The sequence below is a fragment of the Nonomuraea sp. NPDC050783 genome (assembly GCF_040802095.1).
Lineage (GTDB): Bacteria > Actinomycetota > Actinomycetes > Streptosporangiales > Streptosporangiaceae > Nonomuraea.
Genome location: NZ_JBFAHK010000034.1, coordinates 1 through 56,318, shown reverse-complemented (window position 1 = coordinate 56,318; position 56,318 = coordinate 1). Strand labels below are relative to the sequence as shown.

53 protein-coding genes (1 of these 53 running past the window's edge) are annotated in these 56,318 nt (G+C 70.6%); 25 read left to right on the top strand and 28 right to left on the bottom strand.

Annotation, left to right across the window (positions count from 1 at the left end; translation table 11 throughout):
- The 4 genes from AB0H75_RS45930 to AB0H75_RS45915 form a co-directional block, all read left to right on the top strand.
- Positions 1–577, top strand: partial view of an HD-GYP domain-containing protein gene (locus tag AB0H75_RS45930; protein ID WP_367807555.1) — the end only. 779 nt of this gene lie to the left of the window's left edge; only the last 577 of its 1,356 coding nucleotides appear in the window; its start codon lies beyond the left edge, outside the window; the stop codon is at positions 575–577.
- A complete protein-coding gene (locus AB0H75_RS45925) occupies positions 574–1,869 on the top strand; it encodes an HD-GYP domain-containing protein (RefSeq protein WP_367807553.1) in 1,296 nt (431 codons plus the stop codon). The genes AB0H75_RS45930 and AB0H75_RS45925 overlap by 4 nt, the downstream gene beginning before the upstream one ends.
- A 144-nt stretch (positions 1,870–2,013) precedes the next feature.
- Positions 2,014–3,378, top strand: coding sequence for an acetyl/propionyl/methylcrotonyl-CoA carboxylase subunit alpha (locus AB0H75_RS45920; protein WP_367807551.1), 1,365 nt, complete (start codon positions 2,014–2,016; stop codon positions 3,376–3,378).
- 32 nt (positions 3,379–3,410) lie between these two features.
- Positions 3,411–3,623, top strand: coding sequence for a biotin/lipoyl-binding carrier protein (locus AB0H75_RS45915; protein ID WP_367807549.1), 213 nt, complete (start codon positions 3,411–3,413; stop codon positions 3,621–3,623).
- Between the two features lie 28 nt (positions 3,624–3,651).
- Here AB0H75_RS45915 and AB0H75_RS45910 read toward each other — a convergent pair whose 3' ends face one another.
- Complete coding sequence (locus tag AB0H75_RS45910) at positions 3,652–4,041, bottom strand: thioesterase family protein (protein ID WP_367807547.1); 390 nt, start codon at positions 4,039–4,041, stop codon at positions 3,652–3,654.
- Between the two features lie 233 nt (positions 4,042–4,274).
- Here AB0H75_RS45910 and AB0H75_RS45905 point away from each other — a divergent pair, with 233 nt between their 5' ends.
- Entirely contained in the window at positions 4,275–5,906 is a 1,632-nt protein-coding gene (locus AB0H75_RS45905) for a protein kinase (RefSeq protein WP_367807545.1), read from the top strand.
- 3 nt (positions 5,907–5,909) lie between these two features.
- On the opposite strand, the gene AB0H75_RS45900 is transcribed toward AB0H75_RS45905, so the two are convergent.
- From AB0H75_RS45900 to AB0H75_RS45875, 6 genes are all read right to left on the bottom strand, one after another.
- Positions 5,910–7,556, bottom strand: a complete 1,647-nt coding sequence (locus tag AB0H75_RS45900) for an acetolactate synthase (RefSeq protein WP_367807543.1) — start codon at positions 7,554–7,556, stop codon at positions 5,910–5,912.
- Between the two features lie 40 nt (positions 7,557–7,596).
- Entirely contained in the window at positions 7,597–8,376 is a 780-nt protein-coding gene (locus AB0H75_RS45895) for a hypothetical protein (protein WP_367807541.1), read from the bottom strand.
- On the bottom strand, positions 8,373–9,029 hold the full coding sequence (locus AB0H75_RS45890; RefSeq protein WP_367807539.1) for a response regulator: 657 nt from the start codon (positions 9,027–9,029) through the stop codon (positions 8,373–8,375). Before AB0H75_RS45890 ends, AB0H75_RS45895 begins: the two co-directional genes overlap by 4 nt.
- Positions 9,020–10,180 (bottom strand): histidine kinase, encoded by a 1,161-nt coding sequence (locus AB0H75_RS45885; protein WP_367807537.1) that lies wholly within the window; start codon positions 10,178–10,180, stop codon positions 9,020–9,022. Before AB0H75_RS45885 ends, AB0H75_RS45890 begins: the two co-directional genes overlap by 10 nt.
- A gap of 197 nt (positions 10,181–10,377) precedes the next feature.
- A complete protein-coding gene (gene bioD, locus AB0H75_RS45880) occupies positions 10,378–11,091 on the bottom strand; it encodes a dethiobiotin synthase (protein ID WP_367807535.1) in 714 nt (237 codons plus the stop codon).
- A 52-nt stretch (positions 11,092–11,143) separates the two neighbouring features.
- Entirely contained in the window at positions 11,144–11,863 is a 720-nt protein-coding gene (locus AB0H75_RS45875) for a GntR family transcriptional regulator (protein WP_091078782.1), read from the bottom strand.
- Positions 11,864–12,395: 532 nt separating this feature from the next.
- Here AB0H75_RS45875 and AB0H75_RS45870 point away from each other — a divergent pair.
- A complete protein-coding gene (locus AB0H75_RS45870) occupies positions 12,396–13,868 on the top strand; it encodes a histidine kinase N-terminal domain-containing protein (protein ID WP_367807533.1) in 1,473 nt (490 codons plus the stop codon).
- Positions 13,869–13,918: 50 nt separating this feature from the next.
- Here the strand turns inward: AB0H75_RS45870 and AB0H75_RS45865 are convergent, their stop codons facing one another.
- Together AB0H75_RS45865 and AB0H75_RS45860 are read right to left on the bottom strand one after the other, a co-directional pair.
- Entirely contained in the window at positions 13,919–14,173 is a 255-nt protein-coding gene (locus AB0H75_RS45865; protein ID WP_367807531.1) for a WhiB family transcriptional regulator, read from the bottom strand.
- 272 nt (positions 14,174–14,445) lie between these two features.
- A complete protein-coding gene (locus tag AB0H75_RS45860; protein WP_367807529.1) occupies positions 14,446–15,519 on the bottom strand; it encodes a diacylglycerol kinase family protein in 1,074 nt (357 codons plus the stop codon).
- A 64-nt stretch (positions 15,520–15,583) separates the two neighbouring features.
- Here AB0H75_RS45860 and AB0H75_RS45855 point away from each other — a divergent pair, with 64 nt between their 5' ends.
- Positions 15,584–15,979 (top strand): hypothetical protein, encoded by a 396-nt coding sequence (locus tag AB0H75_RS45855; RefSeq protein WP_367807527.1) that lies wholly within the window; start codon positions 15,584–15,586, stop codon positions 15,977–15,979.
- A gap of 89 nt (positions 15,980–16,068) precedes the next feature.
- Here AB0H75_RS45855 and AB0H75_RS45850 read toward each other — a convergent pair whose 3' ends face one another.
- From AB0H75_RS45850 to sodN, 3 genes are all read right to left on the bottom strand, one after another.
- A complete protein-coding gene (locus AB0H75_RS45850; RefSeq protein WP_367807525.1) occupies positions 16,069–16,848 on the bottom strand; it encodes an RNA polymerase sigma factor SigF in 780 nt (259 codons plus the stop codon).
- A 17-nt stretch (positions 16,849–16,865) separates the two neighbouring features.
- Entirely contained in the window at positions 16,866–17,303 is a 438-nt protein-coding gene (locus AB0H75_RS45845) for an anti-sigma factor (protein ID WP_367807523.1), read from the bottom strand.
- A 127-nt stretch (positions 17,304–17,430) separates the two neighbouring features.
- On the bottom strand, positions 17,431–17,832 hold the full coding sequence (gene sodN, locus AB0H75_RS45840; protein ID WP_367807521.1) for a superoxide dismutase, Ni: 402 nt from the start codon (positions 17,830–17,832) through the stop codon (positions 17,431–17,433).
- 88 nt (positions 17,833–17,920) lie between these two features.
- Here sodN and AB0H75_RS45835 point away from each other — a divergent pair, with 88 nt between their 5' ends.
- Positions 17,921–18,217, top strand: a complete 297-nt coding sequence (locus AB0H75_RS45835) for a S24 family peptidase (RefSeq protein ID WP_367807519.1) — start codon at positions 17,921–17,923, stop codon at positions 18,215–18,217.
- Positions 18,218–18,271: 54 nt separating this feature from the next.
- On the opposite strand, the gene AB0H75_RS45830 is transcribed toward AB0H75_RS45835, so the two are convergent.
- From AB0H75_RS45830 to AB0H75_RS45815, 4 genes are read right to left on the bottom strand one after another with little or no spacing between them, the layout of a single operon-like run.
- The gene (locus tag AB0H75_RS45830; protein WP_367807517.1) at positions 18,272–18,697 is read right to left on the bottom strand and encodes a CGNR zinc finger domain-containing protein; all 426 of its coding nucleotides are present in this window, start codon (positions 18,695–18,697) and stop codon (positions 18,272–18,274) included.
- Positions 18,698–18,756: 59 nt separating this feature from the next.
- Entirely contained in the window at positions 18,757–19,500 is a 744-nt protein-coding gene (locus AB0H75_RS45825; RefSeq protein ID WP_367807515.1) for an amino acid ABC transporter ATP-binding protein, read from the bottom strand.
- Entirely contained in the window at positions 19,497–20,324 is an 828-nt protein-coding gene (locus AB0H75_RS45820; RefSeq protein WP_367807513.1) for an amino acid ABC transporter permease, read from the bottom strand. The genes AB0H75_RS45825 and AB0H75_RS45820 overlap by 4 nt, the downstream gene beginning before the upstream one ends.
- Positions 20,325–20,327: 3 nt before the next feature.
- Positions 20,328–21,194, bottom strand: a complete 867-nt coding sequence (locus AB0H75_RS45815; protein WP_367807511.1) for an ABC transporter substrate-binding protein — start codon at positions 21,192–21,194, stop codon at positions 20,328–20,330.
- A 306-nt stretch (positions 21,195–21,500) separates the two neighbouring features.
- Here AB0H75_RS45815 and AB0H75_RS45810 point away from each other — a divergent pair, with 306 nt between their 5' ends.
- Both AB0H75_RS45810 and AB0H75_RS45805 read left to right on the top strand, forming a co-directional pair.
- Complete coding sequence (locus tag AB0H75_RS45810; RefSeq protein WP_367807509.1) at positions 21,501–22,700, top strand: NADP-dependent malic enzyme; 1,200 nt, start codon at positions 21,501–21,503, stop codon at positions 22,698–22,700.
- Between the two features lie 280 nt (positions 22,701–22,980).
- A complete protein-coding gene (locus AB0H75_RS45805; RefSeq protein WP_367807507.1) occupies positions 22,981–24,342 on the top strand; it encodes a hypothetical protein in 1,362 nt (453 codons plus the stop codon).
- A 56-nt stretch (positions 24,343–24,398) separates the two neighbouring features.
- Here the strand turns inward: AB0H75_RS45805 and AB0H75_RS45800 are convergent, their stop codons facing one another.
- From AB0H75_RS45800 to AB0H75_RS45775, 6 genes are all read right to left on the bottom strand, one after another.
- Positions 24,399–25,892 (bottom strand): serine protease, encoded by a 1,494-nt coding sequence (locus AB0H75_RS45800; protein WP_367807505.1) that lies wholly within the window; start codon positions 25,890–25,892, stop codon positions 24,399–24,401.
- A gap of 182 nt (positions 25,893–26,074) precedes the next feature.
- Positions 26,075–27,574 (bottom strand): hypothetical protein, encoded by a 1,500-nt coding sequence (locus tag AB0H75_RS45795; protein WP_367807503.1) that lies wholly within the window; start codon positions 27,572–27,574, stop codon positions 26,075–26,077.
- A 423-nt stretch (positions 27,575–27,997) separates the two neighbouring features.
- Positions 27,998–29,500, bottom strand: a complete 1,503-nt coding sequence (locus tag AB0H75_RS45790; protein ID WP_367807501.1) for a serine protease — start codon at positions 29,498–29,500, stop codon at positions 27,998–28,000.
- 382 nt (positions 29,501–29,882) lie between these two features.
- On the bottom strand, positions 29,883–31,055 hold the full coding sequence (locus AB0H75_RS45785) for a serine protease (RefSeq protein WP_367807499.1): 1,173 nt from the start codon (positions 31,053–31,055) through the stop codon (positions 29,883–29,885).
- A 240-nt stretch (positions 31,056–31,295) separates the two neighbouring features.
- On the bottom strand, positions 31,296–32,459 hold the full coding sequence (locus AB0H75_RS45780; RefSeq protein ID WP_367807497.1) for a serine protease: 1,164 nt from the start codon (positions 32,457–32,459) through the stop codon (positions 31,296–31,298).
- 313 nt (positions 32,460–32,772) lie between these two features.
- Positions 32,773–33,903: a serine protease gene (locus tag AB0H75_RS45775; RefSeq protein ID WP_367807495.1), complete on the bottom strand. Its 1,131-nt coding sequence runs from the start codon at positions 33,901–33,903 to the stop codon at positions 32,773–32,775.
- Positions 33,904–34,328: 425 nt separating this feature from the next.
- On the opposite strand from AB0H75_RS45775, the gene AB0H75_RS45770 reads away from it, so the two are divergent.
- The 5 genes from AB0H75_RS45770 (at position 34,329) to AB0H75_RS45750 (ending at position 37,861) form a co-directional block, all read left to right on the top strand.
- Positions 34,329–34,607, top strand: a complete 279-nt coding sequence (locus AB0H75_RS45770) for a hypothetical protein (protein ID WP_367807493.1) — start codon at positions 34,329–34,331, stop codon at positions 34,605–34,607.
- Complete coding sequence (locus AB0H75_RS45765; RefSeq protein ID WP_367807491.1) at positions 34,594–35,022, top strand: type II toxin-antitoxin system VapC family toxin; 429 nt, start codon at positions 34,594–34,596, stop codon at positions 35,020–35,022. The genes AB0H75_RS45770 and AB0H75_RS45765 overlap by 14 nt, the downstream gene beginning before the upstream one ends.
- A gap of 45 nt (positions 35,023–35,067) precedes the next feature.
- Positions 35,068–35,946, top strand: a complete 879-nt coding sequence (locus tag AB0H75_RS45760) for a hypothetical protein (protein ID WP_367807489.1) — start codon at positions 35,068–35,070, stop codon at positions 35,944–35,946.
- Between the two features lie 27 nt (positions 35,947–35,973).
- Positions 35,974–36,930 (top strand): zinc-binding dehydrogenase, encoded by a 957-nt coding sequence (locus AB0H75_RS45755; protein ID WP_367807487.1) that lies wholly within the window; start codon positions 35,974–35,976, stop codon positions 36,928–36,930.
- Between the two features lie 73 nt (positions 36,931–37,003).
- Positions 37,004–37,861, top strand: coding sequence for an oxygenase MpaB family protein (locus AB0H75_RS45750; protein ID WP_367807485.1), 858 nt, complete (start codon positions 37,004–37,006; stop codon positions 37,859–37,861).
- A gap of 55 nt (positions 37,862–37,916) precedes the next feature.
- On the opposite strand, the gene AB0H75_RS45745 is transcribed toward AB0H75_RS45750, so the two are convergent.
- The 5 genes from AB0H75_RS45745 to AB0H75_RS45725 all read right to left on the bottom strand — a co-directional run bounded on the left by AB0H75_RS45745 (position 37,917) and on the right by AB0H75_RS45725 (position 44,385).
- Positions 37,917–38,657, bottom strand: coding sequence for a helix-turn-helix transcriptional regulator (locus AB0H75_RS45745; protein ID WP_367807483.1), 741 nt, complete (start codon positions 38,655–38,657; stop codon positions 37,917–37,919).
- On the bottom strand, positions 38,654–39,457 hold the full coding sequence (locus tag AB0H75_RS45740; RefSeq protein ID WP_367807481.1) for a DUF4097 domain-containing protein: 804 nt from the start codon (positions 39,455–39,457) through the stop codon (positions 38,654–38,656). Before AB0H75_RS45740 ends, AB0H75_RS45745 begins: the two co-directional genes overlap by 4 nt.
- Before the next feature lie 130 nt (positions 39,458–39,587).
- The gene (locus AB0H75_RS45735; RefSeq protein ID WP_367807479.1) at positions 39,588–39,767 is read right to left on the bottom strand and encodes a DUF6104 family protein; all 180 of its coding nucleotides are present in this window, start codon (positions 39,765–39,767) and stop codon (positions 39,588–39,590) included.
- Between the two features lie 96 nt (positions 39,768–39,863).
- Positions 39,864–43,535, bottom strand: a complete 3,672-nt coding sequence (locus tag AB0H75_RS45730) for a multifunctional oxoglutarate decarboxylase/oxoglutarate dehydrogenase thiamine pyrophosphate-binding subunit/dihydrolipoyllysine-residue succinyltransferase subunit (protein ID WP_367807477.1) — start codon at positions 43,533–43,535, stop codon at positions 39,864–39,866.
- Between the two features lie 205 nt (positions 43,536–43,740).
- Complete coding sequence (locus AB0H75_RS45725) at positions 43,741–44,385, bottom strand: B3/4 domain-containing protein (RefSeq protein WP_367807475.1); 645 nt, start codon at positions 44,383–44,385, stop codon at positions 43,741–43,743.
- 74 nt (positions 44,386–44,459) lie between these two features.
- Here AB0H75_RS45725 and AB0H75_RS45720 point away from each other — a divergent pair, with 74 nt between their 5' ends.
- Positions 44,460–45,020: a winged helix-turn-helix domain-containing protein gene (locus tag AB0H75_RS45720; RefSeq protein WP_367807473.1), complete on the top strand. Its 561-nt coding sequence runs from the start codon at positions 44,460–44,462 to the stop codon at positions 45,018–45,020.
- Positions 45,017–46,300 (top strand): MFS transporter, encoded by a 1,284-nt coding sequence (locus AB0H75_RS45715; protein ID WP_367807471.1) that lies wholly within the window; start codon positions 45,017–45,019, stop codon positions 46,298–46,300. Before AB0H75_RS45720 ends, AB0H75_RS45715 begins: the two co-directional genes overlap by 4 nt.
- Here AB0H75_RS45715 and AB0H75_RS45710 read toward each other — a convergent pair.
- Positions 46,248–47,093, bottom strand: a complete 846-nt coding sequence (locus tag AB0H75_RS45710) for a glutathione S-transferase family protein (protein WP_367807469.1) — start codon at positions 47,091–47,093, stop codon at positions 46,248–46,250. The two genes, AB0H75_RS45715 and AB0H75_RS45710, sit on opposite strands and share 53 nt — an antisense overlap.
- A 55-nt stretch (positions 47,094–47,148) precedes the next feature.
- Here AB0H75_RS45710 and AB0H75_RS45705 point away from each other — a divergent pair, with 55 nt between their 5' ends.
- From AB0H75_RS45705 to AB0H75_RS45670, 8 genes are all read left to right on the top strand, one after another.
- Positions 47,149–48,255 carry an MBL fold metallo-hydrolase gene (locus AB0H75_RS45705; RefSeq protein WP_367807467.1) on the top strand — a complete coding sequence of 369 codons (1,107 nt, stop codon included), beginning with the start codon at positions 47,149–47,151 and terminating at the stop codon, positions 48,253–48,255.
- Positions 48,256–48,319: 64 nt separating this feature from the next.
- Positions 48,320–49,192: an SDR family oxidoreductase gene (locus AB0H75_RS45700; RefSeq protein ID WP_367807465.1), complete on the top strand. Its 873-nt coding sequence runs from the start codon at positions 48,320–48,322 to the stop codon at positions 49,190–49,192.
- 147 nt (positions 49,193–49,339) lie between these two features.
- A complete protein-coding gene (locus AB0H75_RS45695; protein WP_367807463.1) occupies positions 49,340–50,500 on the top strand; it encodes an ROK family transcriptional regulator in 1,161 nt (386 codons plus the stop codon).
- 11 nt (positions 50,501–50,511) lie between these two features.
- The gene (locus tag AB0H75_RS45690) at positions 50,512–51,996 is read left to right on the top strand and encodes a sugar ABC transporter ATP-binding protein (protein ID WP_367807461.1); all 1,485 of its coding nucleotides are present in this window, start codon (positions 50,512–50,514) and stop codon (positions 51,994–51,996) included.
- Positions 51,996–52,997 (top strand): ABC transporter permease, encoded by a 1,002-nt coding sequence (locus AB0H75_RS45685; RefSeq protein WP_367807459.1) that lies wholly within the window; start codon positions 51,996–51,998, stop codon positions 52,995–52,997. The genes AB0H75_RS45690 and AB0H75_RS45685 overlap by 1 nt, the downstream gene beginning before the upstream one ends.
- Positions 52,994–54,049 (top strand): substrate-binding domain-containing protein, encoded by a 1,056-nt coding sequence (locus AB0H75_RS45680; protein ID WP_367807457.1) that lies wholly within the window; start codon positions 52,994–52,996, stop codon positions 54,047–54,049. The genes AB0H75_RS45685 and AB0H75_RS45680 overlap by 4 nt, the downstream gene beginning before the upstream one ends.
- Before the next feature lie 11 nt (positions 54,050–54,060).
- Positions 54,061–55,218 carry a Gfo/Idh/MocA family protein gene (locus AB0H75_RS45675; RefSeq protein WP_367807455.1) on the top strand — a complete coding sequence of 386 codons (1,158 nt, stop codon included), beginning with the start codon at positions 54,061–54,063 and terminating at the stop codon, positions 55,216–55,218.
- Positions 55,219–55,222: 4 nt separating this feature from the next.
- Entirely contained in the window at positions 55,223–56,230 is a 1,008-nt protein-coding gene (locus tag AB0H75_RS45670) for a sugar phosphate isomerase/epimerase family protein (RefSeq protein ID WP_367807453.1), read from the top strand.
- Positions 56,231–56,318 lie beyond the last annotated feature (88 nt).

Genomic DNA, 56,318 nt, shown 5'->3' with positions numbered 1-56,318 from the left:
CGCCTCCTCGATGATCGCGCAGGAGATCGGCATGGGCCTGGAGCGGGTGCGGGCCATCCGGTACGCGGGCATGCTGCACGACGTCGGCAAGCTCGGCGTGCCCACCAAGGTGCTGCAGAAGGAGGGGCCGCTCACCGAGGAGGAGTTCGCCGCCATCCAGCTCCATCCCATGCGCGGCCTGGAGATCGTGCGCGGCATCGGCTTCCTCGACGAGGCGTACGCCGGGATCATGCACCACCACGAGAAGCACGACGGCACCGGCTATCCTATGGGGCTGGCCGGCGACGAGATCCCCGAGTTCGCCAAGGTCATCGCGGTGGCCGACGCGTTCGACTCGATGACCTCCGACCGCTCCTACCGGGGGGCGCGGCCCGTCCACGAGGCCATCGAGGAGCTGCGCAAGAGCGCCGGCACGCACTTCGACCCGGTCATGGTCGACGCCTTCATCCGCGCGCTCGACCGCGAGCCGTGGCAGCCGCCGCGCCGGGTCGATCCGCCGCCGCCCGAGGCCGCCGCGACGCCCATCAAGGACCACGACGACCCGACCATGCCGATCCAGGTCGTGACGGGGCCATGATCGCCACGGGACGCGCCGCGCACACCACAGGGCGCTCGTTCAACACCGTCCTGCGCACGCTCGACCCGGGCCAGCTCCTGCTCATCTGCGTGGCCGGGCTGATCGCGGTGGCGGGTGTCGCCCACACCGCCACGGTGGGGCTCGTCCAGCCGCAGATCGCGATCGGGTTCGGCGCGCTGATCGCGGTCGGCGAGCTGGCCCGGCTCACCATGCCGGGCAACCGGGAGGTCGCGCCGATCGGCGCCGCCGCCGCGCTCGGCTACACGCTGCTGCTCGACCTCAGCCAGGACCCGCTCAACCACCCGGCGTTGCAGGTCGTGGCCGTGATCGCGGTCGGCATGGCGGCGGGTGCGGCCCCTCACCTGGCCGTGGGCCGCCCGCCCCGGCTGGACGCGATGGCCCGCCGCCTGCTCGCCATCGCGCTGCTGGCCTTCGCCTTCCGCCCGCTGGCCGAGCCGCTGCGCCGGCTGACCGAGCCGCCCACCAGCACCTGGTGGCCGGCGCTGGCCGTGATGGTCTCCCTCATCGCGATCAGCCTGCTCGCCGACGTGCTGATCGCCGCCTGGCTGCGGGCCGAGCAGGTACGCACCGCGTTCCGGGTGGCGGTGCGCGACGAGCTCAACATGGCCTTCCCGCTGGGCGCCGCCGTGGCCGCCTCCGGCGTGCTGCTGGCGCTGGCCACCCACAGCATGGACCTGGTGGCGCTGCTGGTGTTCGCCGCGCCGCTGCTGGTCACCCAGGTGGCCTTCCGCAAGTACGCCGGCATCCGCGCCACCTACCTGCAGACCGTGCGCGCCCTGTCGCGTGTCACCGAGGTCGGCGGCTACGTCGAGCCGGGCCACTCGCGCCGGGTCAGCCGCCTGGCCGTGGCCGTCGGCAGGGAGCTGGGCATGGCCGAGCCGGAGCTGCTGGAGCTGGAGTACGCCGCGCTGATGCACGACATCGGCCAGCTCTCGCTGCGCGACCCGATCCCCGGCGGCGCGACCGTGCTCACCGACCCCGATCAGGCCCGCCGCATCGCCGAGCTGGGCGCCGAGGTGATCAGGCAGACCGGCGTGCTCGACCGGGTGGCCGAGGTGGTGCGGCGGCAGTGCGACCCGATCTCCGCCGACCCGCCGCTGTCGAGCCGCATCATCAAGGTCGCCAACGCCTACGACGACCTGGTGGGCCCCTCGACCGACCGCGACCGGGCGGTGGCGGCGCTGGAGCGCATCCGGCTGGCGCCGGGCGGCGCGTACGACCCGCACGCGCTGGAGGCGCTGACCCGGGTGATCGACCGCGGCCGGCTCTGACCGGGTTGTGCTCCTCCGCACTCCGCCGGAGCTCTACCGCGTTGCGGGCGGCTCACAATTGTAGGGATCCTACAGATCATGCTGACCGGATCGGTGGTTTCGGGGGAAAGGGGGGAAGCCGCCCGCGGCCATAGGGTATTCGGCGTGCTGACTGAGACGCTCGGACCCGTTCTGATCGCCAACCGAGGGGAGATCGCGCGCCGGATCATCCGCACGGTCAAGCGGATGGGCCTGCGGGCCATCGCCGTGCACTCGGAGGCCGACGCCGACCTGCCGTTCGTCCGCGAGGCCGACGAGGCCGTGCTGATCGGCCCCGCCCATCCCGCGCAGAGCTACCTCGACGCCGCCAAGGTGCTGGAGGCGGCCCGCGCCACCGGCGCGCGGTCGATCCACCCCGGTTACGGCTTCCTGTCGGAGAACGCCGCGTTCGCCCGGGCCGTGGTCGAGGCCGGGATGGTGTGGATCGGTCCCTCGCCGGAGGCGATCGACCGCATGGGCGACAAGATCAATGCCAGGAACCTCATGGAGGCCGCCGGCGTGCCGGTCGCCGCGGGCACCCGCGAGCCGGTCACCGACCTGTCGCTGGCGCTGCGGGCCGCCGAGGAGATCGGCTACCCGGTCATGGTCAAGACCGCGGGCGGCGGCGGTGGCATCGGCATGAGCGTGGCGCACGACGACGAGGCGCTGGCCAAGGCGTACGAGCAGGCGGCGCGGGCGGCGGCCAGGTTCGCCGGCGACGCGCTGGACGGCCCCGCGGTGCTGCTGGAGCGCTACATCGAGCGGGCCCGCCACGTCGAGGTGCAGATCCTCGGCCTGCCCGGCGGCCGGGTCGTGGCGCTGGGCGAGCGCGACTGCTCGGTGCAGCGCCGCCACCAGAAGGTCGTCGAGGAGTCGCCGTCCCCCGGCATCACCCCGGAGCTGCGCGAGCGCATGCTGGCCGCCGCCGTGCGGGCCGGCGAGGCCGTCGGCTACCTGGGCGCGGGCACGGTCGAGTGCCTGGTGGACGCCGACCAGCAGGACTTCGTGTTCCTGGAGATGAACACCCGCCTGCAGGTGGAGCACCCGGTCACCGAGCTGGTCACCGGCCTCGACCTGGTCGAGCTGCAGCTCCGGGTGGCGGCCGGCGAGAGCCCCGGGATCGACGTCGCGCCGCGCGGGCACGCGATCGAGTTCCGCGTGTACGCCGAGGACCCCAAGCGGTTCTTCCCCGGCCCCGGCACGATCACGACGTGGGAGGAGCCGAGCGGCGACGGCGTGCGCGTGGACTCGGGCTACGAGGCCGGCAACACCGTGACCCCGTTCTACGACCCGCTCATGGCCAAGCTCTGCGTCTTCGGCACGGACCGCGCCGACGCGCTGGCGAAGGGGCGCAAGGCGGTCGAGGCGTTCGCGGTCGCCGGCCCCAAGAACAACCTGCCGTTCTGCGCGGAGCTGCTGGACAACGAGGAGTTCGTCAGCGGCGACTACGACACGGGCCTGATCGCGCGGATGCGCGGCGGGCGGGCCTAAGGTGAACACATTCATGAAAGAGGGGAGCCCCGGTGGCTGAGGTACGCGCTGAGATGGTGGCCAACGTGTGGAAGGTCCTCGTCAGCGAGGGCGACACCGTCTCCGACGGTGACACGCTGGTCATCCTGGAGTCCATGAAGATGGAGATCCCGGTGATCGCCGAGGACGACGGCGTGGTGGCGCGGCTCAAGGTCGCCGAGGGCGACGTCATCCAGGAGGGCGACCTCATCGCCGTCATCGAGTAGGCCGCCCCGCTCGCGCTCCCGCCGTTCCTCACCCCAGGCGGCGGTGGGCGCTCTCGAGGAACCTGGCGCGGTCGACCACGACGCGCTCGATCGTGCCCCGGCCCACGACGCCGTGCTTGTCGTGGGCCTCGAAGGCGAAGACCAGCCGCCGGCCGTCCACCTCGGTCAGCTCGACCCCGATCTGGACGTGCGTGCCGAGCGGGCTGGCCGCCAGATGTTCGAGCTCCACCCGGGTGCCGACGGAGGTCTCGCCGGGTGCGAGGTGCTTCTCGACGGCCCGTACGGTGGCCGCCTCGGCCAGCGCGAGCAGCCGGGGCGTGGCCAGCACGGGCACGTCGCCGCTGCCCGCCCGCTTCGCGGTGTCCGACATCTCGACCATGATGAGCTGCTGAGAGCGGAGACCGGGAGCGAGCGTCATGGGGTCAGCCTATCGACAGAGCCCCGACTTCCCGGAAACGCGGACAAGTGCCACTAGAAGGCCCCAGGATATGGTTTGTACGGCTTAAGACATTTGAGTGGCATGTGAGTCAGGTGAGTCGTACACTCTCTGAGTTCCGTGACCACTGTGTTACCTCGCCGCGACACAAGTTCGCTTTGTTGGGAACCCGCGGGGGCGAGAGGTTACAGAGGTAGGAGGGTAGCGGGGGAATCATGGTGGCCCAGGGAACCACACTGGCGGGGCGGTATCGTCTCGATACCCGCATCGGCGCCGGTGGCATGGGCGAGGTGTGGCGAGGCGAGGACACCGTGCTCGCCCGCACCGTCGCCGTCAAAGTGTTGCTTCCGGGCCGCATGCAGGACCCCGGCTTCGTCGCTCGCTTTCAGGGGGAAGCGCGGGCGATGGCCACGATCAACCACGCCGGCGTGGTGGACGTCTACGACTACGGCATCAGCGGTGACACCGTCTACCTGGTGATGAAGTTCGTCGACGGCGAGCCTCTCGACCGGTTGCTGGCCAGGCTGGGCCGCATCCCGCCGCAGGCGGCCATGGAGCTCATCGCGCAGGCCGCCTCCGCCCTGCAGGCCGTCCACGACCAGGGCATCGTGCACCGCGACGTCAAGCCGGGCAACCTGCTCGTGCAGCGCGACGGCACCCTGGTGCTCACCGACTTCGGCATCGCCCGCTCCGACCTGGCCAGCCGGCTCACCGACGCCGGCATGGTGCTGGGCACGGCCGCCTACTGCGCGCCCGAGCAGGCCGAGGGCGCGCCCGTCACGCCCGCGGTGGACATCTACGCGCTCGGCGTGGTCGCCTACGAGTGCCTGGTGGGCCAGCGGCCCTTCGACGGTGACAGCGCCGTCACGATCGCGCTCAAGCACATCCGCGAGGCCCCGCCACCGCTGCCGGCCGACATCCCGCAGCCCGTGCGCACCCTCGTCGAGGTCGCCCTGTCGAAGGACCCGGCCAGGCGCTTCCCCACCGCCAAGGCCATGAGCGAGGCGGCCAGGGCCATCGCCAGCGGGCAGGCCCCGGCCGTCCCCGAGCCGCCGGCGGCGCCCCAGCAGCCCCAGCAGACCCTGGCCACCGGGGCCACCATGGCGGCCCCGCCGGACTACCAGGGCGACTACCAGGGCGACTACGCGGCGCGGCAGGGGCAGACCGGCCACTACGACGCTTACAAGACCGGCGCCCGCATGGCGCCCCAGGAGCAGACCACGATCGCCGAGCGGCGCGGCGGCCGGCGGGCCGCCAAGGCCGGGCCGCGCAGGGGCGGGCTGATCGCCGGCATCGCCGCCGTGGTGGTGCTCGGCGCGGGCGCGACGGCGGTCGCGCTCACCGGCATGACCACCGACACGCCGACGCCGCCCAGCACGAGCCAGCTCAGCGAGGTCGAGGAGTCGCCCAGCCCGTCGACGTCCAAGCCGAAGCGGCCCAGGACGAAGAGTCCCAGCCCCAGCTCCAGGCCGACCATCACCCGCCACCAGCCGGTGGAGACCGAGGAGAGGTCGCCGAGCCCGAGCGTCACGCCGAGCAAGACCCCCACCTCCACCCCCACCAAGACCCCCACCCACACCCCCACCTCGACGGCGGAGAAGGCCCAGGTGCCCAAGGTCGTCGGCATGCGCTACCAGGACGCCCAGCAGCTCGTCTCGTACGCGGGGTTCGACGTGCGGGTGGAGAACAAGACGGTCACCACGGACGGCCTGCGCTGCGGCAAGGTCCAGGCCCAGTCGCCGGCCGGCGGGACGATGCTGGAGGAGGGCAAGGTGGTCAAGCTGGTCGTCATCGACGGCAGCTGCGAGACGCCGACGCCGACGGCCAGCCCGACCACCTCGAAGTGACGCTCACACCCCCGTGGTGTTGCGGGGGTAGGCGATCCGCGGGTCGGTGGCGATGTTGACCATGTAGGGGATGCCGGAGTCGAACGCCCTGCGCAGCGCCGGGCCGATCTCCGACGGCTTGGTCACCAGCTCGCCGCCCCCGCCGAGCGCGGTGACCACCTGGTCGTAGCGGCACTGGGGCTGCAGCTCGGCGGCCACGTCGTAGCCGTACAGGAGCTGCATGGGGTGCTTCTCCAGGCCCCAGATGCCGTTGTTGCCGCAGATCATGACGACCGGGAGGCGGTGGCGGACGAGGGTGTCGACGTCCATCAGCGAGAAGCCGGCCGCGCCGTCGCCGAGCAGCAGCACCACCTGGGAGGACGGGCGGGCCAGCCGGGCCGCGGCGGCGTAGCCGAGGCCGGTGCCGAGGCAGCCGTACGGGCCCGGGTCGAGCCAGTTGCCGGGGCGGCGCGGCTCGACGTACTTGCCGGCGTAGGAGACGAAGTCGCCGCCGTCGCCGATCACCACGGCGTCGTCGGCCAGGAGCCTGCCCAGCTCGCCGTAGACGCGCATGGGGTGGATCGGGTCGGCGTCGGAGGCCAGCAGCTCGGCGTCGCCCGCGATGGCCGCGGCGGCGGCGTCCGACAGCTTCGACACCCACGAGGCGTAGGAGTCCGGCTTGACCCCGGCCTCGCCGCAGGCCGCGCCGAGCCCCCAGAACACCACCGACAGGTCGCCCGCGGCCTTGGCGGCCGGCTGCACGTGCGTGGCGAGCTGCGACGGGGCGCCGGCGATGTGCACGACCCTGGCCAGGGGCGCGCCGTCCTTGCCGCCGAACCAGCCGTAGCCGAGCCGGAAGTCGAGCGGGGTGCCGACCACGATCACCAGGTCGGCCTGGGCGAAGGCCAGGCCGCGGGCGCGCGTCACGAGCAGCTCGTGGCCCGCGGGCAGGATGCCGCGGCCCTGGCCGTTGGGGATGACCGGCAGCCGCCACGCCTCGGCGAAGTCGCGGGCGGCCTCCTCGGCACGGTCCATCCACACCTCCGAGCCGTACACCAGCACCGGGCGCTCGGCCTCGGCCAGCAGCCGGGCGATGCCGGCCAGGTCGTCGGGGTCGGGCTCCAGCGGCGAGGGCGTCTGCGTCTGCACCTCGTGCGGCTCGGCGGGGGCGAACAGGTGGTCCATGTGGAAGTCGAGGAAGACCGGGCCGCGGTGGGGTGAGACGGCCGTGCGGAAGGCCATCTCCACGTCCAGGCCGACCGAGTCGGCGCCGCCCGAGGTGAACGACAGCTTGGTGATCGGTTCGAGCAGCGGCGGGTGGTCCATCTCCTGCAGCGCGCCGCTGCCCCAGCGGGACTGGGGCGCCCGGCCGCCCAGGACGACCACCGGCGAGCCGTTGAAGTGGGCGGTGGCGACCCCGCTGACGCCGTTGGTGATGCCGGGGCCGGCGGTCAGCACGGCGAGGCCCGGTTTCCTGGTCAGCCGGGCCGTCGCCTCGGCGGCGAACACCGCGCTCTGCTCGTGGCGTACGTCGAGGATGCGCATGCCCTCGTGTACCGCCCCGTCGTAGAGCGGGAAGACGTGCCCTCCCGACAAGGTGAACATGGTCTCGACGCCATAGGCCTTGGACACGGCGACGGCGACGTCACCGGCGTGCTTCGCAGACTCCATGCCGGGAACTTACCAACCAGTCACAGTCGTAAACAGGTCTTCAGCCACAGCACACCGACACCGTGCCCGCGGTGCTGGCCGCCTCGATCTTCCGTGGTGAGCTCATGTCCTTGCCGATGTCGAGCGTGACGTTGGTGCCGGACGCCGTCACCGCGTACGGGTCGCCGGGCGGGACGTGGACGTTGACGTCGCCCCGGGTGCGCACCACGGCCCGCACGGACATGGGCCGGCCGGTGAACATCACCCGCACCCCGCCCGCGCCCGTCTCCAGGTCGGCGCTCTCGCCGCCGAGCCGGTCGGCGTCGATGTCGCCCGTGCCGGTGCGCACCTGGACGGGCCCGGCGAGGTCGTCGAGCCAGACGTCGCCGGAGACCGAGCTGAGGCGCAGGTCGCCGAAGAGCTGGCCCGCCGAGAGGCCGCCGGCGGTCGTGCCGGCCACCACGTCGGTCTCCGGCGGCACGAAGATCGTGTAGTCCGCCACGCACAGGGGCACGGCCGACTGGTCGGCGGTCCCGCAGCCGGCGTCCAGCCGCAGCGTGGCGGCGGCGGGGTCCCAGTCCTCCGACACCTTCGGCCGGCCCCTGTACCAGCGCAGCGAGCGCTCGACCAGCAGCTCGCCCGCCTGGCCCGGCAGGATCTCCAGGCTGACCGGCGCGGCCGTCGCCCTGATCTGGACCCGGTCGCCGTCGAACGGGATGGAGCGCATCATGGTCTCGACGGGGGCGCGGGCGTCGGCGAACCCCGTCCACAGCGCCGCCGTGGACCAGGCGAGCGCGATCACGGTCGCCATCGCGCCCGCCGTCAGCCACAGCGCCCTCACGACAGGCTCCTGATCTTCAGGAACCGCAGCACGGCCAGCACCCGCCGGTGGTCGCCCTCGGCGGGCGGCAGGTCCAGCTTGGTGAAGATGTTGCCGATGTGCTTGCCGACCGCGCCCTCGCTGAGCACCAGCGCCTGCCCGATGCCGGCGTTCGAGCGGCCCTCGGCCATCAGCTTGAGCACCTCGTGCTCGCGCGGCGTCAGGCGTTCCAGCGGGTCGCTGTCGCCGCGCACGATGAGCTGGGCGACCACCTCGGGGTCGAGCGCCGTGCCGCCGCCGGCCACGCGGCGCAGCGCGTCGATGAACTCGGTCACGTCCGCCACCCGGTCCTTCAGCAGGTAGCCGACGCCGCCGTCGGCGGCCGAGGCCAGCAGCCGGGCGGCGTAGCGCTCCTCGACGTACTGGGACAACACCAGGACCGGCAGGCCCGGGAGCTGGCGGCGCAGCACCAGCGCGGCACGCAGGCCCTCGTCGGTGTGCGTCGGCGGCATGCGTACATCGGTGATCACCAGGTCGGGACGGTGCTCGTCGGCCGCCCGCAGCAGCCCCTCCGCCTCGTCCACGGCCGCCACGACCCGCATGCCGGCGGCGTCGAGCAGCCGGATCAGCCCTTCACGCAGCAGCACCGAGTCCTCGGCCAGCACTACTCGCACGGCAGGTCCACCTCGATCGTCGTCGGGCCGCCGAACGGGCTGTACAGCTTCAGCGCGCCGTCCACGGCGTCCACGCGCTGGGCCAGGCCGCGCAGCCCCGTCCCGCCGTCCATGCGGGCGCCGCCGCAGCCGTCGTCATGGACGAGCACGTGCAGCCGGTCGCGCTCGCGCCGCACGCGCACCTCGGCCTTCGTGGCCGCGGCGTGCTTGGCGATGTTGGTCAGTGCTTCGGACACGATGAAGAAGGCCACCGCCTCGATGGTCGGGGTGACGCGCCGCTCGATGTCGACGCGCAGCTTGACGGGGAACGGGGCACGGGCGGCGACGCCGGACAGCGCCGCGTCCAGGCCCTGGTCGTTGAGGACGGCCGGATGCAGGCCGCGGACGAAGTCGCGCAGCTCCTTGAGCGCCTGCTTGGCCTCCTCGTGCGCCTGCTCGATGGCCTCGCGGGCCGGCTCGGGCAGGTCGGTGAGGGTGGCGCGGGCCAGGCCCAGGTTCATGGCCAGCGACACCAGGCGCTGCTGGGCGCCGTCGTGCAGGTCGCGCTCGATGCGGCGGCGCTCGGCGTCGGCCGCGTCGATGACGCCGGCCCGGCTCTCGGTCAGCGTCTCGATGCGCTGGCCCAGCTCGCTGCGGCTGGGGCCGAGCAGCGTACGGGCCACGAACAGGTCCAGCGCCGCCATGCCGCGGGCCAGCATCGGCGCGAGCAGCAGCAGCGCCAGCCCGATCACCATGTAGGCCGCGATCACCCGCTGGTCCCGCAGGTCGAATGTGAACTCCATCGGCGGCTTCTGGAGCTTGGCCGGCAGGAACGCCAGCAGCCCCACCACCGCCCCGCCCCACGCCAGCGCCACCAGGACCGCTGCGGCCACCCCCACGATCGGCGAGAGCAGGTGGTAGCCGATCTGCCGCCAGGTCGCCGCGCTGCGCAGGGTGTCGGGCGTGCGCACGGGCGGGATGCGGACGCCGAGGAACGCCTCGAACCGGGAGCGCTGCACCAGCGTGAAGTACGGCATGCCGCCCCGCAGCACGGGCGGCACCGCGATCGCGACGAGCGTCAGCGCGGCGAGCGTCGCGGCGACCGGCAGGCCGATCATCACGTGCGCGGTGTCGAGCCAGGCGCGTGCCGACCACGGTCGGGGGACTTTCATGGCTCAACGGTATTGACCGCGGCGAAGGACGCGAAATGGGTTTGGTGTGCGGTTCGGTGGTGGGGTTAGCCCCACTATCGGCCCGGCCTGCAGCGGCGCCCGGCCTGCAGCGCTTCCTGGCCTTCAGCGGCGCCCGGCCTTCAGTGCTTCCTGGCCTTCAGCGCCGCCCGGCCTTCAGTGCTTCCTGGCGGCCCCGCCTACAGCGTCTCCTGGCGGAACGCCGCGGGGTCGAAGGCCCCGCCCAGCGTGGGACCCAGACCCCGGCGGGCCACGGCCGCGAACGCCTCGCGGCCCAGGGCGCCCGCGCCGTCGGGCAGCGCCCCCGCCAGCGGCCGCGCCGCCAGCATCTCCAGGTCGGCCACCGTGCCGCGCCCGGCCGCCGCCGGCTCGCCCGGCCAGCGGCCGATGACCAGCCCGGCGAGGTCCAGGCCGCGGTGGGCCAGCGCCTCCAGGGTCAGCGCGGTGTGGTTGACCGCGTCGCGCCCGGCGCCGGCCACCACGAGCACCTGCGCGCCCAGCTGCCGCGCCAGGTCCGCGATGGTCGCGCCGTCCTCGTCGTAGCGCTCCAGCAGGCCGCCGCTGCCCTCCACGAGCACCAGGCGGCTGCTGCCGGCCAGCTCGCGCACCAGCAGTGCCGCCGTAGGCATGGAGACCGGCGGCAGCCCGGCGGCCCGCGCGGCCGCGGCAGGCGGCAGCGGCTCGGCGAAGCGGGCCAGTTCGAAGGTGGTCGTCACCCCCGACAGCCGGATCACCTCGTCCAGGTCGCCGGGCCGGCCCGGGGGCAGCCCGGTCTGGGCGGGCTTCACCACGGCCACGGCGGCGCCCCTGGCCAGCGCCAGCGCGGCCACGGCCGCCGCCACCACGGTCTTGCCCACCGCCGCGCCCGTCCCCGTGACCACCAGAACACTCATCCGGCCAGCCTAGAGGCCGCGCCCGGCCCGGCCCGCGTGCCGCGCGCCGGCGTCAGGGGCGGCGCAGGCGGGTGACGAACTTGTAGCGGTCGCCGCGGTAGAGGGACTGGGCCCACTCGACCGGGTGGCCGTCGGCGTCGAAGGCGTGCCGGGTGAGCAGGAGCATCGGCAGGCCGACGTCCACCCCGAGGGCCTTGGCGTCGTACGGGGTGGCGAGGACGGTCTCGATGATCTCCTCGGCGTCCGTCAGGCGCACGTTGTAGGCGTTGTGGAGGGTCTCGTAGAGCGAGGAGTGGACCTCCAGCTCGCGCCGCAGGCGGGGGAAGCGGCGGGCCGACAGGTGGGTGGTGTCGATGGAAACCGGCTCGCCGTTGGCCAGGCGCAGGCGGTGGATGCGCAGCACCCGGCCGCCGGGGTTGATGGCCAGGCGGCGGGCCAGGGCCTCGTCGGCGGTGATGTAGCCCATCTCCAGGATCTTGGTGTCCGGCTCCAGGCCGGCCGTGCGCAGATCGCCTATGTAGGAGGTGAGCTGCAGCACCTGCGCGACCTTGGGCTGCGCCACGAACGTGCCCTTGCCCTGGATGCGCAGCAGCCGGCCCTCGACCACCAGCTCGGTCAGCGCCTGCCGGACCGTGGTGCGCGAGGTCTCGAAGCGAACGGCGAGGGTGCGCTCGGGCGGCAGCGCGGTGCCCGGGGGCAGGCTCTTGGTCAGCTCCAGCAGGGCCCGTTTGACGTCGTAGTACTTCGGTACGCGGGGGCTGTCGTCTGTCACGCGCTCACCTTCACTTCTGCCACGGCGGTGAGGCGTGTCTGATCACCGCGAGATCATCGGAACCCACATTGGCCAGGAGGGTCAACCTCGGGCGGCGGCGGCCGGTCGGCACCGAGCGCGTACGGTGCCGGGCACGCGCGAATCCGGGCTGCTCAGGCTGATGGTGAAGGATATCCACAGCGGTGCGGCCCGTCGCAACCGAGGCCGGGGCGGCGACCGGGCCCGCCGCCGCGGGGCCGGTGGCGGGCCCCGCGCCCGTCCGACCTGTGTGGCGGCGGCACCAGCTGCCCGTGGAGATCACCTCCGGCTCGCCCCGCACCGCCCCGCCGGGGGGCCCGGGCGGCTGCGCCAATGTGACGGTTCTCACAATATGAGATTGCGTACGGGAACCCGGGGGATGAACGGCGCCCTCCCGCGTGCTCGCCCTCGGCGAAGTCGTGCCCGCCCAAGGCCGCCCACATGCCCGCGAAGGCGTACATGCCGCCAGGACGCCGGTTTGGCCGTGGAGGGGGAAAGCCCGCATGATGCACTCGTGCCGACTCTCAGCGACCTCGTCGTCCGCCACACCGCTCTCGACGAGGCGGATCTCGACTGGCTGCACTCGCTGGTCTCCGACTGGCAGCTGCTGGCCGACCTGTCCTTCGCCGACCTCATCCTGTGGGCGCCCCTGCTGGGAGGCAACGGCTGGATCGCGATCGCCCAGATGCGCCCCACCACCGGCCCCACCGTCTACCACGACGACATCGTCGGCAGCGTGGCGGCCAGGGGCGAGCGCCAGCTCATCGACACCGCCTGGAACGAGCGGCGCATCTGCCGCGAGGGCGACCCCGACTGGTCCACGGGCGTTCCGGTCAGGGAGGAGACGATCCCGGTCCGGCGCGCGGTCGAGGGCGGCGAGGGCCGCTTCCTGGCGGTCATCCAGCGCTCCACCAACCTGTCGTCGGCCCGCACGCCCTCCCGTCTGGAGCTGACCTACCTGCAGAGCGCCTCCGACCTGGCGCAGATGGTGGCCGAGGGCCGCTTCCCGTTCTCGGGGGAGGAGCCGATCCTGGTGCGCTCGCCACGTGTCGGCGACGGCCTGCTGCGCCTCGACCGGGCCGGGCGCGTCACCTATGCCTCCCCCAACGCCCTGTCCGCCTACCGCCGCCTCGGCCTGCACGCCGACCTGGTCGGCGCCGAGCTGGGCCGGGTCACCGCCGCGCTGTGCTACTCCGACGAGCCGATCAACGAAGACCTCATGATCGTGGCCAGCGGGCGGGCGGCCAAGGAGACCGAGGTCGAGTCCGGCGGCACGATCGTGCAGCTCAGGGCCATTCCGCTGATCGTCGGCGGCGGCCGCATCGGCGCGCTGGTGCTCATCAGGGACGTCACCGAGCTGCGGCGGCGCGAGCGCGAGCTGATGACCAAGGACGCCACGATCCGTGAGATCCATCACCGGGTGAAGAACAACCTGCAGACGGTGGCCGCCCTGCTCCGCCTCCAGGCGCGCCGCCTGCAGGTCCCGGAGGGCCGGGAGGCGCTGGAGGAGGCCGTGCGCCGGGTGGGGTCGATCGCCATCGTGCACGAGACGCTGTCGCACGCGCCCGAGGAGATCGTCGACTTCGACGAGATCGCCGACCGGGTGATCGCGATGGCGGGGGAGGTGTCGGCGCCGGAGGCGGCGGTGACGCCGCGCAAGGTCGGCGCGTTCGGGACGCTGCCCTCGCTGATCGCCACGCCGCTGGCCATGGCGCTGACCGAGCTGTTGCAGAACGCGTTGCAGCACGGCCGCCCCCAGCGGCTGGAGGTGGTGGTGGAGCCGGCGCTCGACCGGCTCAACATCACCGTGTGGGACGACGGGCAGGGGTTGCCCGACGGGTTCGACCTCGACAGCAGCACCAGCCTGGGGCTGCAGATCGTCCGTACGCTGGTGGAGGGGGAGCTGTCGGGAAAGTTGTCCATACAGCCGCGTCCCGGAGGCGGCACCGAGGTCACGCTCTCGGTCCCGCGCCCACCGGCCGGATGAGGGTGGTGAGGCGAACGGTCAGGCAGATGATCCGATGGCCGGGTGGGCGGTCAGGCGGAGGCCCTGACGCGCGCGCGGGCGGTGCGGCGCTTGAGCGCGCGGCGCTCGTCCTCGCTCAGGCCGCCCCAGACGCCGGCGTCCTGGCCGGACTCCAGGGCCCACTTCAGGCAGGCATCGACGGCCGAGCAGGAACGGCAGACCTGCTTGGCCTCCTCGATCTGCATCAGGGCCGGGCCGGTGTTGCCGATCGGGAAGAACAGCTCGGGGTCCACGTCACGGCAGGCAGCTCGGTGGCGCCAGTCCATGCGTCCACTCCTTAGTAGATGGAGCCTCTGGTCGGCTCCGTGCGGCCACTACTTTGTGAAGAGTTTCACTAACTCCGGCGAACGAGGACCCGGATCCTGTAGAGGGCCGGGGTCGTCCGCCGGCAGCCGGAGGACCTGGGGGTCGTTAAAGGTCCTACGTTCCGACGTCAGTATGAGACTGTCAGCCACGCTGTGTGCACGCAAGGGGGTTGGCGGGAAGTTTTGGCCGTTATGGATGTCGGATGCGTCACACAATGACCGAATGTAACCGGCTAGACCAGAACTTGTAATGCGTTCGGGATAGCGCGGAACGTCACGGACTCGCGTTCGCCCAGGTAGTCACCGTCCAGCTGAAAGGCCACGGGACGGTCGGCGGTGAGCGTGAACTCGGCTTCGTCGTGCAGCTGGACGAGGTGTTTGCCGGAGGGGAGCACCTCACTCTCCGTGAGGATGTGCCGGATCAGCGGCGTGAGCGACGTCAGCCCCATGCGGCGCAGGCCCAGCAGGTCGAGGCCGGTCTCGAAGCTCGCCCACGGGGTGGGGCGCACCGGCTTGGCGCCGACGTACGTCCACGGCGAGGTGTTGGAGATGATCGCCATGAAGACGCCCTCGGCGGCTGGGATGCCGGGGCCGGTCAGGCGCATCGCGGCGTGCCGCTTGTCCGTGGCCAGATAGTGCCGTAGAGCCATGTTCACATACCGGGCAGGGGTAGCCTTCCTCCCGGTGCCCCGCAGGCCCTCCACGGCGCGTACAACCTCGGCGTCGTATCCCATGCCGGCGCAGAAGGTGAAGTAGCGGCTCTCCCCCTCCCACAGGGCCCGGCCCAGGCCCACGGTGCGGCGGCGGCCCTCCCGCAGCGCCTCCAGCACGGCGCCGGTGGCCTCGACCGGGTCGTTGGGCAGGCCGAGGGCGCGGGCGAAGACGTTCGCGCTGCCGCCGGGGATGACGATGAGCGCCGGACGGCCGCGGCTCGGATCGGCCACGAGGTCGGCCGCGGGGCCGGTCGCGGGGCCGGTCGCGGGGCCGATCGCGGGACCAGACGTGGGGCCGGTCGGGGCGCCGGGCGCGGGGTCTGCGGCGAGCGGGGCCGTGACGGGCGGGCCCTCGCCGTTGACCGGGTTGAGCAGGCCGTTGACGGTCTCGTTGATGGTGCCGTCGCCGCCGAGCACGGCCACCACGTCGTAGCCCTTGGCGCGCGCGGTCGCGGCCAGCCGGGCGGCGTGCCCCCGGTAGCGGGTCTCCTCGACGGCCAGCTCCACGGCCGCGCCGAGCGCGCGGATCAGCACGTTCCTGGTCCGGGCGTTCGTCGTCGTGGCCTTGGGATTGACCAGCAGCATCGCGCGCATGCCGCCAGCGTAGCCCGTGATCGCGGGCGGCTCTCGGATACGTCCGGGGAGGTAGGGTACGGGCGTGAACCGTCGTCCGCTCACCCTTGTGATCGCCGCCGTCGTCGTCAGCCTGGAGGGGTTGATCGCTCTCGGTCTGGGCGTCTTCGTCGCGGTCGCCACCCTGACCGGCCGGCCCGCCGATCTGACGAGCGCGATCGCCGAGTCGGCGTTCGGGGTGCTGATCGGCGCCGGGCTGCTCTGGGTGGCGTGGGGCGGGCTGTTCAGGATGGAACGGTGGGGCCGCTCGCCGGGCGTGCTGACCCAGATCTTCCTGCTGCCGGTCTCCTTCACGCTGATCCAGTCGGACCTGCCGCAGCTCGGGATCCCGCTGATCCTGGCCGCTCTGGCCGGGCTGGGCGCGTTGCTGGCGCCCCCCACCACCCACGCGCTCTACGGCGACGAGCGGCGCACGGCCTAGCGGCGCACGGCCCAGCGGTCCGCCGCCGCCTCCGGTGAGCCCCGGCCGCCGGCCCTCGGCCGCCGGCCCCGGCTGTCAGTCCCCGGCTGTCAGTCCTCGGCCGTCAGCCCCTCGCGCAGCTGCGCCAGCGTGCGGGCGAGCAGGCGGGAGACGTGCATCTGCGAGATGCCGAGCTCGGTGGCGATCTGCGACTGCGTCATGTTGCCGAAGAAGCGCAGCAGCAGGATGCGCTTCTCGCGCGGCGGTAGCCGCTCCAGCAGCGGCTTGAGCGACTCGCGGTACTCGACGCCCTCCAGCGACTCGTCCACGATGCCGAGCGAGTCGGACACCGCCGGGGCGTCGTCGTCGCCGGAGTCGGGCGCGTCGAGGGACACGGTCGAGTAGGCGTTGGCCGACTCCAGCCCCTCCAGCACCTCCTCCTCGGTCATCTTCAGGTAGGAGGCCAGCTCGGCGACCGTCGGGGCGCGGCCCTCGCGCTGCGACAGGTCGCTTATGGCCTTGGTCAGCGAGAGCTTCAGCTCCTGCAGGCGGCGCGGCACGCGGACCGCCCAGCCCTTGTCGCGGAAGTGCCGCTTGATCTCGCCGACGATGGTGGGCGTGGCGTAGGTGGAGAACTCCACGCCACGGCCCAGGTCGAAGCGATCGATGGACTTGATCAGACCGATGGTGGCGACCTGGGTCAGGTCGTCGAGCCACTCGCCCCTGTTGCGGAAGCGACGAGCCAGGTATTCGACCAGGGGGAGGTGAAGCTCGACCAGCTCGTCCCTGATGCGCTGGCGGCGCGGCTCCTCGGGGCCCAGCTCGGCCAGCTCCGCGAAGAGCTGGCGGGCGCGCACCCGGTCGGGCACGGCGTGTTCGCTGGTGGCCATGGCTCCAGTCCTTTCCGTCACGCCGGCCCCGCCGTGCTCTGGGCCGTGCCTCGGCGCTTACGGAGGACGATCGCCATGTGGTCGGTGCTGTCGGTCGTGGCGTCGACGTCGTCGGCCAGTGCGGTGAGCACCATCCAGGCGAAGTCGTCGCGCTTGGGCGCGGGGGTCCCGACCGTCACCACCTCGACCCTGACCTGCATCTCCTGCCCGGTCAGCTCGAACTCGGCGGTGAGGTCGGTGCCGGGCACCGCCTCGCTCAGCAGCATGGCACACGCCTCGTCGACCGCGATGCGCAGGTCTTCGATCTCGTCCAGCGTGAAGTCAAGCCGCGCCGCCAGCCCAGCGGTGGCCGTACGCAGCACAGACAGGTAGGCGCTCGCGGCGGGGAGCCGGATGCTCACCACGTCACGGATGCCCGCCACGCCTTCCGCGCGCGTCTCGGTTTCCTCGGTCACGTTCCTCCTCGCATATCCGACGCCAACTGCAACTTACCGCTCCGGAGAGGTGCTTGGACGAATCAGACTCGCCATCTACGGAAAAGGCTCTGCGCGGTAGGAACCGCGCAGAGCCTTATGTGCCGTTTCAGGCGGCCTTGGTCTCCCAGAAGATCTTGGAGATCTCGTCGATCTTCCCCAGCAGCTCGTCGGCCTTGGCCACGTCCATGCTGCCCTTGCCGCCGGCGGCGCCGGCGAGCTTGGTGGCTTCCCAGAAGAGCTGGTGGAGCTGGGGGTACTGCTCGAGGTGCTGCGGCTTGAAGTAGTCGGTCCAGAGCACCCACAGGTGGTGCTTGACCAGATCGGCGCGCTGCTCCTTGATGTGGATGGCGCGGGTCCGGAAGACCGGGTCCTCGTTGGCCGCGTACTTCTCCATGATCGCCTTGACCGACTCCGCCTCGATGCGGGCCTGGGCGGGGTCGTACACCCCGCACGGCAGGTCGCAGTGCGCCGAAGCGACATGCTTGGGTCGTAGCAGTCGTGCGAGCATCAGAAAGTCCTTCCCGGATGCTGAATCAGCTTGGTCCACAACCGACCTTACTCGGGTCCCGAAACCGGTGGAGTAGGGGGGAGAGCCCATGAGAGTGCGTGTCGAAGGCGATTCGATGCGGCCCGTGCTGGCGCCGGGCGACTGGCTCCTCGTACGCAGGAACGTCGCCGTGCGCCCAGGAGACCTCGTGGTCGCCCGGCTGCCGGACGACCCGGAGCGGCTCATCGTGAAACGGGCCCAGTGGCACGGCGTGGACGGATGGTGGCTGGAGAGCGACAACCAGCGGGCCAGCGGGCGGCGCGACAGCTGGGACTTCGGGCCGGTCCGCGACATCGTGGGCCGCGTCGTGCTGCGCTACTGGCCGCTGCTCAGGAGACGCTCATAGGCGGCCCGTCAGCGTCGGCCAGGCGGCCTCGTCGGCGCCCGTCAGGCGGCCTCGTCAGGACGCCTGCCTGCGGCGGGCGCGGTGGGCGGCCACGTTCGCCCGGCTGGCGCAGCGGGCCGAGCAGTAGCGGCGCGAGCGGTTGGAGGAGGTGTCGAGGAAGGCCCGGCCGCAGTGCGGCTCCCGGCAACGGCCCAGCCGGTCGGCGCCCAGCTCCGCCACCACCGCGGCCAGGCCCATCACCGCGGTGGCCGCCGGGTCCTCGGCCAGGTGCAGGTGCCAGGGGCGGCCGTCGTGGGCCGAGAGCTGGGGCCGTACGGGATAGCGCACGAGCAGGGCGTTGAGCCGCGCCACCACGGCCCGCTCGTCGCCGGCCGCGTCGAAGACCGCGGCCAGCTCCTGGCGCAGCCGGATCAGCTCGGGCGGCGGCGCGAGCTCGTTGACGAGCCGGACCGCCCACTCGGCGTAAGAGGTCAGGTCCATGCCGGAGTATTACACGTGCGGCGGGGTGCCGGAGCGCCCCGCCGCACGGCCGGCCCTGATCAGTCCTCGGGGTGCAGGACCCGCCGCAGGAACGTCTTGGTCCGCTCCTGAGAGGGGTCGCCGATCACCTGGGACGCCGGCCCCTCCTCGACGACCACGCCGCCGTCCATGAACACCACCCGGTCGGCCACCTCGCGCGCGAAGCCCATCTCGTGGGTGACCACGAGCATGGTCATGCCCTCCTCCGCCAGCTTGCGCATGACGGTGAGCACATCGCCGACCAGCTCGGGGTCGAGCGCCGAGGTGGGCTCGTCGAAGAGCATGAGGTCGGGGTTCATGGCCAGGGCGCGGGCGATGGCCACCCGCTGCTGCTGCCCGCCGGACAGCTGCCCGGGGTAGGAGTCGCACTTGTCGCCGACGCCGACCTTCTCCAGGTTCTCCCTGGCGACGATCTCGGCCTCCTTCGTGCTCCGCCTGAGCACGCGCCGCTGCGCGATCATGACGTTCTGCAGCGCGGTCATGTGCGGGAACAGGTTGAACTGCTGGAAGACCATGCCGATGCGGCGGCGTACCGCGTCGATGTCCACGTCGGGGTCGGTGACCTCGACGCCCTCCACGAAGACCTTGCCCTTGGTCGGCGTCTCCAGCAGGTTCACGCACCTGAGCAGCGTGGACTTGCCCGACCCCGAGGGGCCGATGACGCAGACCACCTGCCCGGGCTCGACGGTCAGGTCGATGCCCTTGAGCACCTCGTTGTCGCCGAAGGCCTTGTGCAGGCCCGCGATCTCGATGGCGTGCGTCATCGGCTCCTCCCCTTGCGCCCCTCCAGGCGGGAGGCGAGGTATCCCAGCGGGACGGTGACGATCAGGTACGTCACGCCCGCGACCATGATCGGTGTGGCGTTGGCGTACTGGGAGGCCAGGTCGTTGCCGAACTTGGCCAGCTCGACGTACTCGCCGGACACGCCGAGGAACAGCACCAGCGAGGAGTCCTTCAGCAGGGCCACGAACTGGTTGGTGGTCGGCGGGATGACCATCCTGATGGCCTGCGGGATGACCACGGTGACCTGGGCCCGGGTGGCGGACATGCCGAGCGACCTGGCCGCCTCCGTCTGCCCCTTGGGCACCGCCTGCAGGCCCGCGCGGAAGACCTCCGCCTGGTAGGCGGCGCCCACCAGTCCGAGACCGAGGATGCCCTGGCCGTAGGTGCCGAAGGGCACCTGGAAGCCGGGCAGCGCCAGCGGCAGGAAGGTGATCATCAGGAAGATCAGCAGCGCGGGGAGGCCGCGGAAGATCTCGATGTACACGATCGCGATCCACCGGTACGGCCGCACCTGCGACAGCCGCATGAGGGCCAGCAGCAGCCCCACCAGGAACGAGAAGACGAACCCGCCCACCGTGTAGACGATCGTGTTCCGCAGCGCGATGGTGAACAGGTCCGGCAACGCCTCCCTGGCCACCCCGGGCTTGGCGAAGTTCTGTGCCAGGCTGCCCCAGTCGGCGTACAGCACGAGGGCGACCAGCGCGAGGGCCAGCACGGCGTACTGGACGCCCCGGCTGATCCGCTGCTTCTTCCGCGGGCTGAGCCCGGCGCGGGCGGGCTCAGCCCTCTTCGGCAGGTCGGCCATGGATCAGCCCAGCTCGCCCGGCTTCTTGCCGAACCACTTCACGTAGATCTTCTCGTAGGTGCCGTCCTGCTTCGCCTTGGTGATCTCGTCGTTGATGGCCTTGAGCAGGACGGGGTCGGCGTCCTTCTTCAGGCCGATGCCGTACTGCTCGCCGGTGTCGAGGCTGCCGATCATCTCGAACTTGGCGGCGACCTCCGGCTTCTTCAGCCAGGTGAGCACGACGGGCAGGTCCTGGACGATCACGTCGGCCTGGCCGGCCTGCAGGGCCAGCAGCTCCTTGGCGGAGTCGGCGTACTCGGTGGGGTTGAGGCCCTGCTTCTTGACGTAGTCGAGGCCGGTGGTGCTGGCCTGGGCGCCGAGCTTGAGGTTCTTGGCCTTGATGTCGTCCAGCGTCTTCGCGCCGGTGCCCTTCTTGGCCATCAGCGCCTGGGTGGCGTCGAAGTAGGGCTCCGAGAAGGTGATGTTCTGCGCCCGCTCGGGGGTGATGGTCATGCCGGCGGCGGCGACGTCGCACTTGCCGGCGGACATGGCCGCACCGCTCTTGATCACCGCGAAGTCGATGTCCACGATGTTCTGGGTCACGCCCAGCTTCTTCGCGGCCAGGTCCACGATGTCGACGTCGAAACCGACGATCTTGCCGCTCGAGTCCTTGAACTGGAACGGCTCGTAGGGGATGTTGGTGCAGACCGTGAGCTTTCCGGGCTGCACCAGCTTCGCACCGGCGGCGGCGCCGGCCGAGGTGGCGCTCGCGCTGGTGGTGCCGGAGCCGCCCGAGCCGGTGTCGCTGCCGCACGCGGACAGCGTGAGGGCGGCGGTCAGGGCGAGCGCGCCGGCGGCGTAGCCACGGCGGCCCTTGGGGCTGAGGGCCATGTACGGCCTCCTAGGAAGTGAAAAGCCATAGAACTTTCGTTTTGTGCAGTTTAAATGGGGTTTTGCGGTCTTCCGTCATCGGGGGTTTAACGATGCGTCAACAGAACGGCCTCAAGTGACTCCCGGAGCCGATCTCATGAGATCGACTCCGACCACCGTCTCACGATGTGGCACTATGGGGTGACGGGTGACCCCCGAACCCCCCTCAGTGATGACCGCCGAGGGGATCCTGGCAGCTACCGAAGCCAGCCCTCTCGCGCTCGTCCGCCGAAGGTTCTTCCGCTTCCGATGACTACAGGGGTCGCTGTGGCTGCCACGCCGTCTTCCGCATCCTCCGCATCCGTCGAGACACTCGATCTCGATCCCGCCTTCGCGCTGCACCGCGGTGGCAAGATCGAAGTTCGCTCCACCATCCCCGTCCGCGACGCCGACGACCTGTCCCTCGCGTACACGCCGGGCGTCGCCCGGGTGTGCACCGCCATCGCCGAGACCCCCGCGCTCGCCCTCGACTACACCTGGGCCTCCCGGGTCGTCGCCGTGGTCTCCGACGGCACCGCCGTGCTCGGCCTGGGGGACATCGGCCCCGCGGCCGCCATGCCGGTCATGGAGGGCAAGGCGCTGCTGTTCAAGGAGTTCGCCGGGGTGGACGCCGTGCCCATCTGCCTCGACTGCACCGACGTGGACGCCCTCGTCGAGACCGTCGCCCGCCTGGCGCCGTCGTTCGGCGGCGTCAACCTGGAGGACATCAGCGCGCCGCGCTGCTTCGAGGTCGAGGCCCGCCTGCGCGACCTGCTCGACATCCCCGTCTTCCACGACGACCAGCACGGCACCGCCATCGTGGTGCTCGCCGCGCTGCGGAACGCCGCCCGCCTGACCGGCCGCACCCTCGGCGACCTGCGCGCGGTCGTGGCCGGCGCGGGCGCCTCGGGCGTCGCGGTCACCCGCATCCTGCTGGAGGCCGGCATCGGCGACATCGCCGTCTCCGACTCCAAGGGCCTGCTCTACGAGGGCAGGGACGGCCTCCACCCGATCAAGCAGGCGCTGGCCCGCGACACCAACAAGGCCGGCCACACGGGCTCCACCGAGGAGGCCCTGGCCGGCGCGGACGTGTTCGTCGGCCTGTCCGGCTCGACGGTCACCGAGCAGGCCATCGCCTCCATGGCGAAGGACGCCATCGTCTTCGCCCTGTCCAACCCGACCCCCGAGGTCCACCCCGAGGTCGCCGCCCGGCACGCCGCGGTCGTCGCCACCGGCCGCTCGGACTTCCCCAACCAGATCAACAACGTGCTGGCCTTCCCCGGCGTCTTCCGCGGGGCCCTCGACGTGCGGGCGAGCACGATCACCGAGAACATGAAGGTGGCCGCGGCCGACGCGCTGGCCGGGGTCGTCGGCGACGACCTCGCCGCGGCCTACGTCATCCCGAGCCCCTTCGACGAGCGCGTCGCGCCCGCCGTCACCGCCGCGGTGGCCGCGCAGGCGCGCGCCGACGGCGTCGCCCGCGCCTGACACCCCGGGCATCGGCTCGGCCCCGGCCGGCGGCGGGGCGAGTGTTTCCAGCTCGTTTCGCCGCTGGTCGGGGCGGTTTCTGAATACCCGGTCTGTTCTTGGGTAGATGCGGTATCCGTCCAGATCCGGTCGCCGTCAGCCTGCCCGCGCACAGAGCCGGCGGCGCAAGCTTCAGTATTTTAGGCAACCTTTGTGAACTGCCCCTAATCCTTTACTCAAGGTGCTATAACAGTAGCTCTCTGTAATGATGTGGGCACCGGCTCCCGTGACGAGGAGAGCGATGGAACGCGAGCCCAATCGGCTGCTGCAGCAGCTCATCGCGGAGGCGGGGTTCTCCCACAAGGGATTGGCCAGGCGCCTCAACGACCTGGGCGCCGCTCGCGGCACCCCTGGTCTGAAGTACGACCACAGTTCGGTGTTGCGCTGGATCGGAGGCCAGCGCCCGAGGGACCCGGTCCCCGGACTGCTCACGGAGATCTTCGCGATGCGTCTGGGCAGGCCGGTGACGTCGGAGGATCTCGGCATGCCGGCCGTCATCACACCCCTCGATCTCGGGCAGGAGTTCACGCACAGCTGGCAGGAGGGGATCTCGACCGTGACCGCGCTGTGGCGGGCCGACGTGGAGAGACGAAGGTTCCTGATCGACTCGACATTCGCCATCGGGGCAGGCTCCGTCGGGGCCGTACGATGGCTGACAGCCTCGCCCGAGAAGCACCCGACCGGCGACGGGACCCGGCGCGTGGGCCGCGCCGAGATCGCCGCCATCCATGAGGTCACCCGGTCCTTCGGGGAGCTCGACAACCGCTTCGGCAGCGGCCGGGTCCGCTCGTCCGTCGTCAAATACCTCGACACGGCCGTCGCGCCGCTGCTCAAGGACGGCTCGTACGACGAGACCACCGGCCGGCAGCTCGCCGCGGCGGCCGCCGAGCTGACCCGCCTGGCCGGCTGGATGGCCTACGACATGGAGCAGCACGGCCTGGCCCAGCGCTACCTCATCCAGGCGCTCCGCCTGGCCAGGGGCGCCGGCGACCAGACCCTCGGCGGCGAGATCCTGGCCGGCATGGCCCACCAGGCCATCTACATGGGGCAGCCCGACCACGCGCTCGACCTGGCGCGGGCGGCCCAGCTCGCGGCCCGCGGCGCCGGCGTCGACACCCTCCTGGCCTCCGCGCAGGTCCTGGAGGCCCACGCGCACGCGCTGCGGGGCGACCCCCGCTCCTGCGGCGCCTCGCTCAACGAGGCCGAGCGCTCCTTCGGCGCCCGCAGGCCCGCCGACGAGCCCACGTGGCTCAGCTACTTCGACGAGGCCTACCTGTCGGCCAAGTTCGCCCACTGCTTCCGCGACCTCGGCGACGGCGCGCGGGCCGTCCACCACGCGCGCCGCTCGCTCGACATGGACTCCCGGTACGTGCGCGGGCGCATGTTCAACCTCTCCCTGCTGGCGGCCGGGCTCCTGCAGTGCGGGGAGCTGGAGGAGGCCTGTGTGGCCGCCACCGGCGCCCTGTCGCTGGCCGGGGAGCTGCAGTCCGCCCGGTCCCGGTCGTACGCCACCGATCTGCGGCGGCGGCTGGAGCCCTACAAGCACGAGCGGCCGGTGACGGCGCTGCGCGAGCGTACGCGGGCGCTGCTCACCGCCGTCTGAGACGGCGGACGGCCCGGAGCGTCTCCCCGCTCCGGGCCGTCCGCCGTGCTCGTCTCCTACTGCAGCAGCTCGCCCTTCGGGCTCACGATCGCCCTCGTCTCGGCGTAGCTCGCCTTGTTGTAGACGTCGGCGGTCTCGCCGTCGAAGTACGCGGAGCTGATGAAGTCGATCCGGTTGTTGCCGTCCTGGTCGGCGAAGGTGCTCGTCACGCCGTTGACGTAACCGGTGCGCTTGTTGTTGTCGTACTTGATCAGCCAGGGGCCGCCGTCGGCGCCGGGCGTCATCGAGCACTTCAGCACCTGGTGGGTCTCCGCCTTGAAGGTGTTGACCTGGTAGGTCTTCGTGGCGGTCTTGCCCATGCAGTACTTCGGCGTCAGGCCGGTGTAGGGCTTGTCGCCGTCGGGGTGCGGGGCGCTCGGGTAGCCGAAGACCGTGACCCGCTGGCCCATCGGCTGGTTCCAGGAGAAGCCCTGACCGCCGACGACGTCACCGAGGCGGCCGAGGTCCTTGGCGACGCCGAGGATGTAGTGGCCCTCGAAGTACTTGCGGGACGTGCCGGGCTTCACCCACTTCTGCGTGTAGTAGTGGGTGATGGTGTAATTGCCGGCCTTGTCGGGCCCGGTGCCCTTGTCGCCAGGCCCCCGGTACTCGTCCCACTGCTTCTTGGAGACCTGCTCGACGACCGGCTCGCCGAACTTGAAGCCCTGGCCCTTGCCGATCCTGGCGTCCTGGTAGACCTTCTTGGCGACCTCGACCTTCTCCAGGACCGCGCCGGGGTAGTCGGGGCCGACCAGGTCGGCGGGCTTGTCCTCGCCCTCGGACCAGCACTCGCCGAGGTTGAGCTGGCACTTGAGGAACTCGTCCTTGGTGATCTCCTGCGGCTTGATCCACTTGTCGCCGAGCCACGCCTTGTACTCGTCGTACGAGACTTCCTTCTCGCCGGCCAGGGAGATGCCGTTGTGGACGGCCACGAAGGCGTAGTCGCCGTCGTAGTCGTCGTAGGTGTCGAGGTCGTAGGCGGTGAAGGCGTAGGCGCCCACGTAGATGCCCCACGGAGCCTTGCCCTGGTAGTAGCCGGGGACGAAGACCCACTTGCGGAAGACGTCCTTGCCGTGCTCGTAGACGCAGTGGCCGGCGGTGACGACGAGGTTGCGGTGGCGGGACTGGATGGAGGTGGCCGAGCACCAGCGGTACTTGCCGGAGCGGTCGATGAAGAAGACCTTGCCGAGCGTCTTGGGCAGGTTGACGTTCTTCACCTTGGTGGCGGCCGCGACGGAGCCCGTGGGGGCGGTCAGGCCCGGCTTGCCGTCGTCGGGGGTCTTGCTCTGGGCGCCCACGAGCTTGGGCACCTCTTTGAAGTCCCAGTGGTACTGGGTGGCCTTGCGCAGGGCGGCGCCGTTGGCGTCGAGCCAGAAGTACGCGCTGCTGTAGGCGTCAGCGGGCTTCGGTGCGAGAGGGTCGGTGGCCCATTGGGGCTCCGCGGCGGCGGGGAAGGACAGCGCGGTCGCGGTCAGGCCGGCGGCGGCGAGGGGGATGAGCAGGCGCTTCAACGGGAGGCTCCACGGCGGTTGTCAAGAAACAGCGTAAGGACCCTATCGACCGGATGATCGTTGTGGTAGGGGGCCTTTTCGGATTTGTCTCTAGATAGGCCGAAGGGCCTGGCGAAAGCCAGGCCCTTCGGGTAAAGCAGGCGGTCTGAGGTTTGGACCCCCAGCTCCGAGGATGTCCAGAATTAGGACATCTTGCCGGACCACAGAGCAGCAGCAGCCTTGTAGACAGCGGCCGTCTCGCCGTCGAAGTACGACGAGAAGATCGTGTCGTAGCGGTTGTTGCTGTCCACGTCGCCGAACACCGCGGTGGTGACACCGTTGACGTAGCCGAGACGCTTGGCGTTGCTGTACTTGAGCAGCCACGGCGAGCCGTTGTAGCCGGGGGTGACGGCGCACTTCAGGGACACGAGCTCCTCGGCCTTGATGGCCGCGACCACGGTCCGCTTGGTGCTGGTCTTGTTGTAGCACCACTTCGGCGTGACACCCGTGTAGGGCTTGTTGCCGTCGGGGTGCTCGCCACCCGGGTACCCGAAGGTACGAACGTACTTGCCGGTCGGCTGGTTCCAGGCGAAGCCCTGACCGCCGACGTTGTCGCCCAGGCGACCCGCGTCCTTGACGAAGCCCTCGATGATGAAGAACTCGGTCTTGAAGAACTTGGTGTCGGTGCCGGGGACGCTCCACGCCTGCACGTAGTAGTGGACGATCACGTAGTTGCCGGCGCGGTCCTTGAACTTCTCGCCCGGACCGTTGTAACGCCGCCACTCGTGCTCGGACACCATCTCGGCGACGGGCTCGCCGAACTTGTAGCCCTCGCCCTTGCCGATCGGGGCCGCAGCGTACTTCTGCTTGCTGGTCTCGACCTTCTCGACCACGGCACCCGGGTAGTCCGGGCCAACCTTCTTGCCGCGCTCGCCGAACTTGACCCAGTAAGAGTCAGTCGAGGTGGGGTCGAGCTTGCCCTTGAGGAACTCCTCCTTGGAGATTTCGACGTCCTTGGCGTCCTTAAGACCCTGGTGGGCGTCGAACTCAGCCTTGGTGACCTTCTTCGCGGTGCCGCCACCCAGCGTGATGCCGTTGTAGACGGTGACGAACGCGTAGTCGCGGTCGTAGTCCTCGTAGGTGGCGAAGTCGTAGTGGGTGAAGGCCTGCTTACCCACGTAGATGCCCCAAGGAGCCTTGCCCTGGTAGTAACCCGGGACGAAGACCCACTTGTCGAGGACGTCACCGTTGGCGCCGGTCTGGTACACGCAGTGACCGGCGGTGGCGACCAGGTTGTGGTACTGCGACTGGATCGAGGTGGCGGAGCACCAGTACAGCTTGCCGTCGCGGCCCTCGAAGAACACCTTACCGATGGTCTTCGGCAGGTTCACGTTCTGGACCTTGACGGTGGCCTTCTTCTCCTCGCCGATCGGGGCGGTGGAGCCCGGCTTGGTGTCCGGGGTGTAGCCGCCCTTCTGGACGAGCTTGTCAACTTCCTTGTAGTCGTAGCGGTACACCTGCGCAGCGCGCAGAGCGGCACCGTTCGCCTTGAACCAGAAGTCGACGGTCTCGGCGACCTTGTTGTTCGGGGTCAGCGGCGCGTCGTCGACGACGCCCGAGGCGGAAGCCGTGCCGGCCAGACCAGCAGCCAGCAGACCGGTGGCCAGAATGGCGCCACCGGCGGGGAGGAGGATGCGCTTCAAGGTGACTCCTTGCGCTGTCGTGGAACGCCTCTTGCGTCCCATGCGTCAGTAAAGGGATAGCCAGGAACATACAGTGTCGATCTTGAACTCGGGTAGTCGCTTTGAAAGGAAAAGAGGCGACAAGTCGGTCGTGATCGTTCTGTGATGTTTAAGAAGCCGATGCGCAGGAGTGAGGGGAAGCGGCTCTTGCGGTCGTTTGCCCTGATCAACGTAAAGAAGTTGTTAGTGTGACTCTCGGGGTGGCAGTGCCGTCATGATCCGCCGCTCGCGCGAGATGTGACGCAGATCACATCGCCTTGATGGCACCGTCTGGGCGCGGCGTGCGTCCAAAGGGCTTCACTTCTGGGGCGGGAACGCAGAAGGGCCCGGCGGAAAGCCGGGCCCTTCGTGACGAACGGCTCAGGGCCGGTCGCGGTGCGTCACTCAGACGATCTTGCCGGACCAGCTGGCGGCCGCGGCCTTGTAGACCGTGTTCGTCTCACCGTCGAAGTACGGCGAGGAGATGTAGTCCACGCGGCCGTTGCCGTCCTGGTCGTTGAAGGTGCTGGTGACACCGTTGACGTAGCCGAGGCGCTTGGTGTTGCTGTACTTGTACAGCCACGGCCCGCCGTCGGCGCCCTCGGTCATGGCGCACTTGAGGGCGACGTGCTCCTCGATCTTCTTGGCGGCGGAACCGACCAGCTTCTTGGTGGTCTTGCCGTAGCACCACTTCGGCGTGACGCCGGTGTAGTTCTTGTTGCCGTCGGGGTGCGGCGCGGCCGGGTAGCCGAACACGCGCACGTACTTGCCGGTGGGCTGGTTCCAGGCGAAGCCCTGGCCGCCGACGTTGTCACCGAGGCGGCCGACGTCCTTCACCGCGCCCTCGATGATGTAGAACTCGGTCTTGTAGAACTTGGTGTCCGTGCCGGGCAGGCTCCACGACTGCACGTAGTAGTGCGTGATCGTGTAGTTGCCGTGGTTGTCCGACTTCTTCTCGCCGAGGCCCTTGTAGCGGTCGTAGTCCTGCTTGGAGACCTGCTCCGTGATGGGCTCACCGAACTTGTAGCCCTCGCCCTTGCCCACGCGGGCGCGGTAGTACTTGTCCTTGGTGGTCTCGATCTTCTCCACCACGGCGCCCGGGTAGTCCGGGCCGACCTTCTTGCTGTGCTCGCCGCGCTTGACCCAGTAGGAGTCCGTGGAGGTCGGGTCGAGCTTGGCCTTGCGGAACTCCTCCCGCGAGACCTCGACGTCCTTGGCGTCCTTGATGCCGGTGTGGGCGTCGAACTCCTTCTTGGTGACCTTCTTGGCGGTGCCGCCGCTCAGGGAGACACCGTTGTAGACGGTCACGAACGCGTAGTCGCGGTCGTAGTCCTCGTAGACGTCGAAGTCGTAGTGCGTGAAGGCCTGCTTACCGACGTAGATGCCCCAAGGAGCCTTGCCCTGGTAGTAACCCGGGACGAAGACCCACTTGGACAGGACGTCGGAGTTGGAGCCGGTGTCGTACACGCAGTGGCCGGCCGTGGCGACCAGGTTGCGGTACTTGGACTGGATCGAAGTGGCGGAGCACCACTTCTTCTCGCCCTTGCTGTTGACGAAGAACACCTTGCCGATGGTCTTCGGCATGTTGACGTTCTGCGTCTTGGTCGAGGTCTTCTTCTCCTCGCCGATCGGCGCGGTCGAGCCCGGCTTGGTGTCCGAGCTGTAGCCGCCCTTGGTCTGGAGCTTGGCGACGTCGGCCTTGTCCCAGACGTTGGACTCCTTCGCGGCCTTGAGGGCGGCACCGTTGTTCTCCGCCCAGAAGTCCGCGATCGCCTTGGCGTTGGCCGCGGTCGTGGCCATCGGGTCGGAGGCGGTCGTCGTGTCGGCCTGAGCCGACCCGGCGAGGCCGGCGGCCAGAAGGCCGGTGGCCATGAGGGTGCCACCGGCGGGAATGAGGATGCGCTTCAAGGGAACGTGCTCCTTGCTCTGTCGTGGGTCGCCACATGCGTCCCATGCGTCAGTAAAGGGATTGCAAGAAACATAGCCGGGTGATCTCCGCAGGTGGAACCCGGTTTGGCCATCCCGGCGGGGGGCGTTGCCCGCGTTACCTTTCCGTTATCTGTCAGAGGCCGTCCCGTGTCCGAGGTGTTTGTGCAGGACACAAGGGGTTTGTAGCTGTCGGGAGGAAAGTGCCGTTAGAGTCGGAAGGACTTGTCAGTGTGATACAGATCACAGGAACCAGATGTGAGCCTGCTCCGTCTAATTTGCTCTGATCTTCACAGGGAACGTTCAGGAAACGCGAAGAGGGCCCCCGCCGTGACGGCGGAGGCCCTCGTTCCCCTGGCGGGGCTTACTTGTACAGCTCGCCGTTCGGGCCGACGATCCGGCCGGACCAGGCGTTCTTGGCCGCGTTGTAGACCGCGGCCGTCTCCCCGTCGAAGTAGGGGGAGGTGATGTAGTCGATGCGGTCGTTGCCGTCCTGGTCGGCGAAGGTGCTGGTCACGCCGTTGACGTAGCCGAGGCGCTTGCCGTTGCTGTAGTTCAGCAGCCACGGGCCGCCGTCGTAGCCGGGGGTCACGGCGCACTTGAGGCCGATGTGCTCCTCGATCTTGAGCCAGGAGGCGCCGACGGCCTTCGCGCTCGTCCTGCCGTAGCAGTGCTTGGGGGTCACCCCGCTGTACGGCTTGTTGCCGTCGGGGTGCGGCGCGGCCGGGTAGCCGAAGGTGCGGACGTACTTGCCGGTCGCCTGGTTCCAGGCGAAGCCCTGGCCGCCGACGACGTCGCCGAGCCGGCCCGCGTCCTTCGACAGCAGGAGGTAGTAGCGGCCGCCCCAGCGGCGCTTGGGGCCGGTGAAGCGCTCGTAGTCGCGCCGGTTCACCTGCTTGACACTGTCAAAGAGGATGCCGTTGTAGACGGTGACGAACGCGTAGTCGCGGTCGTAGTCCTCGTAGACGTCGAAGTCGTAGTGGGTGTACGCCTGCTTGCCGACGTAGATGCCCCACGGGGCCTTGCCCTGGTAGTAGCCGGGCACGAAGACCCAGTTGCCCAGGAGGGCCTTGTTGGTGTCGGTGTCGTAGACGCAGTGGCCGGCGGTGGCGACCAGGTTGCGCTGGTTCGACTGGATGGAGGTCGCCGAGCACCAGCGGAACTTGCCGTGGCCGTCCACGAAGAAGACCTTGCCGACGGTCCGCGGCAGGTTGATGTTCTGCGCGTTGCCGCCGGACTTCGACGAGCCGGTCGGGGCCGTGGTGCCGGGGCTGCCGTCGGGGGTGTAGCCGCCCTTGGAGACGACCTTCCTGACCTCTTTCGAGTCCCAGGTGTACTGGGTCGCCGCGCGCAGGGCGGCGCCGTTCGAGGCCAGCCAGAAGGAGGCGACGGAGGCGGCCTGGGAGTTGCTGCGGGCCATCGGGTCGTGGGAGACGCCGCCATCGGCCTGGGCGACACCGGACAGGCCGGCCGCGAGCAGGCCGGTGGTCAGGAGCGCGCCGGTGGCGGGGAGGAGGATTCGGGTGGTTCGGGACACGGTGACTCCAGGTTGCGCTGACATGAGGCGCCTCACGCACCTCAGGAAACTCAGCAAACGGACAGCCCGGAACCTACAACGCTGACTGCTGGCGTGGAAAATGTGGGTAGATCATGTCAGTCCTCCCGACCGGCGCCGTGACCGCCCCGAGACCCGGGTAACGGCTGATCACGTGCAGTGATCGAAGGGTTGGGTGTGACCTGGGCCACATTTACGAATGTATGGGAGTGTCGGCCTGGTTCAGGTCACCTTCGACGGCGTGGTCTGGGCCGCCGCCCGCTGGTAGACCAGGCCCGCCATGGTGTCGAAGTACGGGGAGGAGACCGCGTCGTAGCGCTTGTCGCCGTTCCTGTCCCAGTTGAGGCTGTTGACGCCGGCGAGGCTGCCGATCCGGCGCTCCTTGTCGTAGCCGATCACCCAGGGGCCGCCGCTGGTGCCCGCGCTGAAGTCGCACGCCTGGAGCTGCACGCCCTTCTGCAGGTCGAGCGGCGGGGCGACGTTCCAGATGGTGCGGCCCTCGCCGCACATGCGCAGCGTCTTGCCGTCGTACGGGCGGCTGCCGTCCGGCTGGGCGCCGGCCGGGTAGCCGAAGGTGGCGGCGGTGTAGGTGCCCGGCTTCCTGTTCAGCTCCAGGCCGAGGCCGCCGACGTTGTCCTGGAGGCGGCCGACGTCCTGCATGACGTACTGGCCGTCCTTGCCGGCCCAGGTGAAGCCGCGGTGCACGGTCACGAAGGCGTAGTCGTAGTCGTAGTCGCCCCGGCCGATCCAGTCCTCGTGCAGGCTGATGGAGGAGGCGACGTAGATGCCCATCGGCTGCTCGCCGTTGGGACCCGGGTTGGGGACGAAGATCCAGTAGTCGGCGCTCTTGGCCTGCCGCGGGTCGTACACGCAGTGCCCGGCCGTGGCGACCACGCTGCGGTTCCTGGCCGCGACGGCGCTGGCCGAGCACCAGTACTCCTTGTCGCCGAGGCGGAAGAAGACCTTGCCCATCGTGCTGGCGATCTGGGCGCCCTTGCGCGGAAGGGCGGGCGCGGCGATCCGGCCGGCGGCGCGCTTGGCGGCCCCGGCGGTGGTCCTGCTGACGGAGGCGCGCGCGGGCGGGCCGGCGGCGGCGCCGGCGGAGGTGGACTTCGCGGCGGCGGTGCCGGGCGTGGCCGGGCTGAAGCCGTCGGAGTGCTTGAACTTGTCGGGCTTCCAGTAGTCGGCGACCCGCTTGACGTCCGCGGCGGTCTTGGCGAGGGAGATGCTCTGCACCTTGCCCGCGGCGGCGGTCCCGACGGCTCCAGCGGCCCCGGCGGTGGCGTCGGCTCCCGCGGTGGCGCCGGCGATCCCCGTGAGGGCAGGCAGCATCAGCAGCGCGCCGCCCAGCGCGGCCGCCAGCAGATGCCGGGCCCGGGAGATCATGAAATGCCTTTCTTAGGGTCGTAAGGGGGGATTTTTCCAGATGTGCGGAGGGTATTGCAGCTCGGATAGGGATTCGTTACCTGATCCAGGTTCCATCGTGAACTATAAGGATGCCGTCAGCACATCACTCCCGATACTTGCAAACGATCATAAAGTATGCGCGTTTCCCCTGGTCGGAGGCGTGATCGCGTGAGTGTCCGCACGGCCGGAAGGCGCGCGTATTTCGCCGGTTGAAGGCGCGGGCGCCGTCCGGAATGTGGTCAGGGAAGGCCCCGGATCCCGTGCGGGACCCGGGGCCCGGGGCGCCGGATCGTCACGGCATGTTGCCGGTCCACCGGTTGGCGGCGGCCTTGTAGACCTTGTAGGTGTCGCCGTTGAAGTACGGCGAGGAGATGTAGTCGTAGCGGTCGTTGCCGTCGGTGTCCCACGCCACGCTGTTCACGCCCACCAGGTAGCCGGTGCGCGAGGCGCTCTTGTAGTTGTAGAGGAAGGGGCCGCCGCTGGCGCCCGCGGTGAAGGAGCACCTGAAGCCGATGTGCTCCTGCAGGTTGTACTTCTTGGCCTCGGGCATCGGGCGGGTCTTGCCGTAGCAGTACTTCATCGTGCGGCCGCTGTACGGGCGGTCGCCGTCGGGGTGCTCGCCCGCCGGGTAGCCGAAGGAGAACACCTTGAGCTTGGTGCTCCGGTTCCACGTGAAGCCCTGGCCGCCGACGTTGTCACCGAGCCGGCCGACGTTCTTGACCGTCCAGCGCCAGCCGCCGCCGTGCTGCTGCCTCTCCCACGAGACCTTGATGCCGTTGTAGACGTTGACGAACGCGTAGTCGTAGTCGTAGTCCTCCTTCACCACGAAGTCGTCGTGCGCGTTGAACGTCTTGGCGGCGTAGATGCCGTAGGGGGCCTTGCCGTTCCAGGCGTTGTTCCCGTCCCAGTAGGAGGGGATGAAGACCCAGTTGTCGTAGAAGGTGTTGTGCCTGGTGTCGTACACGCAGTGGGCGGAGGTCGCCACGAGGTTGCGGTACTTGCTCTGCACCGAGGTGGCCGAGCAGTAGCGCCAGTTACGGGGGTCGCGCGGGTTGGTCCTGGGCAGCGTGAAGAACACGCGGCCGACCGTGTTGGGCAGGTTGACCTGCTTGCTCTTCCTGCTGCCGGTCTTCTCCGCGCCGATCGGCGGGACGGAGCCGGGAGGGCCGTCGGGCTTGTCGTTGCTGCCCTTGACGCCCTTGGTGGACAGGTCCAGGCCGCCGTCGTAGTCGGTGGCCTGCTTGACGCGGTCCGGGGTCCAGAACTGGATGGCCTGCTCTGCGGGGGTGCCGGCGTTCCTGGCGACGACGTCAGAGGGTGCCGTCGCTGCGCTCGCCGTGGTGCCGGTGAGGGCCCCCACGGCCAGCGCGGTGGCCGTCAGGGTCGCGAGGGGGATCGCGATGCGCCTTGCTCGGGGATTCATGGAGCTCCTTCGTCAGTTCTCGGCGGCCCAGAGCGGGGTGCTGCGCCCCGGTGGGCCAGGAAAACGATCGGAACGTTAATGAATGGCGCGAGCGGGCCGCGAGCGAACGACGTCAAAAAGCATGGAACGGTTCCATTCCGTTATGGACATAGCGGGATCGCATGTATGAGGAGAAAGCATCTCCGCAGGTGGGGGTCGGTTTAAAATCGTCTCTGGTAACAGGGGAAACCTGATTATCAAAAGTCACTGCTTACTGGGTGGGTTTCGTTCCGGCGGCCGGAGTCAGGGGCGAGGTCCCAGGGGGCAAGGTCAATGTGGCCTCATGGTGAGGTCATCCGCGAGCAAAGAGCGTGATCGTACGGCTACTCTCGGCTATTGACATTTTGATGTCAGGCGCGGACGCTGGAGCCATGCGGAGGACGACGGTGCGCATCGACGAGACACTCCTCAACGAGGCGAAGGCGTACGCGGCCAGAAACGGACGCAGTCTCAACTCAGTGATGGAGGACGCCTTGCGACAACTGCTCAACCGCTCCGCGGAGGTGGCTGAACGCCCCCGCCTGGAGCTGCCCACCACGACGGCCGAAGCCGGGTTCCAGCCCTGGATCCAGGTTCGGCTCGACGCCGGGGAGACGCTGGAGCACATCCTGTACGACCTCGACGACATGGAGCTGATCGAGGCGATGCACGATGCAACTCGCTGACATCAACGTCCTCGTCAACGCCTTCCGGCCGGAGAGCGCCGCGCACGAGCGCTGCCGCGCCTTCCTCGACGCCATGGTGAACGGCGACTCCAGCTACGCGGTCAGTGACTTCGTCGTCAACGGATTCGTCCGGCTGGTGACCAACCACCGCATCTACCAGAGTCCGGCTCCGTTGCAGGAGGCGCTGGCCTTCGCCGCGACCTACCGCAACCAGCCCCATGCCTCGCTGGTGGAGGCCGCGGAGCGGCACTGGGAGATCTTCGCCCGGCTCGCCTGCCAGGCCGGGGCGTCGGGGAAGTTGATTCCCGATGCCTATCTCGCGGCGCTCGCCATCGAACACGGTTGTGAATTTGTGACCTGCGATCGGGATTTCGCCCGGTTCGAGGGCTTGCGCTGGCGGTCGCCGCTCAACTGAACTTGGGGTGAGGGCGCAAGCCGCACTACTGCGCGAGGAACGTCGGTGGCTGACCGGTACGACGTCATCGAGGTGGGGCAGAGCGGCCGCCGCCGATGGATCGGGCTGGCGGTGCTGGTCCTGGTGCTGTCGGTGCCCGTCATCGGGCTCCTCGCGAGCCGGGAGCCCCCGCCGCGCGCCGCGCAGCCGACCCCCGAGCCCATCAGGTCGCTGACGCGGATCGACAGCCCGCCCAACATCCTGCAGGTCGCGCCCAAGACCAAGGGCCGCGAGCAGATCATCAAGGTGGTGTTCCCCGACGGGCAGCGGGCCACGGTGCGTTATCCGGCCGAGCTGGACCTGGCCGGCATGGGCGTGCGGCCGTTCCAGGGGGTGTGGATCGACGGGCAGTACCGGCAGGTGACGGCGCCGTACAACGGGGAGATCGAGATCACCCGGGGCGGGAAGCCCATCCGCTCCTACGCGCCCAACGTCACCCTGTGGCCCCAGCAGGCGGGCAGCGGCGGGCGCGGGCAGGTGCTGCTGTTCAAGTTCGGCAAGTGGGCGCTGGCGATGTACGAGCCGGGGGAGGGGCTGACGTTCGACCAGCGGGTGGCCGTGGCGCGGCGGTTGCGGGGCAAGGTGACCAAGGGCGGCTACCTCGTGCTCTCCGGCGGCGGGCCGGTACGGCTGGCCAGACCGGGGGAGACCTTCCAGCGCTCGCCGGTCGGGCCGCAGCTCTGGTTCGGTGGCGGGGCGAGGATGATGGTGGCGCTCGTGCCCACGCCGCACTGCGGGAAGGAGACCGTGATCCCGTTCGCGGTCGGCGGGCGCGGGCGGCCCGTGGGGACGGTGTGCCGGGACGGCGTGCAGGTCGCGGTCTCCGGGTCGGAGGAGTTCCTGGACCAGGCGCTGCACGGGATCAAGGTGACGGTCGAGGACTGAGCGGGACGGGTTTTGTAGGGTGCGGCCATGTTCGCCGTAACCGCCACACAGACCGACCCCGACAACCCGCTCGCCGGCCTGACGCTCGGAGAGCACCCGGAGCCGAAGACACCGGACGGCTGGACGACCGTCACGGTGCGGGCGGCCGCGCTCAACCATCACGACCTGTGGACGCTCAAGGGCGTCGGCATCCGGCAGGACCGGCTGCCGATCGTGCTCGGCTGCGACGCCGCCGGCGTGGACGAGGACGGCAACGAGGTCATCGTGCACGCCGTCATCGGCACCGGCGCGGACGAGACGCTCGACCCCAAGCGCACGCTGCTGTCGGAGCTGCATGACGGCACGTTCGCCGAGCGGGTGGCCGTGCCGCGCCGTAACCTCGTCCCCAAGCCGGCCGCGCTCAGCTTCGAGGAGGCCGCCTGCCTGCCGACGGCGTGGCTGACCGCCTACCGCATGCTCTTCGACAAGGCCGGGCTCCAGCCCGGCTCGACGGTGCTGGTGCAGGGCGCGGGCGGCGGCGTGGCCACGGCGCTGATCGCGCTCGGCCGGGCCGGCGGCTACCGCGTCTGGGCGACCAGCCGCTCCGAGGCCAAGCGCGACAGCGCCCTCCGGCTCGGCGCGGACCGGGTCTTCGAGCCCGGGGCGCGGCTGCCCGAGCGGGTGGACGCGGTCATGGAGACCGTCGGCCAGGCCACCTGGGACCATTCGCTCAAGTCGCTCAAGCCCGGCGGGCGCATCGTGGTCAGCGGGGCCACCAGCGGAGGCGTGCCGCCCGCCGACCTCAACCGGGTGTTCTTCCTGCAGCTCTCGGTCGTCGGCTCCACGATGGGGACGCGTGACCAGCTCCAGCGGCTGGCGGTGCTCCTGGAGCAGACCGGCGTGCGGCCTGTGATCGACCGGGCGCTGCCGTTGGCCGAGGCCCGGGACGGCTTCGCCGCGATGGCGGAGGGGGAGCTGTTCGGGAAGATCGTCTTCACCGCCTGATAAGTGACGGGTTACTTCCACGCCTCCCGGGTGATACAAAGAATGTAAAGTTGTATCACCGGGAGGCCCGATCATGGACGTTGAGCCCTTCGGCCCGGGTTCGATGCACTGGGAGACCGCGGGCGAGTACCGCAACCTGCTGGTCGGCGGGAGCGCCCTGGTCCTGCAGACCATGCACCCGGCGGTCGGCGCGGCCGTCGCCGAGCACTCCGTCTACAAGGCCGATCCGTGGGGGCGGCTCAACCGCACGCTGGCCTCCGTCCAGACGTGGGTGTACGGCGGCGCGGCCGGCCCGGCCGAGGGGCGGCGGCTCAGGGAGATCCACCGCACGATCAGCGGCGTGGACGCGCGCGGCCGCTCCTACCACGCGCTGAACGGCGAGGCGTGGGCCTGGGTGCACCTGACGCTGTTCGAGCGGTTCGTCACGCTCAACCGCTACTTCGGCACCCCGCTCACCGGCGGCCAGCAGCGCCGGCTGTACGAGGAGTCGCGGCAGCTCGGCCGCATCCTGCGGGTGCCCGAACGGGAGATGCCGGAGAGCCTGGACGACTACTGGCGCTACTTCGAGCGCATGGTGGCCGAACGGCTGGAGGCGCATCCCACAGCGCTCGACGTGCTGGCGGTCACCCGCGGCACGCCCGCGCCGCCGGGGTTGCCCGCGCCGCTGCGCCGGTTATGGGCGCCGGTGGGGGCGGGGGCGGGCGAGCTCAGCCACTTCCTCACGGTCGGCACCCTGCCGGCCGCCGTGCGGAGCAAGCTCGGGTTGCGGTGGACGGCCAGGGAGGAGCGGCGGCTGCGGCGCCTCGGGCACGCGGTCGCGGTGTTGACGCCGCGCCTGCCGGAACGGCTGCGGTACATGCCCATCGCCTACCACGCGCGCCGGGCCGCCCGCGCGACTCAGCGCCTGGAGCGGCGCCTCCGCCCGGCGTGACACGAGGCCCGGCGTGATACGAGGCCCGCTCCCGGACCTCCGGCGTGCGGGGGTGTCAGCGTTCGAGGATGTCGCGGACGTGGCGGGCGGCGTCGTCCAGGGTCGTCCGCAGGTCGTCGAGCTTCTCGCGGCTCAGGCGGGAGCGCGAGGCCTCCTCGCGGGCCTGGGCGACGAAGTCGGCGAGCAGCTCGCCCAGCTCGGCGTCGAGGTCGGCCCGGTTCGGCGGCGCGCCGCCGAGCGTGGCCCAGATCTCGGTCCAGATCCGGCGCCACTCCCTGGTCAGCCGCTCGCTCTCGCCCTGCCACTGGTAGGCGTGCTCCTGCCACTGCCGCTTCTGCTGCTGCCGCAGCCGCTCGAACTCCTCCTTCTGCCGCCGCCCGAAGCCGGCGACGTCCTCACGGGGCCCGGTGCGGACGTCCTTGGCGATGCGGGTCAGCTCGTCGCGCAGCGACTTGACCGTCTCGCGTACGTCCTCCTTGACCTCGCGGGCGATGTCGCGGACCGAGGCGGAGATCTCCTCCTCCAGGTCGTCCAGCTCGTCGAGGCGGGCGTTCAGCTCCTCGCGGCCCTTGTCGGTGATCGAGAACACCTTCTTGCCGTCGGCCACCTCGTGGGTGACCAGCCCCTCCTCCTCCAGCCGGGCCAGCCGGGGGTAGATCGTGCCGGGGGAGGGCGAGTAGACGCCGAGGAAGCGGTCCTGGAGCAGCCGGATCACTTCGTAGCCGTGGCGCGGGCTCTCCTCCAGCAGCTTGAGCAGGTACAGCCGGAGCCGGCCGTGACCGAAGACAGGGCTCATTCCTTCTCCCCCTTGAGCAGCGCGACCTCGCCGGAGACCGTGGTCGCCGTGAGCGCGGCCATGCCGCCACCGAGCCGCCCCGCCACGGTCTTCATGCCGGGGGTGTCGGTGCCGGACAGTTCGTCGAACGTGCTGATCAGCCGGCCGGAGGTGGAGCGCACGGTGACGTCCGCGTCCACGTTCTCCGGCAGTCTGACCAGGATGTCACCGGAGACGCTGGTGAACGTCACATATCCGGTGGGGCGCAGCGCCAGGTCGGCGGTGATGCGGCCGGAGACGGTGTTCGCCTTGAGCCGGTGCGGGGTGCCGTCGGCCACGGTGAGGTCGCCCGAGACGCTCTTGAACGACAGGTCGCCCTGCATTGCCCGGCTCTCGACCGCGCCGGAGACGGTGTTGGCGGTCACGTCGCCGCTCACCCCGTCCAGGACGATCTCCGCCGACACGCTCTTGACGTGCGTGGACCGCTCGAAACCGGCCACCACCGCCGGCGCCGACACCACGCCGGCGCTGACCCGGCAGGTCTTGGGCACGGCGATGGACAGCACGGTCCTGCGCCGGTCGCGCCGCAGCCAGCCGAGCAGGCCGTCCCAGGTGAGGTCCTTGTAGGCGACCGTGAGCGACCTCGCGTCCTCGTCGTAGGTGACGACGAGCGGCGAGGCCGACTCGATCTCCGACACCTCCAGCGTGGGCGGGCCCTCGCTGGCGAGCACCGCCAGCCGGCCCGAGACTATGCGGACGTCGAGCGACTCCACGGCGCCGAACGTCAGCTGTTCGGGCCCTTCGATGATCCACTGCTGCATGCTCCCGCCCTCCTGGTGGCGCAACCCTTCAATAACACGATATGTCGCGTTCGGCGGAAACTCAAGATGTATCGCGTTTGTCCGCGTCCCTCGTGCGTCGTCCTCGTCCCCGTCTACTCGTCGTCCCCGTCTACTCGTCGTCCTCGTCGTCGAGCCGGGCCAGCCAGGTGGCCAGCCGCTCGACCGGGATCTCGAACTCGGGATTGAGGTCTACGAACTCGCGCAGCCGCTCGCCCAGCCACAGCAGGCTGACCTCCTCCTGGCCCCGCCGCTCGACCAGCTCCTCGATCCCCCGATCGGTGAAGTACATGGCTCTCCCTTCCGCCGTCTGTTCTGTCGTGGTGCTCCGGAAACGGCAGGTGCCGGCGGCCCGGAAGGGCCACCGGCACCTGGTGATCCGTCCGGATCAGGCGTACACCTGCTTGAGGATCTCCTCCAGCTCGTGGTCGTGCGCGTTGTGCGAGCCCGACGCCGGCGAGCTGTTGGGCGTGCGCGACACCCGCCGCACCGGCCGGCCGCCCAGCATCTGCGGGTCCTCGGCCAGCTTGAGCGCCAGGTAGGGCCACGGGCCCATGTTGACCGGCTCGTCCTGCGCCCACACCAGGTCGACCTGGCCGCCGTAACGGCCCAGCTCGGCCGCCAGCTCGTCGGCGGGGAACGGGTAGAGGCGCTCCAGGCGGACCAGCGCGACGTCCTCGCGGCCCAGCTTGTCGCGCTGTGCCAGCAGCTCGTAGTAGAGCTTGCCGGAGCACATCACGACCCTGGTGACCTGCGAAGGATCGACCTTGGTGTCACCGAGGACCGGCTGGAAGGTGCCCGAGGTGAAGTCGGCCGCCTTGGACGTCGCCGCCTTGTGGCGCAGCAGCCACTTCGGCGTGAAGACCACCAGCGGCTTGCGCCGCTGCGACTCCACCTGCCAGCGCAGCAGGTGGAAGTAGTTGGCCGGGGTGGTGGGCTGGGCGACGGTCATGTTGTCGAGCGCGCAGACCTGGAGGAAGCGCTCGATGCGGGCCGAGGAGTGGTCGGGGCCCTGGCCCTCGTAGCCGTGCGGCAGCAGCAGCGTGACCGACGACTTCTGGCCCCACTTCTGCTCGCCGGACGAGATGAACTCGTCGATGATCGTCTGGGCGCCGTTGACGAAGTCGCCGAACTGCGCCTCCCAGCACACCAGGGCGTCGGGACGCACGACGCTGTAGCCGTACTCGAAGCCGAGCGCCGCGAACTCGCTGAGCAGCGAGTCGTAGACGTAGAACTTCGTGGTGCCCTGGTTGAAGACCTTCAGCGGCGTGTGGTCGGCGCCCGTCATGCGGTCGACCAGCACGGCGTGGCGCTGGGTGAACGTGCCGCGCCGGGAGTCCTGGCCGACCAGGCGCACCGGGTGGCCGTCGAGCAGCAGCGAGCCGAAGGCCAGCGTCTCGCCCATCGCCCAGTCGATCGCGTCCTGCTCGACCATCTGGCCGCGGCGCTGCAGCACCGGCGCCAGGCGCGGGTGCGGCGTGAAGCCCTCGGGCAGGTTGAGCTGGGTGTCGACGATGCGCTTGAGCGTCTCGTGGGTGATCGCCGTCGGGGTGTCGTCGTGCGACCACTTGACGACCTCGGTCGGCGGCACCCGCATCGCGGCCGCTTCCTGCGGCTTCTTGGCCGCCTCGCGGACCTCGGTGAACGCCTGCTCCAGCTTGGCCTGGTAGTCGCGCAGCGCCGACTCGGCCTCCTCGACCGTGATGTCGCCGCGGCCGATCAGGGCCTCGGTGTAGAGCTTGCGGGTCGAGCGCTTGGCGTCGATGAGGTCGTACATCAGCGGCTGGGTGAAGGCCGGGTTGTCGCCCTCGTTGTGGCCGCGGCGGCGGTAGCAGATGAGGTCGATGACGACGTCCTTGCGGAACGCCTGGCGGTATTCGTAGGCGAGCTGGCCGACGCGGACCACGGCCTCGGGGTCGTCGCCGTTGACGTGGAAGATCGGCGCCTGGATCATCCGGGCCACGTCGGTGGCGTAGACCGACGAGCGGGACGAGGCGGGCGAGGTGGTGAAGCCCACCTGGTTGTTGACCACCACGTGCACGGTGCCGCCGGTGCGGTAGCCGCGCAGCTGCGACAGGTTGAGGGTCTCGGCCACGACGCCCTGGCCGGCGAAGGCCGCGTCGCCGTGGATGAGCACGGGCAGGACGGTGAAGCCCTCCTCGCCGCGCTCGATGAGGTCCTGCTTGGCGCGGACGACGCCCTCCAGCACCGGGTCGACGGCCTCCAGGTGGGAGGGGTTGGCGACCACGGAGGCGTTGATGGTCTTGCCGCTCGGCGCGGTGAACGTGCCGGTGGCGCCCAGGTGGTATTTCACGTCGCCCGAGCCGTGCGCGGTGCGCGGGTCGATGTTGCCCTCGAACTCGCCGAAGATCTGGGCGTAGGACTTGCCCACGATGTTGGCCAGGACGTTGAGCCGGCCGCGGTGGGCCATGCCGATGACGACCTCGTCGAGGCCCTCGTCGGCGGCGTCGCTGATCACCGAGTCGAGCAGCGGGATCAGGGACTCGCCGCCCTCCAGCGAGAAGCGCTTCTGGCCGACGAACTTCGTCTGCAGGAACGTCTCGAACGCCTCGGCGGTGTTGAGCCGCGACAGGATGTTGAGCTGCTCGTCGCGCTCGGGCGACTTGTGCGGCTTCTCCACCCGCGCCTGGATCCAGGCCCGCTCCTCGGGGTTCTGGATGTGCATGTACTCGATGCCGACCGTGCGGCAGTAGGAGTCGCGCAGCACGCCGAGGATGTCGCGCAGCTTCATCAGCGGCTTGCCGCCGAAGCCGCCGGTGGCGAACTCCCGCTCCAGGTCCCACAGCGTCAGGCCGTGCGACTGGATGTCGAGGTCGGGGTGCTTGCGCTGCTTGTACTCCAGCGGGTCGGTCTCGGCCATCAGGTGGCCGCGCACGCGGTAGGCGTGGATGAGCTCGATCACCCGGGCGGACTTGGCCACGTCGTCGTCGTGGGTGGCCGAGATGTCCTGGACCCAGCGCACCGGCTCGTACGGGATGCGCAGCGCCTCGAAGATCTCGTCGTAGAAGCCGTCCTCGCCGAGCAGCAGCCGGTGGATCTGGCGCAGGAAGTCGCCCGACTGGGCGCCCTGGATGATCCGGTGGTCGTAGGTGCTGGTCAGCGTCATGACCTTGGAGACGGCCAGCCGCGACAGGGTCTCGGGGGAGGCGCCCTGGTATTCGGCCGGGTATTCCATGGCGCCGACGCCGATGATGGTGCCCTGGCCGGGCATCAGGCGGGGGACGGAGTGGACGGTGCCGATCGTGCCGGGGTTGGTCAGCGAGATGGTGGTGCCGGCGAAGTCGTCGACGCCCAGCTTGCCGGCGCGCGCCTTGCGCACGACGTCTTCGTACGCCATCCAGAACTGCCGGAAGTCCATGCCCTCGGCGCCCTTGATCGAGGGCACGAGGAGCTGCCGCTCGCCGTTGCTCTTCTGGACGTCGATCGCCAGGCCGAAGCCCACGTGCTCGGGCTTGATCAGCGTCGGCTTGCCGTCGACCTCCGCGTAGGAGTAGTTCATCTCCGGCATGACCTTCAGCGCCTTGACGATCGCGAAGCCGATCAGGTGCGTGAAGGAGACCTTGCCGCCGCGCCCCCGCTTGAGGTGATTGTTGATCACGATGCGGTTGTCGATCAGCAGCTTGGCCGGGATGGCGCGCACGCTGGTCGCGGTCGGGACCGACAGCGACAGGTCCATGTTGGCCGCGGTGCGGGCCGCGGCGCCGCGCAGCCTGACCTCCTCGGCGTCCTTGGGCACGGGGGTGGCCGGCTGCTTCGGCTTCTCGGCCGTCGCCACCGGGGCCTTGCCGGCCGCCGGTGGCTCCACGGGAGCGGCAGCGGGGGCTGCCGCGGGGGCGGGAGCGGTCGCAGTACCGTTGGCCGCCTCCCTGACCGGAGCACGGCCCGGTCCGTAATCAGGGTTGTAGTCAGCGAAGAAGTTCCACCAGGCCTTGTCGACAGACTCGGGATCCTGGAGGTACTTCTGGTACAGCTCGTCGACAAGCCACTCGTTCTGACCAAAACTTGCCAGCGGGTTTGTCCGCGACGACTCAGACGACACGGCGGAAATCGCCCTCTTCCGCAGATCGGCGTTGATGTTAGAGAACCTGTCCAAGGCTACTCGCCCGAACTGGCAGCACGTGCCGAAGAACGCGTGCCGCCTCGAACGATCCTCTCAGGACCACGCAAAGAGGTCACGCCCGCCCTTGCCAATCCGGGTGGCGCCGTGGATGTCACTATTTGATATCAACGTCCAGGAGCGAGGTTTATTTCCCCGGGGACAACAGCCTGGTGGCGATCCGGACCCCGGGCGACAGCTCCGCCAGCAGATCGGCCAGCTCCTCGCCGGCCTCCTTCAGCTCCTCCAGCGTCATCGGCTCCAGCCGCTCCAGCAGGAAGATCGCGTTGGTGGTCTCCTCGGTGAGCCGGGTGCGGGCCACCTGGCGCCAGTTCCAGCGGCGGCAGGTGACGCCGAGGTCGTCGCGCCAGATGACCTCGCCGGGCTCGGGCGTGCCGAGCGCCTCCTCCGAGGGCTCGTCGCCGCTCGCCCGCACCAGCCGCGCCGGGCCGGCGTAGCGGTCGAGGTCCTCGCCGCCGATCGGCAGGGCGTGCTTCACGCTGACCGCGTTGTAGGCGTCCACCACCTGGTTGATCTCGGGCAGCGGCATCCGCCGGGTGAGCGCGTCCACCGAGGGCCGGGTGCGCTGCGGCTTGGCGCCGAACGCCCGGTAGGCGTCCTTCCACGCGTCGATCTTCGCGCTCTGCACCTCCAGCTCCGCGACCGCGGCCAGCCACGCGCGGGAGCGGTCGTCCGTGGGCCCGTTGCGTAGCCCGTGCGCGGTCATGGCCAGCACCGCGAAGTCGGGCCGCAGCTCGTGGACGGCGTCGTCCACCCAGATGTCGTCAAGCATCAGCCCAGTGTACGAGCGCGCGGCAACCGCAAAATTCCCTTTGCAAAATTGGCTTTGCGGTTTACGGTGGAGGCGTGGAGGAGCAGTACAAGATCAGTGACCCGCGGGTGCTGAAGGCCGTCAGCCACCCGCTGCGCGTGCGCCTGCTCGGCCTGCTGCGCATGGACGGCCCCGCGACGGCCAGCGAGCTGGCCCGCAAGGTGGGCGAGAGCTCCGGCTCGACCAGCTACCACCTGCGCGAGCTGTTCAAGTTCGGCTTCGTCGAGGAGGACGACGACCGGCGCGACGGCCGCGAGCGCCGCTGGCGCGCCCGCCACCGCTACACCTCGTGGGACGCCGCCGAGATGGCGGGCACCCCCGAGGGCCGCGAGGCCGTGCACATCATGCACCTGCGGCAGGTCGAGCTGGTCGGCCGGGCGATGGAGCGCTTCGACCTCGACGACTGGCCGCCCGAGTGGGTGGACGTCTCCGGCATGAGCGACCACCTGCGCACGCTGCCCCCGGCCGCCCTGCGCGAGTTCCACGAGGGGGCCGAGCGCCTGCTCGACGAGATCACCGCCCGCTACCAGGGGCATCCCGACGCCAGGAACGTGCACGTCTGGATGGGCGCCGTCCCGCGACCGGAGGAGCCATGACCGCCCGCTCGGCGTTACGCCGCTACGTCCTCGTCTGCTTCCTGACCTGGCTGCCCCAGGGCCTGATGATGCCCTCGATGGTGCTGCTGATGACCGCGCGAGGGCTCGGGCTGGCCGAGATCGGCCTGGTGGTGACCGTGTTCTCGGTCGTCACCGTGAGCCTGGAGCTGCCCACCGGCGGGCTGGCCGACGTCCTCGGGCGGCGGGTGGTGCTGGCCGCCTCCGCCGCCTTCCTCACCGCCGGCCTCGCGCTGATGAGCGTGGCCACGACGCTCTGGGCGTTCATGGCGGTCAGCGTGCTGAAGGGCGTGGCCAGGGCGCTGTCCAGCGGCCCCGCGGCCTCCTGGTACGTCGACACCCTGCACCGCGTCGAGGGCCACGACGCCGACCTCAAGCCCGGCCTGGCCAGGGGCGGCGCGACGGAGTCCGTGGCGCTGTGCGCCGGCGTGCTGGCCGGCGGCGCGCTGCCGCTCGTGGTGCCGCCGGAGCTGGTGTTCCCGCTGGCCGCGCCGAGCCTGGCGGGCGCGGTGGCGGCGGCCGGGCTGCTGGCCGCGGTCCTCGTGGCGTTGCCCGAGCCGCCGCGCGGGCGGGCGTCCCTGGCGGGCGTGCTGCGCGGGGTGCCCGGCACGGTCGCCGCCGGACTGCGGCTGGCGGGCGGCGGCGCGCTGCTGCGCAGGCTCATGGCGGCCGCGATGTGCTCGGGCGTCCTGCTGTTCGCCATCGAGCTGCTGACGCCCGGCCGCCTGGCCGAGCTGGCCGGCTCGGCCGAGGAGGGCGGCCTCGCCTACGCCGTCGTCGCGGCGCTCGGGTTCGCCGGCAGCGCGGCGGGCAGCGCGCTCGCGCCCCGCGCGGCCCGGCTGGCGGGCACCTCGGCCAGGGGCGCGATCGCCGGCGCGGTGGTGGCCGCGCTGTCGGTCGGCGCCCTGGCCGCCACGTCGGGGCTCGGCGGCGCGGCCGGCCTGGCGAGCGCCGCCGGCGCCTACGTCGTGCTGTTCGCCGGGCTCGCGGTGACCTCGCTGCTGGCCCTGGAGCTGACGCACCGCGCGGTCACCGCCGCCGAGCGCACCACCGTGACCTCGATCTCCTCGTTGTCCCAGCAGTCCGGCGGCGTCGCGGCCAACCTGACGCTGGGCGCGTTGGCCGCTCAGGCAGGGCTCGGCGCCGCCTGGGGCGTGGCCGCCGCCGTCACCCTGGCCTCGGCCCTGCTGTTCGTCCGGATGCCCGCCCCTACAGGCTCCAGTCGAGCTCCGGCCCTACTGGCACGATCCGGCTCGGATTGAGGTGCGTCTGGGTCATGTAGTAGTGGCGCTTGATGTGGTCGAAGTCGGTGGTCCCGGAGAAGGCCGGGATGGCGTGGAGGCGGCGGGCGTAGGCCCACAGCGCCGGGTAGTCGGTCAGCCGGCGCACGTTGCACTTGAAGTGCGGGTAGTAGACGGCGTCGAACCTGGCCAGCGTGGTGTAGAGGCGCACGTCGCTGTCGGTGAGGGTGTCGAAGAGGTACTCCGACTCGGCCAGGCGCACCTCCAGGAGGTCGAGGGTGGTGAAGACCCGGGCCACCGCCTCCTCGTACGCCTGCTGGCCGCGGGCGAAGCCCGCCTCGTAGACCGCGTTGTTGAGCCCGTGGTAGAGGCGGTCGTTCATGATGTCGATGTCGGGGCGCAGGCGCTCGGGATAGAGGTCGGGCGCGGTGCCCCACGACATCTCCAGGTCGAGGGTGATCTGGGGGAAGTCGTTGGTGACCAGGCGCTCGTCCCGGGTGTCCCAGATGCACGGGACGGTGTAGCGGCCGGTGTAGCCCGGGTCGGTGGCGTGGTACAGCTCCGAGAGGTACTCGGGGTCGCCGCCCGGGACGCGCCAGCCCTTCTCGTCCCTGAGGGGATCGACGATCGTGACGTCCAGCAGGTCCTCCAGGCCCAGCAGGCTCCTGACGATCAGTACGCGCTGCGCCCACGGGCAGGCGTAGGAGGCGTAGAGGCGGTAGCGGCCGGGCTCGGGCGGGCCGAGGCGTTCGGTGAAGCGGTTGGGCTGCCGGACGAAGCGGCCATCGTCGGAGATCTCGCGGCTCGGCTTCATGGTCCTAGTAGAACATGATTCGGATCCAGAACTTCGTTCGGGCACAATCTAGGCCATGGCGAAATTCGTGGTGACCCCTGCCAGCGAGGCGCAGCGGGAGGCGTGGGTGGGCGGGGCGATGCCCGAGGTCGAACGGGTGCGGCCCGGACTGTGGTCCATCCCCGTGCCGATCCCCATCAACCCCCTGCGGTACGTGCTGGTCTACGCGCTGGAGCTGCCGGACGGCGTCGCGCTCGTGGACGCCGGCTGGAACACCGACGAGGCGTTCGAGGCGTTGGCGGCCGGCCTGCGGGTGGCCGGGTACGGGATCACCGACGTCAAGGGCGTGCTCGTCACCCACCTCCACCCCGACCACTACGGCCTGGCCGGCCGCGTCCGCGAGGCGTCCGGCGCCTGGATCGCGCTGCACCCGGCCGACGCGGCCCTGCTGCGCGAGCGCTACGACGACGAGGCCATCGACGGCCTGGTCCGGCGCGAGCGCGCGCTGCTGGCCCGCTGCGGCGTGCCCGCGCTGACGCTGGACGAGCTGGCCGGCGCGTCGATGATGATCCGGCACATGGTCTCCATGGCCCGCCCCGACCGGCTGGTCGAGGACGGCGACGACCTGGGCCTGCCCGGCTGGGACCTGCGCGCGCTCTGGACGCCGGGCCACTCGCCCGGCCACCTGTGCTTCGTCTCGCCCGGCCGCAGGCTGCTGTTCTCCGGCGACCACGTGCTGGCCAGGATCACCCCCATCGTGGCCGTGCACCCGCAGTCGCCCCCGAACCCGCTGGCCGACTACCTCGACTCCCTGGCCGCCGTCGGCAAGCTCGACGTGGCGGAGGTGCTGCCCGCCCACGAGTACCGCTTCCTGGAGCTGGAGCGGCGGGTGGACCGGGTGATGGCGCACCACGAGGAGCGGCTGGCCGAGATCGAGCGGGTGGTCGCCGCCGGCGACGGCGTCACCTGCTGGGACACCGCGACGCGGCTCACCTGGTCGCGGCCCTGGGAGTCGATCGCGCCGCACATGCGGCGCTCGGCCAACAACGAGACGCTGGCGCACCTGGTGTGGCTGGAGGCCAAGGGGCGTCTCACGCGGGTGCCGGGCGAGCCCGAGCTGTGGCACGCCGCCCGGCCGGCGGCGGTCCCGGACTCGGGGGAAACCGCGCGGGACGATCGGTAACGCCGGCCCCGTGCCGGGTTATGGTACTCGTACTAGAACGTTGTTCTCCTGCGATGGAGGTTCCATGCTGCGGTTCGATGACAGGGTCGCGATCGTCACAGGCGCCGGGCACGGCCTCGGCAGGTCGCACGCGCTCCTGCTGGCCGAGCGGGGCGCCAGGGTCGTCGTCAACGACCTCGGGGGCGCGCTCGACGGCACGGGGGCCTCCTCGGGCCCGGCCGCGGAGGTGGTCGACCTCATCAACGGCAACGGCGGCCAGGCCGTCGCCAACGCCGGCGACATCGCCACCCCCGAAGGCGCCCGGTCGGTCGTGGACGCGGCGATGGACGCGTTCGGCAGGGTCGACATCGTCGTCAACAACGCGGGCATCCTGCGCGACAAGTCGTTCGGCAAGATGACGGTCGAGGAGTTCGACGCCGTCATGGCCGTGCACGTGCGCGGCTCGTTCCTGGTCAGCCTCGCCGCCTACCCGATCATGAAGGCCGCCGGGTACGGGCGCGTGGTCAACACCTCCAGCCCCGCCGGCCTGTTCGGCAACTTCGGCCAGGCCAACTACTCCACCGCCAAGATGGGCCTGGTCGGGCTCACCAAGACGCTCGGCATCGAGGGCGCGCGCAACGGCATCAAGGCCAACGCCATCGCGCCGGTGGCCTGGACGCGGATGACCGAGGCGCTGCTGCCGGCCGAGTTCGAGGCCAAGTTCACGCCGGAGCGGGTGAGCGCGCTGGTGGCGTACCTGGTGCACGAGTCGTGCGAGGCGAGCGGCGAGGTGTTCACGGTCGGCGCGGGCCGGGTGGCGCGGGTGTTCGTGGCCGAGGGGCCGGGCTGGAAGACCGACGACATCACGCCCGAGGCCGTCGCCGAGAACTGGGAGGCGATCATGACCGAGCAGCCGTACGTGCTGACGGCCGGCGACTCGATGAAGGCCATGCTCTGACGCCCTGATCTCCCGAAGCCGGTCCCCGTTCGCGGGGGCCGGCTTTTCGCTGTGTCAAGAGCTTTGTTCGATCCTCGGCGAAAGTCGGGACAGTTTGGTCGATTCGGACTCTTGATTTGCCGCATCGGTGATCTTATTGTCTCCGACATGACCCCCCAGCCGGGTTCGGCCGGCGACGTGCTGACGCTCATCAGCGCCGGCTCGGCGACGACCCGTTCCGATCTCGCCAGGCTCACGGGACTGGCCAGATCCACGATCTCGCAGCGCGTGGACGCGCTCATCGAGCGCGGCCTGGTCGAGGAGATCGAGAGCGGCGAGTCCACGGGCGGCCGGCCGCCGCGCCAGCTCCGCCTGCACACCGAGGAGCACGCCTTCGCGGGCGTGGACCTCGGCGCCACGCACTGCCGGGTCGCGCTCATGGACATCTCCGGCCGGGTGCTCGCCGCGTGCGAGGACCCGGTGCTCGTCGGGGAGGGCCCCGAGAAGGTGCTGGCCCACGTGGACCAGCGGCTCGACCGGCTGCTCGCCGAGGCGGGGCGGGCCCGGCCCATGCTGCGCGCGATCGGCATCGGGGTGCCTGGGCCGGTGGAGTTCGCCACCGGGCGGCCCAACAACCCGCCGATCATGCCGGGCTGGAACGACTACCCCGTCCCCGAGTACTTCGGCGACGAGGTCAGCGTGCTCGTCGACAATGACGTCAACGTGATGGCGCTGGGCGAGCACCGCCACTCCTTCGCCGGCGCGAGCCACCTGCTGTTCGTCAAGGTCGGCACCGGCATCGGCTGCGGCATCGTGGCCGACGGCAAGCTGCACCGCGGCGCCCAGGGCTCGGCCGGCGACATCGGCCACATCCGGGTCAGCGGCCACGAGGACGCCGGCTGCCGCTGCGGCAACAGCGCCTGCCTGGAGGCCGTCGCCGGGGGCGCCGCCATCGCCCGCCGCCTCACCGAGCTGGGCCTGCCGGCCGAGACCGGCGCGGACGTCGTGGCGCTCGTGCAGTCCGGCAACACCCAGGCCCTGCGCCTGGTCAGGGAGGCCGGCCGCCTCATCGGCGAGGTGCTGGCCGGCCTGGTCAACTTCTTCAACCCCGAGGTCATCGTCATCGGCGGCGCGCTGTCGCGGGTGCACGAGCACCTGCTGGCCGGCATCAGGGAGACCGTCTACCGGCGCTCGCTGCCGCTGGCCACGCACCACCTGTCCATCACGCCCAGCCGCACCGGCATCGACGCGGCCGCGCTCGGTGCCGGCCTGCTCGCCATCGAGCACTACCTGTCACCCGACAACATCAACCGCATCATCAACGCTTAAGGACCCGACCGATGCTGGTCATGAAGGGCATCGTCAAGCAGTTCCCCGGCGTGCGCGCGCTGGACGGCGTCGATCTCGACGTGCGGGCGGGCGAGGTGCACTGCCTGCTCGGCCAGAACGGCGCGGGCAAGTCCACCCTGATCAAGGTGCTGGCCGGCGCGCACCAGCCGGACGGGGGCACCATCGTCTTCAACGGCGAGGAGGTGCGCCCGAGCAGCCCCATCGACGCCATCCGGCTCGGCTTCGCCACCATCTACCAGGAGCTGGACCTCGTGGACGGGCTCAGCGTGGCCGAGAACATCTTCCTCGGCCACGAGCACGCCCGCTTCGGCTTCGTCAACCGCGCCGCCGCCCACAACGCGGCCCGCCAGGTGCTGGAACGCCTCGGCCACCCCGAGATCCGCCCGGCGGCCGAGGTCGGCCGGCTCTCCCCGGCGGCCAAGCAGGTCGTCTCGATGGCCAGGGCGCTCTCCCACGACGCCCGCCTCATCATCATGGACGAGCCGTCCGCCGCCCTCGCCCACGACGAGGTGGCCAACCTCTTCCGGATCATCCGCGAGCTGACCGCCGAGGGGGTCGCCGTGGTCTACATCTCCCACCGGCTGGAGGAGATCCGCGAGATCGGTGACCGGGTGACGGTGCTCAAGGACGGCCGCACGGTCGCCGTCGGCCTGCCCGCCCGCGACACTCCCACCAGCCGCATCGTCTCCCTCATGACCGGCCGCAACGTCGAGTACGTCTTCCCGCCGCGCGGCGGGCGCGAGCCGGGCGAGGAGGTGCTGCGCGTGGAGGGCCTGAGCGCGCCGGGCGTCTTCTCCGACGTGTCCTTCTCGGTGCGGGCGGGCGAGATCGTCGGCCTGGCGGGGCTCGTCGGCTCGGGCCGCTCGGAGATCCTGGAGGCCGTCTACGGCGCCCGCCCCGCCACCGGCCGGGTGCTGCTCGGCGGGCAGCCGGTGCGCCGCGGCGTGGTCGGCACCGTGCGGAGCGGCATGGGCCTGGCCCCCGAGGAGCGCAAGGCCCAGGCCCTGCTGCTCGACCAGAGTGTTACCGCGAACATCACGCTCGGCAGCCTGCCCGGCTTCGCCAGGTTCGGCTGGATCGACCGCAAACGCGAGCGGGAGGAGGCCCAGCGCCTGGCGGACCTGCTGGACATCCGCCCGCCCGACCCCGAACGCCCGATCCGCACCCTGTCGGGCGGCAACCAGCAGAAGGCCGTGCTGGCCCGCTGGCTGCTCGGCGGGCGCAAGCTGCTCCTGCTCGACGAGCCCACCCGCGGCGTGGACGTGGGCGCCAGGGCCGAGCTGTACGCCGTCATCCACGACCTGGCCGAGCGCGGCATCGGCGTGCTGCTGGTCTCCAGCGAGGTGCCCGAGGTGCTGGGCCTGGCCGACCGGGTGCTGGTGCTGCGCGAGGGGACGGTCATCCACGAGGGCGAGGCCGCCGGGCTCGACGAGCACCGCGTACTGGACATGATCATGAATGGGAGGGCGGCCTGATGAGCGAGCCCACGACGGAGCGCCGGGTCGCGGGGGCCGCCGCGCCCTCGACGGCGCGCCGGCTCGGCGAGATGCGCCACCTCGGCCTGCTGGGGGCGCTGGCGATCCTGGTGGTGGTCGGCCTGGTGACCCGGCCGGAGAACTTCGCCACCACCTCCAACCTGGTCAGCATCCTGTCCCTGGCCGCCACGATCGGCGTCATCACGGTCGGCGCCACGTTCGTCATCATCGGCGGCGGCATCGACCTGTCGGTGGGCGCGGTCATGGCGCTGGCCTCGGTCTGGGCGACGACGCTGGCCACCCAGTCGTACGGGCCGTGGGTCATGGCCCTGTGCGCGATCCTGGTCGGCACCGGGGCCGGGCTGGTCAACGGGCTGCTCATCGCCTACGGGCGGCTGGTGCCGTTCATCGCCACGCTGGCCATGCTGGTGGCCGCGCGCGGCCTGGCCCAGCGCATGTCCGACCGCAGGACGCAGCTCATCCAGAGCGACAACGCCGCCATCGTGGACCTGTCGACCACGCGGCTGCTCGGGATCCCGCTGCTGGTCTACGTCTTCGCCCTGGTCGTGGCGCTGGGGTGGGTGCTGCTCAACCGCACCACGTTCGGGCGGCGGACGTACGCGGTGGGCGGCAACCCCGAGGCGGCCCGCCTGGCCGGCATCGACGTGCGCCGGCACACCATGCTGCTGTACGCGCTGTCGGGCCTGTGCTGCGGCATCGCGGCCATCCTCATCATGGCCAGGACCACGACCGGTTCGTCCACGCACGGCGACCTGTACGAGCTGGACGCCATCGCCGCCGTGATCATCGGCGGCACGCTGCTCACCGGGGGCCGGGGAACGATCATGGGCTCGATCCTGGGCCTGCTGATCTTCACCCTCATCACCAACCTGTTCATCCTCAACGGCCTCAACACCAGCGACCAGCTGATCGCCAAGGGCCTGATCATCGTCGTCGCCGTCCTTCTCCAGCGGCGGAACCTGAAGGAGAGATCACCATGAGTGAGAACGTCGCGCGCCGGGGATTCCTCGTCGGCGGGCTCGGCGGAGCCGCCCTGCTGGCCGCCGGCTGCACCAGCAACGAGCCCGCGGCCGCGCCCAGCAGCCAGGCCGCGGCCCCGGCACCCGCCGCGAGCGGCAACGACCAGCCCGGCACCAAGGTCACCATCGGCTTCTCCGCGCCGGCGGCCGACCACGGCTGGATCGCCGCCATCGCCAAGAACGCCGAGGCCGCCGCCAAGCAGTACACCGACGTCGACTTCAAGCCGGTCGAGCCGACCAACGACATCAACCAGCAGATCTCCGCGGTCGAGTCGCTGATCGCGCAGAAGGTGAACGCGCTGGTCATCCTGCCCAACGACGGCCAGCAGCTCAACCAGGTCGCCCTCCAGGCCACCCAGGCGGGCATCCCGGTGATCAACCTGGACCGGGTCTTCCCCGACAAGCTGGCCTACCGGACCTGGATCGGCGGCGACAACTACGGCATGGGCGTGGCGGCCGGGCACTTCATCGGCAAGCAGCTCAAGGACAAGGGCGTGTCCAACCCGGTGATCGTCGAGATCCAGGGCATCGCCACGCTGCCGCTGACGCAGGACCGCAGCAAGGGCTTCGCCGACGCGCTGAAGACGTACGGGTTCAGCGTGACGGCCAAGCAGGACGCCAAGTTCACGGTCGAGACCGGCAACCAGGTGGCCACCTCGCTGCTGCAGGCGCACAAGAAGATCGACGCCATGTGGAACCACGACGACGACCAGGGCGTGGGCGTGCTGGCCGCCATCAAGGAGGCGAGCCGCGACGAGTTCATCATGGTCGGCGGCGCGGGCTCGCTGAACGCGATGAAGGAGATCCAGTCGGGCACGTCGGTGCTCAAGGCGACCGTCACCTACAGCCCCACCATGGCCTCCTCGGCGATCAAGCTGGCCCGCTTGATCGCGCAGGGGAAGGGCATGAGTGACCTCGTGGAGAACCAGGTGCCGCAGTCGATCACGCTGGCGTCCGAGACCATCACCAAGGATAACGTCGACAAGTACTTGGCACTCGGCTTCGAATCCTGATCGGGGGTTGCATGTCAGACAAGACCACCATCGGCGTGGGCATGATCGGCTACGCGTTCATGGGCCGCGTCCACTCGCAGGCCTGGCGGAGCGTGGGCGCCTTCTTCGACCTGCCGCTGGCGCCGCGCATGGCGGTGCTGGCCGGCCGGTCGAAGGAGCGCACCGAGGCGGCCGCCGCCCAGCTCGGCTGGGACGCCGTGGAGACCGACTGGAGGCGGCTCGTCGAGCGGGACGACGTGCAGATCGTCGACATCTGCACGCCCGGTGACTCGCACGCCGAGATCGCCGTCGCCGCGCTCGCCGCCGGCAAGCACGTGATCTGCGAGAAGCCGCTGGCCAACACCGTCGCCGAGGCCGAGGCGATGGTGCGGGCCGCGGCCGCCGCACCGCCCGGCGTCAAGAGCATGGTGGCCTTCAACTACCGGCGGGTGCCCGCGATCGCGCTGGCCCGCCGGTACGTCGAGGAGGGCCGGCTCGGCGAGATCCGCCACGTGCGCGCCCAGTACCTGCAGGACTGGATCGTCGATCCGGAGTTCCCGCTGGTGTGGCGGCTGCAGAAGGACAAGGCCGGGGCCGGCGCGCTCGGCGACATCGGCTCGCACATCGTGGACGCGGCCGAGTTCGTCACCGGGCAGCACGTCGTCGGCGTCTCCGGCCTGACCGAGACCTTCGTCAAGCGGCGGCCGCTGGCGGGCGAGTCGGCCGGGCTGGGCGCCTCGCGGGCCGAGTCCACGGGCGAGGTCACGGTGGACGACGCCGCGCTGTTCATCGGGCGCATGTCGGGCGGGGCGCTGGCCTCGTTCGAGGCCACCCGCTTCGCCACCGGCCGCAAGAACGCCATGCGCATCGAGATCAACGGCCAGGACGGCAGCCTCGCCTTCGACTTCGAGGCGATGAACGAGCTGTGGTTCTCCCAGGGGGGCGGCGGGTTCGAGCGCATCCTGGTCACCGAGCCCGACCACCCGTACGCGGGCGCCTGGTGGCCGCCCGGCCACGGCCTCGGCTACGAGCACACCTTCACCCACGAGATCAAGGACTTCCTGGAGGCCGTCGCCACCGGCGCCGACCCCGTGCCGTCGTTCGCCGACGGGCTGCGGGTGCAGCGGGTGCTGGAGGCGGTCGAGCGCAGCGCGGCCGACGGCGGCCGTTACACGAACGTGGAGGATTGATTCGATGACGCGACCAGTCACGCTGTTCACCGGGCAGTGGGCGGACCTGCCGTTCGAGGAGGTGTGCCGGCTGGCTGCCGAGTGGGGCTACGACGGGCTGGAGATCGCCTGCTCCGGCGACCACTTCGACGTCGCCCAGGCCGTCGCCGACCCCGCCTACGTGGAGCAGAAGCGCGCCCAGCTGGAGAAGCACGGCCTGAAGGTCTGGACGATCTCCAACCACCTGGTCGGCCAGGCCGTCTGCGACCACCCCATCGACGAGCGGCACAAGGGCATCCTGCCGTCCCGTATCTGGGGCGACGGCGAGCCCGAGTCGGTGCGCCGGGCCGCCGCCGAGGAGATGAAGGACACCGCCAGGGCCGCCGCGCTGCTCGGCGTGGACACGGTGGTGGGCTTCACCGGCTCGTCCATCTGGCACACGGTCGCGATGTTCCCGCCCGTGCCCGCCTCGGTGATCGACGCCGGCTACCAGGACTTCGCCGACCGGTGGAACCCCATCCTGGACGTCTTCGACGAGGTCGGCGTGCGCTTCGCCCACGAGGTGCACCCGAGCGAGATCGCCTACGACTACTACACGACGCTGCGGGCGCTGGAGGCGGTCGGCCACCGGCCGGCGTTCGGGCTCAACTGGGACCCCTCCCACATGGTGTGGCAGGACCTCGACCCGGTGAACTTCATCCTCGACTTCAAGGACCGCATCTACCACGTCGACTGCAAGGACACCCGGATGCGGGTCGGCGACGGCCGCCGCGGCCGCCTGTCGTCGCACCTGGCCTGGGCGGACATGCGGCGCGGCTGGGACTTCGTCTCGACCGGGCGCGGCGACGTGCCGTGGGAGGACTGCTTCCGGGCGCTCAACGCGATCGGCTACGAGGGGCCGATCTCCATCGAGTGGGAGGACGCCGGCATGGACCGGCTGGACGGCGCGCGGGAGGCGCTGGGCTACATCCGCAAGCTCAACTCCATCACCCCGCCGGCCACCGCCTTCGACGCGGCCTTCAGCACCGAGTGACCCCGTGGTGCCGCCGGGGGGCGCGGCCGTCGTCCACGGTGAAGACGGGTGAGGCGGTGGCGAACAGCTGCTCGGTCATCGGCGGGTC

Excerpts from the sequence above, each read along its gene's own strand:
- AB0H75_RS45905 (WP_367807545.1), top strand. The coding sequence starts at position 4,275 with ATGGTGGCCCAGGGAACCACACTGGCGGGGCGGTATCGTCTCGATACC.
- AB0H75_RS45755 (WP_367807487.1), top strand. The coding sequence starts at position 35,974 with ATGTTCGCCGTAACCGCCACACAGACCGACCCCGACAACCCGCTCGCC.
- AB0H75_RS45705 (WP_367807467.1), top strand. The coding sequence starts at position 47,149 with ATGGCGAAATTCGTGGTGACCCCTGCCAGCGAGGCGCAGCGGGAGGCG.
- AB0H75_RS45680 (WP_367807457.1), top strand. The coding sequence starts at position 52,994 with ATGAGTGAGAACGTCGCGCGCCGGGGATTCCTCGTCGGCGGGCTCGGC.
- AB0H75_RS45700 (WP_367807465.1), top strand. The coding sequence starts at position 48,320 with ATGCTGCGGTTCGATGACAGGGTCGCGATCGTCACAGGCGCCGGGCAC.
- bioD (WP_367807535.1), bottom strand. The coding sequence starts at position 11,091 with ATGAGTGTTCTGGTGGTCACGGGGACGGGCGCGGCGGTGGGCAAGACC.
- AB0H75_RS45830 (WP_367807517.1), bottom strand. The coding sequence starts at position 18,697 with ATGGACCTGACCTCTTACGCCGAGTGGGCGGTCCGGCTCGTCAACGAG.
- AB0H75_RS45805 (WP_367807507.1), top strand. The coding sequence starts at position 22,981 with ATGGAACGCGAGCCCAATCGGCTGCTGCAGCAGCTCATCGCGGAGGCG.
- AB0H75_RS45710 (WP_367807469.1), bottom strand. The coding sequence starts at position 47,093 with ATGAAGCCGAGCCGCGAGATCTCCGACGATGGCCGCTTCGTCCGGCAG.
- AB0H75_RS45670 (WP_367807453.1), top strand. The coding sequence starts at position 55,223 with ATGACGCGACCAGTCACGCTGTTCACCGGGCAGTGGGCGGACCTGCCG.
- AB0H75_RS45815 (WP_367807511.1), bottom strand. The coding sequence starts at position 21,194 with ATGGCCCTCAGCCCCAAGGGCCGCCGTGGCTACGCCGCCGGCGCGCTC.
- AB0H75_RS45675 (WP_367807455.1), top strand. The coding sequence starts at position 54,061 with ATGTCAGACAAGACCACCATCGGCGTGGGCATGATCGGCTACGCGTTC.
- AB0H75_RS45865 (WP_367807531.1), bottom strand. The coding sequence starts at position 14,173 with ATGGACTGGCGCCACCGAGCTGCCTGCCGTGACGTGGACCCCGAGCTG.
- AB0H75_RS45775 (WP_367807495.1), bottom strand. The coding sequence starts at position 33,903 with ATGAATCCCCGAGCAAGGCGCATCGCGATCCCCCTCGCGACCCTGACG.
- AB0H75_RS45745 (WP_367807483.1), bottom strand. The coding sequence starts at position 38,657 with ATGAGCCCTGTCTTCGGTCACGGCCGGCTCCGGCTGTACCTGCTCAAG.
- AB0H75_RS45685 (WP_367807459.1), top strand. The coding sequence starts at position 51,996 with ATGAGCGAGCCCACGACGGAGCGCCGGGTCGCGGGGGCCGCCGCGCCC.
- AB0H75_RS45780 (WP_367807497.1), bottom strand. The coding sequence starts at position 32,459 with ATGATCTCCCGGGCCCGGCATCTGCTGGCGGCCGCGCTGGGCGGCGCG.
- AB0H75_RS45850 (WP_367807525.1), bottom strand. The coding sequence starts at position 16,848 with ATGGCCACCAGCGAACACGCCGTGCCCGACCGGGTGCGCGCCCGCCAG.
- AB0H75_RS45750 (WP_367807485.1), top strand. The coding sequence starts at position 37,004 with ATGGACGTTGAGCCCTTCGGCCCGGGTTCGATGCACTGGGAGACCGCG.
- AB0H75_RS45885 (WP_367807537.1), bottom strand. The coding sequence starts at position 10,180 with ATGAAAGTCCCCCGACCGTGGTCGGCACGCGCCTGGCTCGACACCGCG.
- AB0H75_RS45740 (WP_367807481.1), bottom strand. The coding sequence starts at position 39,457 with ATGCAGCAGTGGATCATCGAAGGGCCCGAACAGCTGACGTTCGGCGCC.
- AB0H75_RS45860 (WP_367807529.1), bottom strand. The coding sequence starts at position 15,519 with ATGCGCGCGATGCTGCTGGTCAATCCCAAGGCCACGACGACGAACGCC.
- AB0H75_RS45690 (WP_367807461.1), top strand. The coding sequence starts at position 50,512 with ATGCTGGTCATGAAGGGCATCGTCAAGCAGTTCCCCGGCGTGCGCGCG.
- AB0H75_RS45825 (WP_367807515.1), bottom strand. The coding sequence starts at position 19,500 with ATGACGCACGCCATCGAGATCGCGGGCCTGCACAAGGCCTTCGGCGAC.
- AB0H75_RS45910 (WP_367807547.1), bottom strand. The coding sequence starts at position 4,041 with ATGACGCTCGCTCCCGGTCTCCGCTCTCAGCAGCTCATCATGGTCGAG.
- AB0H75_RS45925 (WP_367807553.1), top strand. The coding sequence starts at position 574 with ATGATCGCCACGGGACGCGCCGCGCACACCACAGGGCGCTCGTTCAAC.
- AB0H75_RS45765 (WP_367807491.1), top strand. The coding sequence starts at position 34,594 with ATGCAACTCGCTGACATCAACGTCCTCGTCAACGCCTTCCGGCCGGAG.
- AB0H75_RS45735 (WP_367807479.1), bottom strand. The coding sequence starts at position 39,767 with ATGTACTTCACCGATCGGGGGATCGAGGAGCTGGTCGAGCGGCGGGGC.
- AB0H75_RS45820 (WP_367807513.1), bottom strand. The coding sequence starts at position 20,324 with ATGGCCGACCTGCCGAAGAGGGCTGAGCCCGCCCGCGCCGGGCTCAGC.
- AB0H75_RS45695 (WP_367807463.1), top strand. The coding sequence starts at position 49,340 with ATGACCCCCCAGCCGGGTTCGGCCGGCGACGTGCTGACGCTCATCAGC.
- AB0H75_RS45715 (WP_367807471.1), top strand. The coding sequence starts at position 45,017 with ATGACCGCCCGCTCGGCGTTACGCCGCTACGTCCTCGTCTGCTTCCTG.
- AB0H75_RS45725 (WP_367807475.1), bottom strand. The coding sequence starts at position 44,385 with ATGCTTGACGACATCTGGGTGGACGACGCCGTCCACGAGCTGCGGCCC.
- AB0H75_RS45835 (WP_367807519.1), top strand. The coding sequence starts at position 17,921 with ATGAGAGTGCGTGTCGAAGGCGATTCGATGCGGCCCGTGCTGGCGCCG.
- sodN (WP_367807521.1), bottom strand. The coding sequence starts at position 17,832 with ATGCTCGCACGACTGCTACGACCCAAGCATGTCGCTTCGGCGCACTGC.
- AB0H75_RS45900 (WP_367807543.1), bottom strand. The coding sequence starts at position 7,556 with ATGGAGTCTGCGAAGCACGCCGGTGACGTCGCCGTCGCCGTGTCCAAG.